Genomic DNA, 55,749 nt, shown 5'->3' on the forward strand with positions numbered 1-55,749 from the left:
GGATCAGCTTCAAGCTGCTCATCGAGTGCTTTCTGCCGTGCCCTTTCCTGTTCCACTCCCGCCTGGATTCCGTCGTTAAAAACGGCCTCGTAAACGGCGGAGTGTTCCTTCCTCAAAAGTTCCCTATCCATAGGAACCTCCGTATCTTCCGCCTTGTCGGCGGGGATTTGCGCCCGGCTCACGGCCGGTTTTTCTGCTTTGATTAAGGCGGCCGCCCGGTCGAGCTGCTGCCGTTCAGGTTCACTTTTAAAGATGTGTTTCATTGATTCGATTTCTGTTCTTGCCATTGCCACGGCGTCGTCTTTACTTTCTGCGCCATCGCCTGCTGGTTCGATTAAGTCGGCAAAACCGGCTTCTTTGATTTCTTCGCCGTAGAGCCATGTTTCAGCATCCATCATTGCCGAAAGCTCTTCCCGGTCTTTCCCGGTTTTCGTGGTGTAGGCTTTGAGGAGTAGCCCAGCGATGCCGTCGAGAATTTCCGCCTCTTTGCGCATATCGTTTTGATCCCCCATTGCAATTGACCATGGGTTATGAATCATCCAGACTGCGTTGTCCTCGATGGTCACGCTGTCAGCGGCAAGGGGAATATAGGTCGCCATGGATGCGGCAAGTCCGATTACACGGGCGGTTATTTTCCCGCCTGCGCGCCTGTAATCGCGGATCGCGTTATAAATTGCGAGCCCTTCATACACGGAGCCACCGGGGGAAGAAATTGTCAGGTCGATGTCGTCGCCGTTTGCCTCGTTGAGAGCGGCCCGAAAATCTGCGGCCATTACATCCCAGCCGATAACACCGTCAAGGTTTATCTGCTTCATTTTTTAAGTCCCTCCACTACGCCTACACCGAGAAGAGCTGTCCCTGCGTAAAGCAAAACTTTTCCAGCTTCGAGCGCCGTTGACGGGTCTCCGATTGCGCGGAAAATAGAAGCAATGCCGAGGCTCAAAAGAAAAAGACCGCCGGATGATACAAGGGCAGTTCCGATTATTCGCTTGCTGGACCTGTTCCCGTTGGCGTCCTGGAATATTCCATTTTTTGTTTCTGTCATTTTCCCTCCCCGTAAATAATTGCGTAGGGCTGAATGTTGAATGAGTATTCGTGCTTGCTGAGGTGCTGATTAAAACCGTTGTTATTGACGTAGAACTGCGGGTATGGATCGTTGATGATTAGCTGCTCTGTAAAATCGTCATAAGCAACAACAGCGATATAGTGGCCGGGTTTCTTTTTTGCTATCTGGACTGCTCTTCCGCTTGATACGATGTCCGCTATTTCCTGAAAATCGAAAATCCAGCGGAAAACGCACTCAACGCCGAAAACTTCCTTGACAGCTGTCGGGTAATACTGCGGGACTTCGTGCGGGGAATATTTCGTATCGTCCGGGCGTGTTTCTTTTCGCACCTCTGAGAGTACCGGCCAATTTCTTTGGTCATGGAACCAGAGGGTAAGAACATCCTCCGGTTGTGGTGACCATCCTGCTGGGGTCAGTGTGTCGATTTCTGCGCCGATGGACGCAAGGCAATTTATTGCGGTGGTAGGCCCACAGGTGACGGCTGACTCTTCGGCCTTGTAGCGTCTCAGCACTTCCTCAAGCGCGTTGTTGACTTGCGTGTAATAGCGGTACGGATCATTCCAATAGGGGGTGCCTTTAATCACTGCCGCCCCCTGGTGCCGGGTCGTCGGTCGGAGTATCGGGGGCAAGCTCCGGGTCTATCGGCTGGTTCGCCTCCCGCCTGAGTTCATTTTCTTTTTTCAGCCGTTCGATATTTTCGCGGAAAGACGATCCGTTATGTGCTTTTGCTTCCCGTTCGCCGGTCGTGTGGCCGAGGTCGATTCTTGTCTTTACCGCATTGACTTCTTTTACCGGGTCAACAACCGGGCGGCTGATTCCGTTCCATGTTCCGGCCAGCCATGCGCGACGGGCAATCGGGAGTGTCTTAAATCCAGGGGCCTTGATATTTCCGGCGTCAACCTCTTCGGAAAACCACGCCTCGAAAGCGGGGTCTAAAAATCCATAGGCAAAATCGGAACGGCGCCTGATTACGTTATTCCAGAAAAAGAGGATTTCCGCGCGGGCGGCTGAATAGCTTCCTTGGAATTTCTGCCGATAAACTGAGAGCGGCATACCAATAGCAGAGCAGATCATGTTTTCATGGATCTCAACAAAAGCGGCATAATTCGGGTTCGGGTGCTGAGGCTGGTACGCCTTCATGCTTTGACCCTTTCCTAGATTCTGCTGGATCAGAGCGCGTTTACCGATGCGGACTTCCCTGGGGCCGTCCTCCATGCCGTTGACGTTTGCCGAAAGGTCAGTACTCCCGGTAGGTTTTATCGGGATTTTCTTTTCCCCGCCTATTGCCGTTTCAATCGACATAAGCCAGAGGGCCGACGCTATGGAATTCTCAATTTCCGTGATTGACATTTCTGTCAGCCGGTCGAGTTCGTAGACCATGGCTGAAAGTTCTGGAAAGCCTCTGAACTGTTCCGGGGTCTCCTGGTTGGCGTCGTAAATTACAAAACGGCGGCCAGAACGAGGGCCGAACATGGGAACGCGCTTAGGTGCTTCTGACCAATTTGACAGGTCATCACGTACATAGATTGCAACCATGTGCCCGGTCGAGTCGTATTCTATGCCTTCTTTGACAGTTGACTTCCGGGCCTTGATCGCTTCGAGTGTCGGGTTATCATAGGGCTGTTGTATTTGATCGTTATTCAGGATTTGCAGAGACAGTGGGTTCATTCTGGACGGCGAGTTCATGTAACGGCATATTGCGAAAGTCTCGCCTTCTTTGACCCGGAGCGCGTAGGTCGATGTCTGCAATTGCTGGAAGGTCAGCATCCCTTTTATGTCAGACTCTTTTGATTCGCTGTATAACTGCCAGCGCTTCTCGACGTCCTCTGTCCACTGGTAGCGCTCTTCATCTGACCAGCCGGAAACACCTGGAATCAGGTTCCATATCGGCGTACACTCACGGGTCAGGCCGGTATTTATTACGTTGTCAACCAACCTGCGGACAATTCCACGGGCAATCAGGGAATCAGCATAGACGCCCCGGGCGTTTTCGCGTTGGCGGCTGTAATCGGTATATCCTGCCTCGTTGTAATGGATGTGTCCGTATTTTGCTTTGCCGGAATTGAACGTCCTGCCGTTGTTGTAGTCCGAATCGTGGACGCGCTGATAAACTACTTTAGGCCGTAGAAAATCAAAAAATCCCATCAGCGTGTCACCTCGATGGAGACGATCCCGGCGGTGTTTTCGTAATCAAGATCGTTGAGGCGTTCGGCGAGATGGTCGCGGTAGGTTTTCAGATTCGGGAGGCTTTCCCGCGTAACCTGGACGTCTCCCATGCCGTCATTCAGGCGGTAGGTTTTACCACCCGATATGACAGCATTAATGGCGCTGTCTACTGATTTGATCTGCTCTATTAGTTCGTCGCGAGTATATAACTCCACGTAATGATGTTATCATGTCATTACATTTAAGACGCCAAAAACGCTACATACGGCGTATTCGTTTTGTAAATAATCCTACATTTAGTGTTTGATTTTTTTCTAAGACACTATAGCCGAGTCTATGCGGTCAATTGCCCGGTCCATAATCTTGCGGATATCGGTAAACTCATCATGCAATTTCCGCAAAGTCCTTACCTGGGAAATCGTCAGTTCCGCCATTTCGTAAGTAGTCCAGCGGTATCCACACTCAACACATTGACGCCGCCGACGCGTTTCGCCAGGAGAGAGCCTTGTCTCAACAACGGTTGATTTCCCGCCGCATTTTATACAGTTCATAGAATTATCACCCCTCTAAATAATCCCAGAATTCATGCCATGAGAGGACCGTGTCCTCTTCAAGATTTCCGTTTTCTTTTAACACTGCCTCGACGTATTCCCGGTATGCGTAGACCATTGCCAGCGCGTATTTGCGGCAGTCAAGCTGCTCATTTTTCCCGGTCTGGACCCATTTCAATTTTGCAACACCGCTTTTATCGCGTTCCATGACCCGCTGTTCATTAGTCAACTGGATAAAATGCTGACGCGGATAATCTGACGGAAAATGGCAATATCCGCGCGGTGTGTTTCCGCTTTCAAACTCGCCTTTTGCGATAAATGAATAAATCTCCTGTTTTAGCAGGTTGTCATTGACGTCAATACGAAAATGTTTATGCCCTATGCACTCGGTAGGCTGGATATATTTCCGATCCTTGTTCAAATAGGTCTGCCCCATGACAGGATGGACGCCAGATTCAAACGTATCGCAGAACGAATACACGGTCTCGGTATTGTACCCTGAGTCAACTCCTGAAAGTGTCGGCTGCATTCCGGCGTATTTCGTGGTAATGATTGACCGCAATGCTGACCAGCACGGAGACTCAAGATCGCCGGTATCGCCGGGAATAACCTCATACCGGATTGACCAGCTTTCAAAATCGCGGCCCCATGCGACAACTTCACATTCTATGCGGGAATTCTCGCCACCCTGGACGTCTGCGCCAACGGTGATAATCAGCGGTTTCGCGTCTTCTGGAAGTGTGCCGGAAACGTATGTCTTATTGCGGGATAGTAGCGCCTCAATTTTCGGGCGTCCTCCGTAATCCTCGAAAGGTTCGCCAAGAAAAGTATTTACCCAGTTTTGCATTTTTAGTTTGGGCTTACCTTCGTGCTTTATTTGCAAGAATTCCACAACGGCATTTTCCCACGAGCGGAAACCGACCGGGGAAAGTAATCCAGGGATGTGGTAACTCCTCATACTTGGACGCCGTGGTTCCGCAGTTGGTCGCCATTCGCCGCGTGGAAGAAACCAGTCTTTATCCGCGTTCTCCCATTCCCCGCCGCATTTTTCGCATACGTAGCGGACAGATGATTCTATTATCTGACCGTCATCGTTGTAGGTAGCAATCAGGCGGTCATCTTCGTCATGTTCAAATTTTAATCCTCCAGGAGTGTCCTTTTCGCCCCATCGTAAAAACTGCATATGCCCGCAGTGCTTACACGGTACAAAGTATTTCCTCTGATCGCCTTCTTTGTAAAGTGAATAGATTTTTGAGTTGTGCTTAAATAGTGGAGTGCTTCCCCATAAGATTTTGTAACTCTCGGAAAAAGCATCAACGCGCCGACGTATTAAATAAATTGGATCGCCTTCTTTTCCAGTGGAATCAGGGAAAGCGTCAACCTCGTCAACGTTTATTTTTTTAAAACTCATTGATCGAAGTTTTGCGCCTGAGTTCGGACCAGCTGCAACCAGGAACCCGCCGGGAAATTCTTTCCGAGTTTTTATGTCTCCGGTTTTCCGCTGCCCTTCGCGTTTTGACTGTGCGCCGATCTTGTGACCAATACCGGAATTATTTATCATTGAGTCAATGCGGAGTTCCATTTGTGTATCGGCAAGTCCAGCGTCCCCGGTTACGTAAAGCATCGGGGCCGGGGCGATGTCGATTGTGTAGCCTATAAAGTTTTCAATCGCGCCAACGGTGAACATTATCTGTGTACCCTTTAAGACTGCCACCTCATGAATCGGAGAGCTTTCCGAAAGGCTGTCAACTATCTCGCGCATATACGGGTTTACGTCGAAACTGTAAGGACCTGGATACGGCGTCAAACCTTCTGACAGCGTTCTATTTTCTTCGGCCCATTCTGAAATTAAAACTCGTTCTATTTTGCGCGGAGTTCTTTCTAAAAGCTTAATAAGCCATTCAAGAGATTCGACGCGTTTTTGTTTTGTGAATAATTCGTCTTGAATTATTTCAGTCATCTAAATTAACCTTGATTATTTTTCGCGCTTCCTCTTGTGCATTTTTTACCGTTTTGTCAATTGCTTTTTCAACTTCCTTTTCGATGCGATCACGGAGAATTGTATCGCCTCGGCCTACACGATTTCCAATTTGAAGAAAATTATTTTTAATTCCTGAAATAAAAGAGCCGAAAGTTAAAGCCACATCATGACGGAGAATTAAATGCTTGTCTTCCCGCGCTGCTTCCCTATCTTGTTTTTTTATTTGATTTTCTCTGTATAAAATATCTACTTTTATTTTTTCCTTTTCGAGTTCTTCGCGGTCTGATTCATCCAGGTCAGACGAGGCTGATCTTTTGAGTTGCAGAATTGCCTTTTCAATTAACGGCTCTGTAACCCAATCCCAGACTTCCGGTTCAAGAAGGTCATATTTGCCGTCCTCGGTCTTACGCAAATTAGCCCTACTTACCGTAGACGGGGCACATCCTCTTAGCTCTGCAATCTGTGACCTGCTGAGTAGTATCATATGCGTGCGTGCGCCCCCTTGACGATTCGGCACTGTGGTAAAATCTTCCGGGGTGTGGGGAAAGACCCATCACCGGGTACCCCCCGTCTCACAGTACCTTTTAATTGTGTGCCTGCGTGTACGTACACGTTTGCCCGTGGTGCGATCTTTAACCCATAGGTGGTGTCAATCTTCATCCATGGCCCTTTCTGTGGCGTGTGGGGGTTTTTCACTATGATTGCGGATTGCTTCGGCTCTCTCTTTCCAATCCTGGAACCGTTTGTATATGTTTTCTGACCCATCCTCTGAATCAATCTCTACCCAGAACTCTACCCCATCAGATTCATAGATATCAAAGAACTCATCAATCAATTCAATGATCTCCTCCCGCTCTTCTTGTCTGGCGATAGCAACGGCACTATCAATTTTGAGTTGCATGATCCCGCTTTTCATAACGGCACCACCTGCGCCTGTTCCTCTTTGTCCATTAGTTCCTCCTGATAATTTTAGTGGCGACATAGTACGCTAAAAAATATTCAGCTACAAAAAAAGCATATCTTTGTATCGAAAGGCTCTGAGATTCCCACACCGCAATTGACAAAGTGTTCATAATGAGTAAAGCCATGCAAATACGTGCCATTATTTATTCCTCCTGATATTTTTCTTTTTTCCAAGGCCCTCAAATATCGCCTTGATTTTCTGCATATTTTCCTCGATTTCTTCCTCCGTAAATTCCCGCTCTTCAATCTGCAAAACCGGGCTTTCAAGTTCCCTCCATTTTTGCTCAGGAATCGCCTTGAACGCCTTTTCAAGTTCCGCTACTCCCGGAGGCATCCTCAAAGACGGACTATGAACCATCACAACCTCAGCGAAAATAAGCGGCAGGCATTTCTCGCTTTTTTTGTTCAACCACATTGAGACGTATTTTTTTTGCGTTGGGGTGTAGTTACCGAAATACCCTTGCGCCTCGTTAATAAATTGTTCGGTTGTCAAAATATTATCTCCTCTGGATCGTACTCCTCTGCCGCTTCTGCTGCCTGGTACTGGTCAGCTAATGCCGTTACAACCTCCGGCCAGAACTGCACAATGCGCGAAGGTATCACCGGCGTTCCCCGGATCCTCTTATCGTTCCCGGTCTGCCGCATTTCAAGGAATTGAGAAAATACAGCCTTGGCAAGATCGCCCTCGTTGGTGTACGGCGTCTCCTTGTACAAGGCCCGGGTTTTCTTTGCGAGCTGATTTACCTGAGACCGCTCCTTGCCGTAGTTGGACCATGAGGTATGAGGCTGCACCCTGGTGATCATTTCTTGCCACATTTGGGCTAAATCGTCTTTCATCGGGGCGATGTCTTTGGATTGTTTAGAATCGGATTGTACCGCAGGTAGAGACTCCGCAGGAGGCTCCGGCTGTGCCGTCTCCACTTCTCCTATACTCTCTATACTCTCCTCTACTCTACTCTGTTCGGGGGTTCGCGTCATATTTCCGACATATTGCCGACATATTGCAGCGGTTTCATATTCTTCCGGTATTTCTTGGTGATTCTGGCAATCCTGGGAAAATGCTGTCATATTACCGGAAATTGCCGTCAATATGCCGTCAGTTTCAGCAATTACATTCTCTCTGCTGGGTAATTTTACCTTTCTCCGGCGATACAGCTCGGATAATTCTTGGACAAAATCCTCAGAATAGATTACATTTCTTTCTTCCCAGAGATCCTTGTCCAGCTTCCCAGATCTGACCATGTCGCCGATCATTACGCGGATTTCATTCTCAGTGAGGCCACAATATTCGTTGAATCTGTCCTTGTCGAAGTCTTCAACATAGGGGTAATAGTGCCCCGGCGATTGTGCAAGCCAGCGTAAAATCTGAGTAAAAAAACCGATGCCAGCAAGCCCGTATTTCTTTTGGAGGATAAAAAGCGTTCTACCATCTCGGACAAAAAACGGGAAGTATTCAACGGTGTCCTTAATCTTGTTTGCCATTCTACCCTTCCAGTAATTTCGTTTCGCACATTTCAATAAACTTGTCGCTTACGTGTTCATACATATCAGTGCCGTCATGGTTTTTTATTTCCAGGTCTTCAACATAAGGGTCAATTTCCCTGGTGCCGTTCGGTACGTCTGGGTCGCCTTCCCAATCGCCTGAAATAATCACGCCGGAAATATCAAATCCGTAAAAATAGGCGCTTACTCTTTCGCGTGCTGGTCTCTTCATTTAATCTCCAACTTCTCGCCGCAGAATAGACAGTCCCCGGGGAAATCTTCGCTGAGGTGATCGTTCCACTCGTTGCAGTGTGGACAATAGAGCGGATGGAAGTCTTTAACGATCTTCATAAAATGCCGTCCAAATCCTTCGCAGTTTTTCCGGGATAACGCCTCTTTATTTTTCATGCGGATTTCCTGCCAGTGGTCCGTTATTTTTTCAAACGGCTTCGGGATCAACTCAGCTACGTCGCCTTCGTGTGTTGCCATCATTTCCCCCACAAATTGTACTTGTCTTTAATTCTCAACATTGCCATGCTTTCGGCAACGTCGCGCTTTTTATCTCCGTCATATTCCATGATCGCTGCGCGTTCTTCCGTCTCTTCTGCGTGTTGCGGATACGTGCCTAAGAATTTACGGAATGCTACATTTAGAACCTTTGACACCCGCCGCCTACCTTGTATTTCTGCTTTTCCTCGTCGCTGAGTTTTAGAAATCCGGCAATGTCATTGAGAAACTTTTCACCCCGGCGTTTGTATAATTCGCCGTCTTTTCTGATCGGCCATGGACCACCATAGCCGTATTCAAACGTCCAGCCGTTAAACTCGTAAATCGTTGCGAAACACATAAACCCGCTCATGTGATAACCTCATAAATAGACTTGTGCTTATTCACATTGCGGATTATTCGCCCGGTCTTTTTGCGGTAGTCTCTGACGTAGCGCAAATAGGTGTCGGGATAATGTGTTTCATTCAGCATCCATTTGACCTTGAGATACAGGTCAAACCCGGTAAACCGTTCCCCTGGTTTGTAGGCGTCAAGGATTTGAAACGTTGCGGCTTTTGCGTTCATGAATAATCCCCCTGATTTTCTGGCTGATTGCAAAGATCGTCATGAGCGTGAAAGTTGAAATTGCAAGGCCCATGAAGAAGATTACAAAAATGTCAACTAAAACGCGTGCCGTCTGGTCAAGTAGTTCAATCATTTTTCACGCTCCTTTAGCATGGCATCGGCCATTGCGTAGCAAATTGCTGGAGTGGCCTTTTCTAATTCCTCATGCGTACCTTTTGCGGTCGCGTAACTCGTCATAAGGCCAGACAAAGCATGGGCGGCAAAATAATCGCGCAGGGTCATGCCATCACTTCCCTTGTCTCCTGGTGTCGGGAACGCCGGTCCGCCTGTTTCTTTACTCATAAATTACCCCCGGATTTTTCAAAAACTCGTAGTGAAGATGACCAACCTTACCGGCCGTCATTCCAGTATTTCCCATAATTCCAATGGTCTCACCCGCTGACACTTTCCACCCCTCGTGGACGTAGGTAACGTCTAAATGCGCATACCTGCTTATTCCGTCGTCATGTAGGATCTCAATATAGCCGCCGTAAACTGGATGGCCTGCATAATACCCATCAGGCGGTGGATAATGCGTTACGACAACACCTGATTTGACGGCGACTATTTCGGCACCATTCGGCGCTGAGTAGTCAGTACCGTAGTGGATAGCCGGCTTACCCGTGAAAGGCGATTCGCGAATTCCGAATTCACTTGTCAGCCAGTGTTTGCCTTTTATCGGGAATGTTGGTTTTTGCGCATTCTCTGGATGTATCATTTTTGATACATTGCTGACCTGCGCCATCGTCCCGGCTTCCGCTCCGCCCTGGGCCTGTTCCTTCGGGGCAGTCCATATTGCAAGTGACAGCGCCGCATTCAGGGCAAGGCTGATTATGAGACTTGGTAAAATCAATTTTTTCATTCTGTAACTCCTCGATATTTTCAAGGCACCTGATAACCATGGCGCCAGTCTGGATGAGTTCGTATTTCACTTTTTCGATATTATCCCCGTGGTAAACCGTGTTAAGCGCTGCCCGTATTGATTCCCCGGATTCTTCATTCATTACGCTTACCATGTGGATTAAATCTTCCGGGAAATACGGATGCTTATTTTTTGCGTTGTATAATTCGTGTTCGATTAAGCGGTAGTATTGGTGGTGGCTCATTTGTAAATATTCTCCTGTATTTCCTTAACCTGGAACAATTCCGCCTGTGCTATGTGGCGCTTGTAGCGGTCCTCCTGTGCTTGCCAGTAGTCCTGGTCAAGTTCGCATCCCTCGAAATCGAAGCCGAGATCATGGCAGGCGATGCGGATTGAGCCGCTTCCTACGTGGGAATCGAATATTGTCTGTCCTGGTTTTGCGTAGTTTTTCAAGATCCACTTATAGAGGGCTACGGGCTTTTGGGTGGGGTGGATGCGTTTTTCTTTTTGTGGCCGCATTCTAAAAAAACGTGCGCTTTGATTAAATGATGTCCATGCATATTCCCCATCGGCAAAGCTTATACCTTGAGGTTGTTTTTTGTCCCAAATTAAAAAACATCTTGTTGGTTGTAAATTGTAATAATTACCGCCCCAAATTATTTGATTTTCACTTACCCTAAAAAGTTCATTGAAATATCTTTGGTCCGGTAAAAATAAATCCCATTTTTTACCAGCGCCACCATAATGCCCAAGCCTCCCTGAGCTGTTTATGTCTATCCCATACGGCGGATCAACAATCGCCAATTCATAGGCGTTATTGGGTAAGTCCTTCATGAACTCCATGCAGTCGCACAGGTGGACGATGTTTTTCATGCGTTCACCCGCCTTCTATTTTTCCGTTCACAAAAAAGCGACGGCTGTGAAAAGGTCAAAATCTGTTCATTACATGCTTTGCAGAATTCTTTTTTTATCTCGAAACCGTACGCTCTCCGGTTCAGATTTTTAGCGGCCAATAAAGTTGTCCCGCTGCCAGCCACCGGGTCAATGACAACTTCGTCCTCGTCGGTAAATAATTCAATCAGCCTTTCAAGAAGCTGTACGCTCTTCTGCGTCGGGTGTACTTTTGGCGTCTCGTTGTCCCTCGGGTACTCCATGCAGTTGAAAACCATGTTTCCATGATTGTTAAATTTCGGGAGTTTATCCCGGTAGAAAATCAACGCATATTCTGAATTACCCACAACGCGCATATTGGCTTTTAAAACCTGGGGGCTGTATTTCTTGTAAAAAACCATGTTGATGTATTTTGGAAAGCCGTGTTTTTTGGCAAGCTCGATCAGCCCGAATTGCTGCTCAAAGGAACAGAAAATAATCATGGCTCCTGCTTTGCCTTTTTCTTTTGGTTCTGGCTTGAGAAGTTTTCCGCAGAAATGGAAATACTCCGCTATCTTGAAATTCTTGTCAGTATCGAAAAACTGCTTCCCCGCAAGTTTTGATTCACCGTTTGCGTTATCCCCTCCCTCATACCACATTGGATTTGACGCATAGGCATTATTCCCGAGATTGTACGGGATATCCGCAATTATTAACTGAGCCTTTGGAATCCCGTATAATTTATAGTTAGAAAAATGGTCGTTAAATAATTGTATTCTTTCCATGTCCCCTCAATGCGCCCCGGAAAACCGGGGCTTTACCAACCTGGCCTATTAAATGCGCTGACGGATATCTTTCCGGCAGATAACCTTAACGCCTTCTCCGAGAGCTTCTTGCGCTCGGTCTTTCATCGAACGTACCGCCGCGCCGATTGCTTTTGTGTCGGGGATGAGATATGCGGGGTTAATTTTTGCCTTATCGACAATCTCAAATTCCCATACGTCAACCGTGTAAGTGCCTTTTGCAAGTTCAGGCTCCGGCGGCTTAACGTACGTGATAGGCTTATCAAGGATTTCCTCTTCTCCTGTTTCGACTGCCTCGGCAAGTCTCCGCTCTTCTTCTTCGCGCCTTCGCCTTGCCTCTTCTTCTCTTCGCTGTCTTTCCTGCTCGGTAAGGTATGCGGATATCTGGCTTTTTACCGTTCTTTCAGCTTTTCCGAGTGGTACAGTAAAATGCTCAATTTTCTGGACAACAGCTTTCCGCTCTGCTTCGGCGGCCTTCTTCTTTTCCTGCGCCTCTTTGAGTTCGTCGGAGAAATGATCCTCTACGAATTTTGAGGTCTGCTTACAGGTGGTCAAAAACAGATTTGCTTTTTCGAGCGATTCCTGGTCAATGATTTTTATCGTCTGCTGTTCAGCGAGAACAGTTTCAAGCGTTTTTTGTAGATCTTTTTCTGCCATTATCTTTCTTCTCCTTCAAGTTCGAAATCCCCGTCAATCGTGTCAATGTTCAGGTCTGGGTCTTCGGGGTTGATTGTGTGAGTGCGGTTGTCTGCGCTTGTAGCTTTCGCAATTTCAACTGATTTCGGGGCATACCGGAGCAGGTCGATCATGACAGTCTTACATGCCATCTGGTCAAAATTGGTTTGCCAGGGGCCGGAGGAAAAAGACTTGCTGTACTGTTTTGCGTGGGCTTCGACCTTTTCACGTGACCAGACACGGAAATCAAAACCGCCGTTTGTCAGGTGGTAGACCGCATAATAATGCGTAATCTTTCCGCTCGGCTTTTCGGCCGGCACGTGCACAAGGTCTGGATTAAGCCCGTAGGAATACCGGAATTCGTCTGCTTCATCGACCGGGTGAGCGGTGAGCTGCCGGTACTGCCCTGAGCGGTGTGCAAGGTCAACGATGCCCTTGTACCCCATCTGGAACTGTGCCTGCATCCCGTTTTTGCTGTTGTACGGGATTATGTAGCACTGTCCGAGCGGGGTATTCGGTTCAAGGCCGAGCTGTGAAGCCTGTATAATTGACCCCATGAGGGAAACCGCTTCCGCCTGTCCCAGCTTCGGATTATTCCGAATCGCGGTCAACGCCATACGTGCCATACGGTCGGGGGTTACGTGTTTAGGAAGTGCCCTTTCAATCTGGGGCTTGAGCTTTTCGATCATTGCGCCGATAGTGTCAGCGGGCTTATGTGCCTTCGCAGGTGCTTTGCCTTCGGTCGGGGCTGTTGCCGCAGCTCCGGCCTCTTTTGTTCCGTCTGTTCTCAAAACCTTCTCCTATTCCTTTACCTTCACGGACAGCCGTCCGCTTTCTGACGTGGTGACATACGGGTCAATCATGCCCGGATGATCCTTTTCAAACTGTTCCTTATTGAAAGATGAGCGGTTAAACCGCGACCATGTGATTTTATATTTCCCGGTTTCGCCGTATTTTGATCTCTTGAGTTCCATGATGATTTTCTGATTGATGCGCTTCCGCTCTTCGGTAAGGTCGTCTATCTGGATTTTAAGTTGTAAATAGCGGTCAATTTCTCCCTGCATATCGGACAGGTCAATTGTTTCATCACCCTGTGGATCGCCGTACTGCATGAGGGCGTCTGTCTCAGCGTCAAGACCCATCGGCAGTGGAAAATAGAGCGGGTCGTTCTTCTGTATCGCTTCCCAGATTTCCCGCTCACGCTCTGCGAGATCTGCGATGTACCCTTCGTTCCGCGGTACTATACGGAGGAGGCGAGTATTCCCGATAAGACCGAAAACCCACCATTCATTTAAACCGGTTCCAGCCATGTAATGCTGTACCTGATCATAGTAGGTATCCGGGAGACTATCGCCGTCTTTCCCGCCCCATTCTTTCAGGCGGTAGGAGGATCCCGTCTTGATCTCAAGGCCGACGGTGTCGCCCGGTATGTTCAAGAATCCGTCAGGGTTGATAATCATCCATAAGTACTTGATGCTCCGGTAGGTATGCGTCGGGTCAATGACGTCAACATTAACCAGGAGTTTTTCCCGGATGTAAGGCCCTACAATTTCACGGCGTATAATCGGTTCAAGGATATTTCCGACCGCGACCGGCTCTTCTTCGCTTATGTCTTCCGGGACGTATCGCCCCGTCTTCTCAAGGCAGACAGTAAGCGGGGAGCCGTATTTGCTATGCCCCATGATTGCCCCGGCGTCACTTCCGCCGATTCCAGTCTTACGGAGTGATAGCCATTCTTCCTCGGTTATATCGCTGTATGCTGCGATTGGTTCGCAGTCTGTGAGGTGTATCATCTGACCTTCACCGCCTTAACCGCTCCTTGGTCTATTATGACCGGGCGTTTTGCCGCCATGATGCTTTTGTACTGGTAACGTGTCGGCGCTCTGTTTCCAAACATCCTGTCGAGGTTAGCCCGAATGAAGAACGGGTCTCTCCATTTGTTCTGCTTCGGGGTCGCCTTCGTTTTATCCCGTGGCGATCCTGAACTTGTTTTGCTTACGTACTTGCTCATTTTTCCCCCTTTATAAAAACACCGGTCCTGCAATGCGGGCAGATTGCCATTCTGCCGCCGCCGTATTGGTCGTAAAACTGATGGAACTTTGCGCCAGATGCTTCCAGCCGGTCTTGCCGGTGGCGTCGAAAAATCAGGCAAATAATTTTTTTGATAATTTTCACCGTTCCCCCTTAAAGTGCCCCGGCAACCTCTTTAAAGCCGGGGCGTACGAATTAGCTTTTCTACAATATGGCTACTTCTTCACCTGCGCCCCTCTTTGTCGTAATCCTAAGACAACGAAAAAAAAGTTATTCACCCCGATCAACTCACGGGTGTTGACCATCGCGTACAGCTAAATGGTCTATACCGGCTCCGGGAATTGAACCCGGAAAGGGCCGCCCTGCGTTTGCAGTCTCATAGGTCCCGCCGGCGATGGGGACAGGTAGCCTTCGCATCTACCTTCTGGGGTGCGTTCACACAAAGGGAGGTAAGTTCCCGCTTCCCCGCTCCTGTGGCGAAGTTAAACCAACTCGCTGGAATCCCCACACGTTTTTTACATCGCTGTTTCATGTTTCGATAAACCTTACCTGATCGCCGTAAAGCTCTAAAAATCTATGCCGCTTGAGGGTGTATTCTTTTGTCCGCATACCCTTCACGTCTTCGACGGTTCTCACGCCGTTTTGCCAGTACTCAAAATCTGCAACGTAAAACCGGGCCCGTAGCGTTTTCCCGTTCCATTTGACGGTCTTGGAAATCTCGTATCTCGGCTGCAACTTAAGCCCCTGGATTTCCCCTGCTCTTTCCAGCATCTTGAGTTCCGCATACCGGGCGGCCTCTTTTTTGCTGTCGAAGGTGATCCCGTCGATTGTTGTTTTCCGGTTGCGGTATTTGTTCTTCAATTTCTCTCCTTGCCTACCGAGCCCTGCCATATCATCCCTCATCAGGTGCAGTCAGCGGGTCGTCCTCATCCCGGAAAGCCGGGTCACAGACATATTGATTGGAATCGCTTATGGAAAGCACTGCCTCATCTAAGAGCGTTCCATACGGTATTCCATGCAGTTTTGCTATCCTCCGTATCAGGTGAGCCTTTACCCATTCGCCGCCTACGGTTAGACGGAAGGTTTCTTTCAATGCGCCGGAAAGGTCGGGCTCTGCTTTTGCTTTCTTTGACACTTTTAGCCTCCTTGTGCCGTACAGCTCGCTACTTGATAGATCGCTCACGGATTGCCGCCTCAGTTTCTTTCAGGTCGTAAAGGATGCGGGAAAACGGATTGTCTGATGCCCGGTAGCCTTTGATGATCCCGGCTTTGCGCCAGCGGTTTACTGTTTTGACATTGACGCTAAAGTGCCGGGCTATCTCGGTGCCGGTTCTCCAGGTTGTTGTTTTCTGGTCGCGGATGATGTCTTGCATTAACCCGACAAGGCTACGAAGCTCCGAGACTTCCCGGGCGCCAGATTCAATCCGGCTGACGGTGTGCCCGATTGCCTCGGTGATCTCTTCCATCTTCTCAACGGCCTTCTGGTTGATTTCCGTCAACGCCTCAAGCTGGCCCATCATGCGGTCAGACATGCCAGCTCCTTTGCCGCTTTGCGCTGCCAATAGATGGCGCTTCTCATGTTGCCGGACTGGAAAAAGAACAATGACAATCTTATGGCCCTGCTGTAACGTTGCATGTTCATCTCAACACCTCCTCGAATACCGGCTGTCCGTTGATGGCCAGGAACCGCTCGAAGGTTCCCGCCGGTGAAAAGCCGGTAATTTGCCGGACCTGATCATCGGTTCGGTATTGACGCATTAAAGTTGTCCATTGAAAGATTCCGGCCAGCTCGTGAATCGGCCGGGGGTTCGGTAGGATTGTCATGCTATATACCTCTCTTTCCAAAGGCGACGGATAAAATCGAGACCCTTCTGATAAACGACTGTTTTTATATTGATTGACGTTGAACCGTCGTTCTTTGTGTACTTCTGTTCAATGGTGCGGAAGTAGCCACGATCAATGAAGCTTTGATAAGGCTGGTTGTTCTGCTGTAATACGTTGTTGTCTCTGAGGAAGTTGAACAGTGTATTCCTGCCGACACCGAGGTGCAAAACCTTTGCGGCTGTCGCCATGTCCACTGCATCGGTTGAATCGGTTACTTGATCAAAAAACTCTATTTTTGGTTTTGCTCTGTCAAGTTGGGCCTGCAGTTCTTCTATCTCTTCATTAAGTAGGTTTATGGCCTGACGGACAATAAGACGCTTTTCAAGGGCGGTCTTTGGTAAGACCTCCAGAGTACTCTTGAGGTTATGATGCCCCTCTATTCTTTTCTTGACCGCAGTTACTTGCGTTTCGTTCAGGTATGTGGTCTTTCCAACATTAAAAATATCAGGAAACATATACTTGGCATTTGCTCGTACTGTTTCCGGTGCAACGCCAAGCACCATCGCTACTTCCTTGACCGTCATGCTCCCTCTGGATGCTACATCCTTCATTCCAATACCTCCAATTTCTTAATATTAATCTAAGTATTTTATGATTTGATTGCTTCCCACTCTTCTACACGTTTCATTGCTTCCACTCGCAGGAATGGTCCAGCCTTTCTCCCGGTTGCCCTTATGAATGCGTTAAATCGTTCTTTTTCTTCAGTGGTGAAGGGAACAGACGCCTTGTATCTTCCGTCTGGTTTCCGTTTGGATTCTTTCATATCATCAGAATATATCCTCTTGGATACCTTGTCAAGAAAAAAAGTATCCATTTGGGGTATATTTTCCGATATAAAGGCTATGGACTTTCTTGATCGCGTAAAAATAGAAGTACGCAAACAAAAAATTACTCAAGAGTGGTTGGCAGAGAAGGCAGGTATAAGCTATTCAACCTTCAAGGGATGGAAGTCAAAAGGTAGAGTCCCCAACGTGTATCAAGCTGTTGATATCGCCAAGATTCTTGGTACCTCTGTTGAATATTTAGTGACTGGATCTTCTGGTGGTAAGTCTGATCAGAGAATAAAGATCGAACGATTTATTGATCTTCTCTCTGATAGTGAGATAGAGCGGGCTCAAATAATTCTTGAGGCTTCGTTCCCGAACAAAAAAGTAGGGTGGTCGGAAGGGTCGGCAATGTGATTAAGGTATTGTTTTAATAAATGGAGGTATGTATGAGGAAAATTATATTTGTTGTGTTTATATCTTTTACACTTTTGGGCTGCGTAAGAGATCCTATGGATACCGTTCTTAATAAAGATAATTACACGGAAGTAGTAGAGAATATAAGAAAAAATGCTGACAAGAAGACTTGGGATGCGGTAAATGGTCTAATACAGCTAAATGCTTTCTCAAACGCTTTCAGCGGGATTTCAACAGAATACGGATCGCTCCCAAAAGAATGGGAAGGTAAGTCTTTTAATGATATCCTAAAAATTATTAAAGAAAGATTGGATGAAAAAAAGAAGATCAATGAGATTGTTAACAACTCAATAAGAATAAATGGCGTAGAGGTTTGGGGGGATATAAAAAACCCGTACAACTGGTCTATTGATATATCATTTCACAATATATCAGATATAAGAATATCTAAATTTTATGGAACTTTAACACTAATAGACAACAACGGGAAAGAACATTCAAGCAAATCGATCGTATATGAGGCACATGGCGGGGCTCTTAATCCAGGAGAAACGCAAGAAGATACTTATGATTTCGTTGAAACAGGGGATACTGATATTGTCGAGATACTTATGACTGGTAAGATCAAACTTACAATAATGCTAACGTGCCATGAATTGATAGACGTTAACGGTAAGTCATACATATACAGCGATATAAATATCTAATGCAGAGATATCCAGGGCGCTGGGATAAAAAAAGCCCCCGGGTTTCGGGGGCCTTTTTGTCACTTCTGCTTCCGTGGCCTTCCGCCCTTCTTGCCGTTCTCGCGGGAGGATGCCGCTTTCTTTTCTGTTTTCGCCGATCCGCCCTTCCTACCTATCTCCTGCGCCTGTGTGCCGTATATCGGGCCGTAATAGTCACGGTCAATAACGGTGTACACGTTGCCGCCGTGGAGCGCTATCGAGTACTGGCGGCCGTCGTTGTCGATCTTGTCGATAACTTCCGCTTCCCGCTCTATCAGTTTTCCGCCCTTGGTCTTGATTCTTATTTCCATTTTTATCTCCTTAAAATGGTTTAATCTCTTCATACAGTTTCACGAGCTCTGCATGCTCGGCTTCATAGGATTCCCGCCTGGGGTCGCTATCATTCATCCCGTTAAGCAGGCGTACCAGCTTATCTCTTCTGCTGCTAACCTTGCTCCAAAGAGGCTCCCTTCCGGTCTCATCATAGTCATAAGGGTTAAACCCTTCGCCGTTTTCGCAGAAAAGTTCGTTCCATTTCTCTTTGTTCATCTCAATCCCCCTTACCTTATATGCATAGTATATACCTAACCGCTTAGGTTGTCAAGAGAAAAGATAAGTTTTTTCACTTTTTTTTGAAAGTTTTTCCCAGGCAAAGTATCAGATATGACGTCAAAATCCGCTCACAAACTTTTTCATACATTTTAACGAATTATTTTTACACCATATATAGTGGCATGTCCCCTTATGTCCCCTTATGTACCCATATTGGTAGCGTGAAGGTAGGTTCGACTCCCGCCACCTCCAGAAAACCCGCCTTCCGGCGGGTTTTTTTATTCCTGCAGCACCCGGATAATCATGGTACCGGGCACATTCCTGCGTGTAAGCCGCCAGGCAGTCAGAATTTCTCCTGTAAACAATAACCGTACGCCCCAGCCAAGCGATCTTGCTCCGAAAGCTCCATCACGGGGGAGATCGGTAATCGGATTTCTATTATCGGTTCCCGTGGATTATTTTGCGGTATATGCATATTCAATATATACTGTACAGGAATCGGTATCCGCAGGAATCAGCGAGGCGGAATCGAAGAGAAGGAAATACATATAATGCGGTTATATGGATAACGAAAAAAGTTCCAGATTTACCAGGCTGAAGGGTTTCCTCCTGGCAGAATTACTGCGATTACTGCGCAGAAGCTGGCGGATCTCAATAATCAATAAAGAAGTACTGGACAATCTATACAAGGAGAATACGCCTTTTCTTCTATTTTTCTGGCACGGTAATTATGCTCCCGTTTTCCCGATCCTTGAGGGGTATAAAGCCGCGGTTATCAGCAGCAGATCAGAACGCGGCAGTGTAATTGCAGAGGTGTGCCTGAACTTCGGATATCAAAGCGCGCTGCTCTCGGACAGGCCGAGCCGGGAAGCCTTTGATCAGATGCGGAGGATCTTATCCGACAGCAGGGCTGCGGGAACAGCCGCAGACGGTCCGTTGGGCCCCCGGCATCAGGTAAAAGCAGGGCTGATTTATCTGGCTGCCCACCTCAATCTCAGGCTGCTGCCCGTGGCCGTAGCCTGCAGCAGTAAAATTGTCCTTAAAAAGCGCTGGGATAAACTGGAAATCCCTCTCCCCTGTGCACGAATCGCCCTGGTTTTCGGCGAAGCCTTCGAAATACCCTCAGGCGGCGGAAAGGAACGGATTCGTCAAACCGCCGCCCATACAGGAGAAACACTCCAGCTGCTGGAAGCACAGGCGGAAGAAATCGTCTCTTCCGGATACCGGAGGAATCGCAAACCGGCTGGATAGCTTGTAAGGCAAAAGGCAGCAGAGTATGATTGATGTAAAGGATCATTATGATCAAAGGTGAATCAGGAAAAACTCCTGCAGGCGTATCAAAGAGAATCAGCGGCTATCTGGGATTGACGGCGCTTTTTTTTGCCATATCCCTTGTAACCCTCTATTTTGTACACCGTTTTTTTTCCGGAGGAACAATCAGGATTCCGGAAGAGTTCTTTTCCCTTCCTGTTTTCGCCGGTCTTTTTGTGCTTCTTGTCCTCTACTTTCTTATGGACGGACTCCGGCTGTACAGCGTAATTCGTGCCGTCGGATTCCGTATCTCCTTTGCCTATATTCTGCGCCTGGTATTCGTAAATATTTTCATCTCCAACGTTACCCCCCTCGCCATCGGGGGTGGATTTATGCAGGTCTTTTTCATGTGCCGGAAAGGAATGCCTGCAGGAGAAGCGACTGCCGCCACCTCCATAAGAACCCTGCTTGCGGCCCTCGTGCTGTTTATCCTGACACCGATAATAATCTGGTTTGAACCGCAGGAATTCTCCATGTTCTTCCATCCCAACATCCTCTATGCCATTACCGTAATATCCTGCCTCTACCTTGCGTTCTTCTGGGTCGTTCTGTTCAGAATCCGCTTGATTAAATTCCTGATATTCCATGTCCTTTACGGCCTTCATACAGTGAAAATTCTTTCGCGGAAACGTTTCAGATCAGCATTTGTCAAAATCTCCCGGGAACTCCGTTCCTTCTCCGGAGGATTCATACGTTTCTTTCAAGGGAGCCCGGGATGGGCAGCCCTGTCCGTACTTTTTACGGCACTGTTTCTGCTGCTGCTGTTCTCCTTTTCCATTGTTCTAATCCGGATTCTCGGCTATTCGATTCCGGCCTTGACCATCCTGGCATTCCAGGTGGTGGTGACTTTTTTCATGTATTTTGCTCCGACCCCCGGTGCTGCCGGTATAGCGGAAGGCGGCTACGGGCTCCTGTTTGCACAGCTGGTGCGACAAAACGATATAACAATGCTCACCCTTTTATGGCGCTTTCTTACCATCTACATCGGCGTTTTTATCGGGATACTCATAATTTACCTGGAACTCTACCGTGGAGAAAAAGAAAAGAAGCATGAGACGTAAAGTTCGTTTAAAGCTTTGTCTGTTTTTTCTCCTTTCCTTACTTTTTATTTTCATCGCTTACAGAATTTATCTTTTTATTTATGAAAAGGATTACGAATCCCTCAATGCATACAACATAGAAAAAATTGGAAACGAGATGAGGGGTAAAACATCCCTTTCCTTTGCCGTTGTCGGAAATATTCGTAATTCCATGAGGATTTTCGAGCAGCGTATCGTTCCCCTCATGAAAGAAACTGAAGTCGATTTCATGATCTCCTCGGGAAACGCTGTATATGACGGTGCAGAGGGAAAATATCGGCTGCTGTATCGAGGGCTGCGTAAACTCGGGATTCCATACATTCTTGCACCTGGTAAAAACGAGGTTGAAGATTTTGGTTCGAAAAATTTTTATCGGCATTTTGGACCCTTCTTTTTCTCTTTTCATATCGATACTGCGTATTTCATCTTTCTCGACGCCAGCGGCATGACTTCCTGGAAATGGCAGTATAAATGGCTTCAGGATGAACTGGAAAAAGCAGAATCGTTTCAATACAGATTCGTGTTCCTCAGCCGTTCACTGCTGCCTTTCCCGGGGGCTGAACAGAAGGGCCAACGTTTCATGCTCGATGAGAATACAAGCTCGATGCTGCAGGGGATATTCTCGAAGCATGACATTACCGCCGTCATTTCAAACGGATATCCCTCGTTCAACGAGACAGTAAAAAACGGTGTACGCTATATTGTCTCCGGTGGAGGCGGAGGACTGCTGCTGGAAAAGGAAGAACAGTACCAGTTTGTAAAAATTGAAATTTCTGAAGATGGAGTCGTAGCCAGAAACATCAGAGCCAGCGGACGAATGCCTTTTTACCTGGAAAACCTGGAAACAGTAAAACTCTATCTTCACTCTTTTTTATATATGAGTCTTTTCAACATGATTCTGATTATAAGCATTGTCGGGCTGTTCATCCTTGAAATCTACTCCCTGATACTTCGGCAGGAACATCTGTACAGGGATTTCAGTATTGGAGAAGCCGAACTCGACATCGCGTCTCTCAAGGTGGCGATGTTCACCAACAACTACCTGCCCTTCGTCGGCGGTGTTCCTCTTTCAATTAATCGTCTGTTCCGCGGTCTGCGACGCCTTGGCGTTACGGTGAAAATTTTCGCCCCGGCTTTCAAGCAGCCATGGCATGATCCGGACAGCGACAGTATCATTCGTTGTCCCGCCATATTTACCCCCCGAAGCTTCAATGTGCCGATAGTCAATATTTTTTCACGGAAGATCGAAAAGGAGTTCAGGGTCTTCGACTGTGATCTGGTACACATTCACCATCCATACTGGCTTGGAAAAAAGGGATTACGTCTTGCCAGAAAACAGGGGATCCCGGTTGTCTTCACCTACCATACACGACTTGAACGATACACCCATTATATTCCTCTTCCCGGTACGCCGATTAAAAACCTGGCAGCGCATTTTCTTATCAAGCATTTTGCCAATAAATGCGATGCCATCATAACTCCCACATCATCCACTGAAGAGTATCTCAGGAATCTCGGAGTCAGTGCTCTGATCGAAACCATACCAACGGGCATCATTCTTGAAGACTACAAACGCTGGCTCCCCGGACAGATCCTGAACTTGAGAAAACAGTATGCGGAAAAAAACGAACTCCTTTTAATCAGTGTCTCCAGGCTGGCAAAGGAAAAGAATCTGGATTTTCTGATCGATGCCGTATCAAAGGTAAGGAAACTGACCGGCACTCCCTTCAAATGCCTGCTGGTCGGGGACGGACCAGAGAAAACCCGTCTGACCGAAAAGGTTCGGTCCACAGGAATGCAGAAGATTATCAGGTTCATCGGCAGTCTCACCCCGGAGGATGTCATTCGACACTATCTTGCGTCTGATCTTTTTGTTTTCGCCTCAACATCGGAAACCCAGGGAATGGTTCTTGTTGAAGCTATGGCGGGAGGGTGTCCAGTTGTGGCTGTACGGGCAAGTGGAGTCCATGACGTGGTAGAAGATGGGTACAACGGTTTTAAAACGGCGGAGAGTACCGACAGCTGGGCCAAAACGGTGTCGAATCTGCTGAATGACCGGGAACTGCTTAAAACCCTTTCCGATAACAGTCGGCGCTATGCAGCAGCCTATGAAGTCGAAAAGATCACGGAGAAAATTACCAGGCTTTACCGGCATGTGCTTATTCTCAACAAGTCGCAGAATCTATGAATGCCTGTCAGTGAGCCGACAAAAAACGGCAGGAACCGGCATACAGAGCATCCGTCCTTTGAGACTGTATGGGATGAGGTCTGTCTAAGAGCATTGTAAATACAGGCCTGTTTTCTGAAGAGAACTCTTATCCCTCTTTCAAGACCCTGCTGTTTAACGACGGATCGAAACCATATTTCCATGTTTTCATACACCATAAAAACAATCTGGCTTTTTTCTTTACATAATGATATCCTGATGTTGTCTGACCTCTGACAAAAGTCACCAGAGAGGCAGCAGGACTATCCTGCCTGCAGGGGGAGAGAATACGATGAAAGCAGCGGTTAAAAAGAATGAAGAAAAGAAATTCTATATCCACGACTTTCCCGATCCCGAACCAGGACCCGATGAGGTTCTGGTCAAGGTAAAAAGCATGGGAATCTGCGGTACCGATGTGGCAATCCGAAACAACAGCTTTATCGGGCGGCACGGGAAAGTGCAGATCCCCATAATCCCTGGGCATGAGTTCTGCGGTGAAGTCGTGGAGACCGGTGCCAGGGTACGGAAGCTGTCCCGGGGAGACAGGGTCGTTACCAGCGCAATCAAGGGATGCGGAAAATGCCGGGCCTGTCTCAAAGGCATGTACAACCGCTGCCAGCACTGGGACCATGTGGGAATCGACTCCCCCGGGAGTTTCGCTGAATATGTCTGCGTAGCTGAAGATATTCTGTTTCCGGTTCCGGAGTATATTCCCGATATAGAGGCAGCCGTTCTGGAACCTCTGACCACCGCTGTCCGGGCTTTTCGGGTGAATCCTCTGGAGCCTGGAAGTTTCGTTGCGGTAATCGGCCCCGGCCCCTTCGGGCTCTTTATTCTTCAGGCTGCCCGGGCAGCAGGAGCTGAGCGCCTGGCGGTTATCGGACTCAGCCAGGACGAGTCGCGCCTGGAACTGGCCAAAGAGCTCGGCGCCACGGATATAATCTATGCTGACCGGAGCGACGCCGTAGAAACGGTTAAAGCCATGACAGCGGGCATGGGAGCAGACCGGACCATAGAAGCAACAGGAAACGTGGAGGCTGTCACATCCGCAATCAGGATGACCGCTCCGGGGAGCCTTTTTCTGATGGGCGGCAGCGGTTTCAGTGGAAAATCGGTCTGTTTTGAGCCCTGGAACGTTGTACGGGACGAAAAGCAGATCAAGGGGCTTCAGGGTTTCGCCATGGAAGACTATCTTGCGGTGCTTGACCTGTACAGGAGCGGAAAAATCGCAATCCGCCCCCTCATAAGCGATGTAATGACCCTGGAAAACATTAACCAGGCCTGTGATCTGATGGAGCAGAAGAAGGTACTCAAGATCGTCCTGACTCACGGCGGCTGAAACAGGATTATCTGTTCCTGGCAACAACCCTGTTTTTTCCTCCAAGCTTGCCGGTATACATGGCCTCGTCCGCCCTTTTAATACAGTTCTGGAGAGTCTCGGTATTGTTTAATACCGAGACTCCTATTGTAATCGACAAATACAGGGATTTACCTTCTATTTCATAGGGTGATTCCGTAATACCTTTTAAAACCTTGTCAGCAGCACGTTCCGCGCCGTTGATATCCGTACCCGGAAGCATGATCAGGAATTTTCCTCCCCACCCCATCTCCCGATTTGATCGGTCAATCGCAGCGCCGTACTCATACGAAGAACTGTCTCCTTCAACACCTGATCACCAAAGGAGTGGCCATAGCTGTCGTTCACTTTTTTAAAGTCGTCAATGTCGCACATCAATAACCCGAGACTCGCGTTGGATATGGAATTATGAACTCTTTCATTGGCAAGGACTTCTTCCATTCCCCTTCGATTCAGACAGCCGGTAAGAGGGTCCACCTGGCTGAGATGACTGATGTAGGTTTCCGCAGCCCAGGAAGCCCTGGAAAAATAATAGGAGAGCAGGGAGAGCGAGAAAACCACAACGATAATATTGATGGTGAAAAAGAGATTCTCCAGGTCAATTGAAAGTACGTATGGGGCGCTGTAGTCAGCGAAAAAAAACCTAAGGGCAGTAAAAGCAATTATTGTACCAAGCATGAGCAGCCATTTTCCCAGGTCGCTGGTAAAGGGAAGAAGGAACATACATGGTCCCAGGGTCAGGATAAAGAGATGAAAACCCGGTCCAAGCCCCAGGAACAGCGCACTGAGGAATGAATGGACAATGATCTCGGTGGTGCCGAGAAAAAAAGCGCTATAATGATAACCCCGTTTGGTAAGAAAAAGACAGAAAGAAAAAACTGCCAGACTCAGACCATTAAACATGGCCATTGGATACACTCCGAGACCAAGAAAGAGCATCAATAACAGGAGATGAGCAAGCAGACAGAAGATAAACAGGTATTCCGTAACCAGATAAAAGCGGAACAGAGACCGGGAAGGAAATACTTCCGGGGATAAATGTTTAATCATCATTCTCTGGTTCAATCTCAAGTCGCTCCTCTACGGGTCAATATTGTCCGTTAAGAACCATCCGGTAGTGTTCACGACTCCTTTTCAGCATCGATCCCATGCTGAGGGCTTTCCACACCCTGGGACCGCAGATACAGTGTCTGGGTGGGATAGGCAAATTCAATGCCTTTTTCTTCGAAAATTTTAAAGAGCTCCATATTTATTCTCTGCTGAACATCCATATAGACCAGGTAATCGGGACTCAATACGTAATAGACGGTTTCAAAGGTAAGAGCGAAATCACCGAATCCCTGAAAATGGGACCTGTCGAACTGGGCGCCTTCGATACCCTCGATTATCCCTTTGATAATCTCAGTGATCTGTGCAAGCTGAGCCGCAGTCGTCTGATATACAACCCCGATCCTGAAAACAATTCTTCTGCGTTCCATCCTCTTATAGTTATGAAGCCTTGAATTAACCAGGTTCGAATTGGATACGATTAACTGTTCCCCCGAAAGGGTGCGAACCCGGGTTGTTTTTATCCCGATCTTTTCAATTACCCCCATTTTGTCGTCAAAGATGACAAAATCCCCCAGCTCAAAGGGACGGTCAAAGAAAATGACAAAATAATTGAACAGATCCCCGAGAATTCCCTGGGCCGCTATGGCAACGGCAATACCGGAAACCCCCAGCCCTGCAACCAGGGTGGATATATTGAAACCCAGATTATCAAGAAGAAATATGAAGGCGCTGATCCAGAGGATAAAGGAAACAAAAGACAAGAGGGGTTTGATTCTCTTCTCATCCTCCTCGTGTCCGGTTTTCTGTGCATATTTTCGTAAGGACGTCTCGAGTAAAAAGACTGTGGCCCGGACTGCGAGAACGGCAATAACAGCCGAGATGAACCCCTGAAAAAATCTGTTCACTGTTTCATTTACGGCAAATCCTGCAACAGAGAGACGTATTACGACAATGTACAGGAGGGGCACAAGGATCTTTTTAAATCCTGTGCGCACAATCCACCAGCGGTTTCCCTCTGCCCCGGCTTCACAGCGTCGCTTAAGCCGACGTCCGATAAATATGTGCACTATGGAGACAATGAATAAACCGCAGACAAGAATTATGAGGGCCTGAACATAGACCATAAGTGGATTACCAAGAAAAGAAAATTCTTTTAACTGATCAAACATACTTACAGTATACAGAATGGAAGGGCTGATCGCAACTGAATAAAGGTATACTTCGCGGACTCCATTCGTCCGAAGCATCTTCCGTATTTGTCTTTCTTCAGCATCCGCAGGCTTATACAACTCCATTATGAAAATACATGGGGAAATGGCCCGGTCCGTGTGTATTCAGAAGAGGATGGAACAACTTAGCCCCTGGTATGATACAATGAGACATCTTCTTTTTCCGGGAGAAACCACATGACAACAGCGATCAGTGCAATCCTTGCCGGTGCTGTACTTCTCTTCTGGAGTGCCGACCGTTTCGTGGAAGGGGCCGCAGGCACCGCACGGCATTTCGGCATGTCCTCACTCATGATCGGCATGATTATTGTCGGTTTCGGCACATCAGCACCGGAGATGCTGGTTTCCGCCATGGCATCCTTGCAGAATAACGCCGGTATAGCCCTGGGAAACGCCTTTGGTTCAAACATTGCTAATATCGCGCTGATCCTGGGACTCAGCTCCGTAATCAGTCCCATCAGCGTCCACTCCAGGGTCCTCCGCCGGGAACTTCCGCTGCTGACTCTGGTAACCGGTCTTGTGATCTTCCTGATTTCCGATCTGACCATCAGCCGGAGCAACGCTCTGGTACTTCTCGCTGTATTCTTGCTGGTTATTGTCTGGACCCTGCGTCAGGGTACAGCAGCTGACGCCGATCCTCTGGGAACGGAGATTTCCCGGGAAATGGATGTACATTCCATGCCGGTCAGGCGTGCCCTTTTCTGGCTTTTCGCCGGTCTGATTCTTCTGATCTTCAGTTCAAGAATACTGGTATGGGGCGCCGTGCGCATAGCTGAGGCCCTGGGTATTTCCGACCTTGTTATCGGCCTCACGATCGTTGCGGTGGGTACCTCGCTGCCCGAACTCGCCTCATCTCTTGTGGCGGCTATAAAAAAGGAGCACGATATTGCTCTGGGCAATATTATCGGATCCAATATATTCAACACTCTGGCCGTGGTGGGAATCGCAGGCAGTATCCGGCCTTTACACGGCAATCCGGAGCTGCTGTTCAGGGATATGCTCCTGATGGGGATACTGACTGTCTCCATTTTTCTGCTCGGCTACGGATACCGGCGCCACGGACGTATTAACCGCGTGGAAGGTGGAATACTCCTTTGCGTATATTGTGTATATGTATATATACTTATCAGAGGAGTAAGCTGAAAAGGATTACTCAAGACTTATAATCAGGAGCAGCAGATGGAGTACAGAGTTTTTGGACGCACCGGAGTGATGGTATCATCCCTCTGTTTCGGCACAATGTCTTTCGGCGGAATAGCGGACCGGGAAGAGTCCGCCGGAATGTACGCGGCCTGCCGTGATGCGGGGGTCAATTTCTTTGATTGCGCGAATTCCTACAACAAAGGCGCATCAGAAGAAATCCTGGGGGATTTGATACACCCTGAACGGGAAAACATCATTATAACCAGCAAATATACCGTGCGAACCGGCCCCGATATAAACGCCATTGGATCATCCAGACGTAATGCGGTTCTGGAAGTTGAAAAGAGTCTGAAACGCCTGAAAACCGATTACATTGATCTCTATTTCGTACATAATTTCGATCCCTACACTCACATTGAAGAAGTACTGAGGGCCATGGACGACCTCGTGCGGCAGGGTAAAGTATTATACCTGGGAGTCAGCAACTGGGCGGCATGGCAGATATCAAAGGCGTTGGGACTTTCGTTCCACTACGGCTGGAACCGCTTCGAATGCATCCAGCCCATGTACAACCTGCTGAAACGCCAGGCTGAAACCGAAATCCTGCCCCTGGCAGCCGCCGAAAATATGGCGGTAATCTCCTACAGTCCCCTGGCGGGCGGACTCTTGTCGGGAAAGTACAAACCAGGAGAAAAACCGAAGAGCGGGCGTTTTGCGGAACAGGAAATGTATGTGCAGCGCTACGGACGTGAGGAGTTTCATCTTGCTGCAGCGGAGTTTGCCGCCTACGCCAGGAACCACGGCGTTGATCCGGTCACCCTGATGATCGCCTGGGTCAAGTCACACCCCGCCCTGACTGCTCCGATTATCGGCGCCCGGAATACCGATCAGCTTCAATATTCCCTGGCAGCCGCCGACTACAGCCTTACCCCGGAAATGAGGGATGAGATAAGCTCAATCTTTCCCGGACCGCCCCCGGCTCATGACCGGCTTGAGGAGACAGTGGACGATAAATATTTGTTCAGAAACAAATAGCTCATCGCATTCGATATATCAGAGCCAGTATGGCTCTCCAGTCAAAGGAGTCACCGGTAAAAAGCGGTGACTCCGCGGCTGGTCCGACGTAGTCCTCCACCTGGCAGCTCAAACTCACCAGCCAGTTTTCTCCGATACTGCGGGAGATATTGCCGCCATAACTGAACTTTTCCACCAGAAGACCGGTTTTCTGCATATCAGGCAAATAATAGAGGTCTTCGATATAGCCGGGATCCGTAAGCTGGATTCCAGTATACAAACGTGACTCCACCCCCAGAACAGGAATTTCTCTCAGGGCCGAAAGCTCAGCATAGAAACGAAATCCGGAATAGATCCGTGTCGACGGATCTGCTGCAATCTCGGCTGCAGCCCAGACCGGGCCGAAAAGTCGGGAACGACCGCGTAATCCTGTCTCGAAAGCCAAGGGAAGGTAAAAGACATCTGATTTTTCCTCCTCCTCAGGTTCTCCAGGTTTCTCTCTTTCAAACAGTGCCGCTATCTTGAACGAGAAAGAAGAAAATGAGGGGCTTCCCCTTCTGAGGGCAACATATTCAAATTCCGGAAAGCGAACATAAAAACGCCGGAGAATTTCCACCTCAAAATGGGGTACAATGGTATTTTCATACTCCTCAAATCCGCTGATCCTGGGCAGAAAATTTCCGATTCCACCCACCTCGACCCGGGACAATACCGGTGCGGGAATAACATCCTCGGCGACCGGAGAAAAGGTTCCCGGAGCCTCGGCGGACCCGGATATCCTGCCCCCGGGGCGTTTTTGCACCGGGTTACCCGATTCAACCCGCCGCATGACAAGAAAACCGCCGTTTTCCACTATACCCTGACCGTTGATTCTGGAGTCAAAAGCTCGAACCATGCCGCTAAAGGAGACCGCAAGAGGTACATTCACAGTTGAACGCTGAATAAAACACGAGCTGCCCAGACTGACCGATATAAGGCCATCATCACCGCTGGTTTCGCTGTTTATGATGGTCATGGTGGCATTCCGCCCGGTAATATCTGCCGTCGAAAAGAGAGAGTTTCTCAGTACCAGAGACGAACCGTTCTCGGCCACAAAATTCCAGTGCCCGAATTTTACCCCTCCTCCGAAACTTATGTCATAACCCTCTTCCCCCAGCAAACCTGAAGGCGGGGCCTTCGAATTTCGAACACCGTTAAAATCTCCCTCTTCTCCGTCCCGCAGCACGAGTTCGAGCCCCTGAAGACGTCCCCTGGAAAGCCGACCGCCGACCCCTTTATAGAGTCTCAACCCCCAGCGCACTGAGCTGCAGTTTTTTATTTCCACTGGAAAAAGTCCGTCTCCGTTCCAGCTTCTCACTCTGGAGAAAAAAGGAAGAGACCAGGTCTCACGAAGATCGGAGGTTCCGTTCAGCCATATAAGTACGTTTTCGGAATCATGCAGTTCTACGGCGGCATCCTGGTTGTAACGGATCTCACCGATATTTCTGCAATCCTCGATCAGTATGGAACTTGAATCCTCAGCGTTGTATCGAAAAGTGCCGTGTGCTCTGGTTTCCTTCATATGCAACCCTGACTCCCCGGAGAGACCTACATCCAGAGGGAAAACCGAAACCAGCTGCGAGGAATGTACGGAGATCTGACTTTTTCCATTGATGACAATCCCGTGCTCCCCGGGTCGGGTCTGCAAAAAATCCAGGCGGGAATTATCAATCAGGATCTCACCGTCAAAGGAGATAATTCTGCCCGTTATCCGGAGGTCCGTGTTCAGTATACGCAATGAGGCGCCCGGTTCCACGATAATATCGCCGTCAATCATCCAGGGATTTTTCAGTTCCAGATCATTCCGTACCCGCAGGATTCCCCTGTGAACCGGGAATTCCGGAAGCTGAATACTCAGTTCATGAATCACCAGGCGATTGCGGCGGGGAATAAAGGCGTGGGAGGTTCCGGCATCATAAACGCTTATGCTCGTTCCGGCATCCTCGGGGTGCAAAGGCTTGAGCCTGTAGGACTGTGCGGGATCGGAGAGAAAATCGGAGGGCTTCAGACTGAGAATATTGACGACCTGACCGCTGATTCTCCGGACGGCCCGGTACGTCCGCTCTTCACTGTCGTTTATGGAGATTTCCAGCAGCGTGTCGGTTTCGGAAAAAATTTCCAGCCGAAGCATCTCAAATCCCTTCAAAGCCAGGCGCCCATGCACATAATAGGGAACGGATGAACTGGAATATGGCAGAAACAGAAACCTGGGAGACAGCCTGGCACCGGTGGCATCCAGCATAGACCATCCGCCGACCCAGTCCTGAACCGGATCGGCAGCGTTCAGCAAAATACAGCCCAGGGTCAGGAGGATTATCAGTACGAGACAGAGAGGGCGAAAGAAAAAGCATGGAGGTCCGTAAATCACCCCTCCATTATAAACGCACTTTGCTGTCTTTACTAAGCAGCTTTTATTCCGCTTTGTGCACTCTGTCGCAGGTTATACTTCTATTCCCATTCGATTGTTGCCGGAGGTTTCGACGAAATATCATACACCACCCTGCCGATCTCGCGGACAGAATTGGTTATAAGGCTTGATATCTCCAGCAGGTCCTTCGATTCAAAGGGATAGACATCGGCGGTCATTCCATCCCGACTGATAATCGCCCTCAGGGCAAGCACATACCCGTACTCCCGAGCGTCGCCGGTTACCCCCACGGACCGAACGGGGAGCAGAACACTGAAAGCCTGCCAGATCTCGTCGTAGAGACCGCGCTTTTTCAACTCATCCATGAAGATGGAATCGGCTTCCCGCAGGATTGCACATTTCTCCGGTGTTATTTCGCCGAGGATCCGGACAGCAAGACCCGGACCGGGAAAGGGATGGCGCCTGATAATCTGGTCGCCTATGCCCAGGGTAGTGCCCAGGCGCCGGACCTCATCCTTGTACAGCCTGTCCAGGGGTTCAATAATGCGTCCTGCTTCGCGCTTGGCCTCGACCAGAGGCGAGCGCACATTGTGGTGAGACTTGATTACCTTGGCCTTCTTACCGACGCCTTTGCCGGATTCGATCATATCGGTATAGAGGGTCCCCTGGGCCAGGAAGGCATCCCCGATGGAGAGCTTTTCCACCTCCCGGGCCTGCACGGTAATAAACAGGTCTCCGATAATGCGCCGCTTTTCCTCAGGATCGTCAATTCCCGCCAGGGCGGAGAGAAACTCATCCTCCGCATGGATGATGGAGAGATTCTTTGCACCCAGGGAACGCAAGGTCCGTTCGACCTCCACCGATTCGTCCTTTCGCATGAGACCGGTATCGATGTACATAAGGTAGACCTGTTCATGAGGCAGAGCCTGAAGCAGCAGGCCGCCCACTACGGTGGAATCAACCCCACCGGAGATCAGCAAAAGGACACGCTCCTTTCCTACCCGCTTTCTGATCTCAGCGGAGACCTGTTCAAGGTAGGCTTCCATGGACCAGGCTGCATCGGCGCCGCAGATCTCCAGAACATAGTTGCGCAGGATTTCAACTCCATACTCGCAGTGGCTCACCTCCGGGTGAAACTGGATGCCGTAAAGCTGCTTATCCCTGTTCCAGGCCGCTGCAATATGGTGCTCCGACTGGGCGATCAGCTCGAAGTCTTCCCCGGGCTTCTCTATGCTGTCGCCGTGGCTCATCCAGGAGGTAAACCCATCGGGAATGTTTTTGAACAGGGGGGCTGAACGACGGTACTCGATCCGTGACCGGCCGAACTCCCGCTTTTCCAGGGGAGAGACCTTTCCGCCGTGGTCCTCGGTCATCCGCTGAAAACCGTAGCATATTCCAAGAACAGGAAGCCCGAGGGAGTAGATCTTTACGTCAACCCCCGGAGCATCCTTTTCGTAGACGGAGAAGGGGCTGCCGGAAAAAATCAGGCCCTTAACACCATCCAGGGGCAGCTCCGACGCCGGGGTATCTCCGGGGACTATATCCGTATAGACACCGATCTCCCGTATTCGCCGGGCGATCAGCTGGGTCGTCTGGCTACCGAAATCAAGAATCAGGATCGAATCCATGGGTCCTCACGCAGGATGGTCTGGGTCCTTTCATAACCCACGGAGACGATGGTTACCGGGGTTTCGGTATACTCTTCAATGAAGCGGATATACTCCCGGGCCTCCCAGGGAAGGTCCTGGTACTCCTTGATATCTCCCAGATTCTGCTGCCAGCCTGGAAAGTCTTTGGTAACAGGTACCGCCTTCTCCAGGTCCTCGATTCGGCTTGGAAAATCAGTTACCTTTTTCCCGTCGATTTCGTAGGCGGTGCAGAGGGTAACCGTCTTCAGGGTGTCATAAACATCCAGATGGGTCAGAACCAGGGCATCGATGGAGTTTGTACGGCATGCGTATTTCAGAGCAACCAGATCAAGGTAACCGCAGCGCCGGGGACGGCCGGTGGTGACGCCGTATTCCCGCCCGGTTTCACGGACAAGATCGATAAGGCCGCCATGCTCTTCCGGGGCAAACTCGCTGGGAAAGGGACCATTCCCCACCCGGGTGGAATAGGCCTTGAAAACTCCGAGGATTTTATCCAGATTTCGGGGTCCGATCCCCCCCCCAAGGGCGGCACCGGCGGCATTGGAGTACCCTGAAGAGACAAAAGGATAAGTCCCGGTATCCAGATCCAGGAGGATGCCCTGAGCCCCTTCAAAGAGGATATTGGATTTTTTGTGTTTTGCCATGAAGGCGGCCAGGTTGATAACCATTCCCTCGAGGCGTTTTCTGAAGGGCTCCAGAAATTCCCGGTCGCCGGGAAGCAGGCTGTTCCATACCCGGGAATCCCACAAATCCCCCGCCCGGACCCCTTCCCTCTGGGCCTTCTCGGCGTAGGCCACGCCGATACCCCGTCCGGTTGTTCCGATGGGCAGGCGCCGGTCCTTTTCCATCTCCAGATCCATTGTCTTGTATCGTGGAAGAACAAGATGGGCCCGATCGGAGATAAGGACCCTGCCTTCCCAGTCGACTCCCTGGGATTCGATCATCTCCAGTTCACTGAAAAGAGCCTCGGGATCTATTACCATGCCCGATCCCAGGACGGCAATCTTGTCTTTGCTGATAACACCGGAAGGAATCAGATGCAGTTTGTACGTGGTATCCCCGATTACTATGGTGTGTCCCGCGTTGGCGCCGCCGGAAAAGCGGACCACTACCTGGGCATTCCCTGCCATGTAATCGACGAGTTTTCCCTTTCCTTCGTCACCCCATTGAGCACCAATTACAACCAGATTCATTATTTCCCCTAATTACGTGAATAGTTGGGGGCTTCCTGCGTAATGGAAACATCATGAGCATGACTCTCCTGAAGCCCGGCGCTGGAGATCTTAACAAAATTCCTGTATAAACGCAATTGATCGATGGTCCTGCAGCCGCAGTAGCCCATTCCCTTTTTAAGGCCGGTCACCAGCTGGTGAAAAAAGTTTTTCAGTTCTCCCTTGTAGGGGACCTTTCCCTCGATTCCTTCGGGAACCGGAGCCTCTCCTTCCTTCATCTGATATCTGTCTCCGGAACCCTGCTGAATCGAAGAGAGACTCCCCATTCCGCGGTACTCCTTGAACATACGCCCGTCGTAGATAATCTCCCGACCCGGGGCCTCCTTCAATCCGGCGAATAGGTTCCCGATCATCACGGTACCGGCTCCTGCACAGATCGCTTTGGTTATATCACCGGAAAACTTGATACCCCCGTCGGCCACCACGGGTATACCGGATTTCTCCGCTTCCCGGGCGCATTCGAGAACAGCGGTAAACTGGGGAACTCCTATGCCGGCGACAATCCGGGTAGTACAGATTGAACCCGGACCGACACCGACTTTGACCGCGTCGGCCCCTGCATCTATAAGACGCCGGGTTCCTTCCGGGGTAGCCACGTTTCCGCCGATAACTGCCGGACTGAAGTTCGCTTTGATGTCCCGTACCGCGTCGATAACACTCTTGCTGTCTCCATGGGCGGTATCAAGGACGACAAAATCCACATTGGCAGCCTGCAGCAGAGGCATCCGTACCCGCCAGTCGTTGGGAGATACGGCGGCCCCGACAATCAGTCTGCCCCGGGAGTCTACCGCGGCATTGGGGTAATCCTGATGCTTTTCTATGTCCTTTACCGTTACAAGTCCAGTAAGTTTTCCTTTTTTATCCACCACCGGGAGTTTTTCGATCTTGTGGGTATCGAACTTCTCCTGGGCGCTTTCGTGGGTGGGATCCCCGATTTCAACCACGGGATCAACGGTCATGATCTCCTTTACCCTGCGGCTGTCGTCCCGGCAGAAACGCAGATCCCGGCTGGTGATAATCCCCTTCAGATATCCCTCCTTGTCGACAACAGGAAGTCCGGATACCCGATTGCTGATGGTTTTTCGCTTAACCTCGGCAATTGAATCATCGGGATCAACGGTAATGGGATTGTCGATAACCCAGTTCAGGTAACGCTTGACGCTTCCCACGTGGGCAGCCTGATCCTCAGGGCTCAGATTACGGTGGATAACACCGGCCCCCCCGTTCAGGGCCATGGCTATGGCCATCTCCATTTCCGTTACCGTGTCCATTGCGGCGGAGATTATGGGGGCTTTTAAATAAATGTCCCGGCACAGACGGGTTCTAACCGATGCTTCACCGGGCAGAAAATCCGCGTAGGCAGGGATAAGAAGAACATCGTCATAACTCAGGGATTCACGAAACTCCATCTATTTATCCTCCTTCAAAAAATCCTGTATACCTTCGTAGCGGTCGGCTATCTCCCTGGCCTTCTTGACCGCTGCACCACGGTACTGCTCCTGGCGGGCAAAAAACAGCTCCGCCTCGGGCAGTCCGACTGCCTTAAGGGACCGGGAGACCAGTTCGCTGACTGCGCTGTTATCCTTAATGGCGGTGGCCAGGCTGATTCCTTCCTTCTCGCAGCGCAGGGTAAGCTGTTTTATGATCTCGTGGGCCTCAGACTCCCCCGCCGCGGCGAGCAGAATATAGGCGGCTTCCGCGAGGACCAGATCTCCGGAGGAGTGGATATTCTTCATCATCTGGGCTGCATTGACGTGGAGGCTTTTGAGAACCTTGAGGCTCCGGGCAGCGGCAGCGGCGAATCCGGCGAGGTAATCCGCGATAAAACGCATGGAGGCGGAATTGCTCAGATCCCGCTGATGTTCAGATATCTGATCCATAAAAAAGGTCATGACCCGGGGAGCAAAGGCCTTCCACAGACTCTTTACGTGTTCAGAGTTCCAGGGATTCCTTTTCTGGGGCATGGTGGAAGATCCGACCTGCTCGCTCTTGAACAGCTCCCGGACCTCGTTGATTTCGGAGCGCTGGAGGTGCCGGAGATCGTCGGCAAGATTCGCGAGAATTCCGAAGGCCACATTAATCTCCAGGAGAAGTCTGAGCAGATACTCGGGCTCCACCATCTGGGTCGCGGTTTCCGAGGGTTTTAAACCCAGGGATTCGAGGATTTCCGCCTCAAAGCCCTCGGGATCGGAGGTCAGCAGGGCTGTTGAATTATAGGACCCCACCGCCCCGGCGATTTTGCCCCGGAGATCTCCTGCAAGCCGGTTGATCTGGATAATCGATTTTCCAAGCCGGGAAGCATACTCAGCCATGGCAAAACCGAAGGTAATGGGTACGGCATGCTGCCCGTGGGTCCGGCCCACCTGAGGTACTTCGGCATTGTCCCGGCAGAGACGGACCAGTTCCTCCTCAACCTTGAGCAAGGTTGGAATTATCACATTCCTGACAGCGTCCCTCATGCGCATTGACTGGGCAGTATCCAGGATATCCACCGAAGTGGCGCCAAGGTGTACATAGGGAGCGGTTTCCTCAGGGACCTTGCGCTTGAGTACATTTACCAGGGCTCGGATATTATGCTGGGTTTTCTCCTCTTCCTCGTAGACCTCTGAGGGACTCACAGACGCCTCCACAGAATCGAGGGCGGACAGCAGATCCGGGCGTCCTTTCATGCTCAGGTTTACATGGCTCTTAAGGAGGGCGATTTCTACCTTGATACAGTACTGAATTGAAGCCTCTTCGCTCAGATAGCCGGTTAGCTGATCGAACAGGTTCCGATTTGCCAGATAATAACGATGGTCCAGGGGGGACAGACAGTGAAAAATGCTTCTCTCTTCCATACGCTACTATGCCGTAAAAAGAGGCCATTTGTCAAAGCCCGGGTAGTGCATCAGCGCGGTTTCTGAGTACAATGGAGGCATGCAAAAATATGAGGAGCTGCTTCGAAAAGCTGTTGAGGCTGGGAAACGGCGGGATTACAGTGAATCCATCCGCCTCCTTACAAGAATAGTGACCGAATTCGAGGGCCTTCCCGATGCCTATCTGTACCTCGGCAGGAGCTATCATGCCCTGAAGGATTACAACAAGGCGGTCATATTTCTCTCCTATTACCGCCGTAAGAAACCCCGATCCTCCGCCGGAGACTTCTTTCTTGGCCGGGCATATCTTGCAGCGGGGGCCAGCTCCCGGGCAATTCCCCTTCTCAAGCGGGCAAGCCGCCATTCCTCCAACATCAAACCCCTCATTCTTCTTGGTATGGCCTATCTCAGGGCCAGGAGGTTTGAAGAAGCGGTACACTACCTGGGCCAGGCTGTTGAAAAAGCCCCTGACAACCGTAGACTCTACGTGGGATACCTGAACGCGCTTCTGATTTACGGCTTGCGCCGATTCAATGCCGAAGACCTGGAGACCGCCGGGCAGGTCCTTGAGTTCCTGGAAGGTCTGGACCTGAATTCGGTAACCGTTTACCTCTATCTTGCCAAAATTCTTCGTGAACAGGGAGAGCATGCCAGAGCTGTGGAATACTACCGAAAAGCGGCCGAACTTGAGCAGAACGACGAACTTATCAGGCTGCAGCTGGCAGACTCTCTTTTCTCCTGCGGCAGGGTCGACGAGGCACGGGATATCCTGCGGGAAATCCGGCACATTCTCCCCGAGGGAGAAGGCTTCAGCCTGGGACAGGAGAACGTGGAGCCCCTGCTGGCGGTAAAGAACTTTCAGAACCAGGATTTCCGCAAAGCCGTTTTTCACGGCTGCCGATCTCTGAAGATTCGCCGGGATGCTGACATGCATCTCCTTGTCGGGGAGGCCTACCGTAACACAGGAAATCTTGATCTGGCGGAAAACCATTTCAATCAGGTCCTCAAGGGCAACCCCGGCTCAGGCGAAGCCCGCATGGGCCTTGCCATGATAGCCTGGCAGCGAGGTAACTGGACCCAGGTAATCAGCCGTCTTGAGGGACTTGTCGGAAACAGCCAGTACGGCGATCTCGCCGGATACTACATTACCTTGAGCCGCTGCCGTCTTGACTATCCAGCCGGGGAACTTCTGGATGAGGTCAGAGAAGAGGTGCGGAGGAGCGGCCCTGATCCGTACATTCTCTGCGCGCTGGCTGACCAGTATATACGGGCAGGACATACAGACCTGGCGGTAAAATGGTACCGGAAGGCTTTGATCCTCAACGAAAACCACACCCCCGCCATGGAGGGTCTGATTACATGTTTCCAGAATTCCGGCGACACCGGGGAACTGATTGCCCTGTACAGGGAAATCCTCGACCGGGAACCCGACAATCGTGAGCTGCGGGTACAGCTCATTGACCTGCTATACACTGATCAGCACTATGCACAGGCTGCCCAGGAGGCGGAATTCCTTCTTGGAACCGGCAATCTTGATGTCCGTCTGCAGCGGCTTCTTGCCATCTGCTATAGAAAGACCAGACGTTATCGGGACGCGGCAATCATTTATCGGGAGCTTCTGAGGGAAGAGCCGGAAAATGAGGTATTCCTCCGGTCCCTGCTCTTTTCCCTTGACAAGTGCAGACGACGCAAGCAGGCGATCCAGCTGCTTGAAGGCGCCCTGTCATACCTGAAAAAGCCCAGTTCCTCCCTGAAACTGATTCATGGTGTGCTTCTTCACAAGGAAGGTGATACGGAAGCCGCCATGACGGCCTTCAGATCAGCAATGGAACTCGATCCCCGGGATTGGCGGCCTTACCATAATATCGGTAAAATATATAAAGACCGGGGATTGAGCTCTTTTGCGGATAAATTCATCAAAAAAGCGCAGGAGCTGAAAGAATTATAAAAATCAGCTTGATATTTTCCCGGCCATATTTATACTGACACAAGGAGGAAAAGATGGCGACGAAAGCTTTAGATCTCTTCCAGGCATACGCTGAAGACAAACTCCCCAGAGACGGGGGTTATATTGTATCTTCATTCTTCGACCAGAATTCGGCATATTCAAAGTATGAGGTTGTCGCCTACAACGGGGTGAAGAATATCTACCTCTCCGAAGAAGGACTCACCTTCCAGACCGACGGCAACAAGCTGTTTGTCCTGGTTGAACCTACAAACTACCCTGAAAAGCATGTGGAACCTTATGTCCGCAAAATGGCCTACCAGATTCCCCACCGCTTTAATGAACTTGAGATTTTTACCGCAAAGAACCAGACCAAGGTAATGGTCAGCAAGATCCCCACAATGACCTATTCGTCCTTTACCATACTCAGGCCCACGGGAATAAACTTTTCCCTGCTGATTTTCAATACCCCTGACGTTCTCAATACCATGGAGTACTTTTTTACCGAGACCATAAACAAAGAGGCGGGGGTACCGAAGTCCGATGCGAAAAAGGCCGCCGCTTACATTGTGGAGGGCATCAAAAGGTTCTCCATTTTTTAGTCAGGCTCTTCATTAATAGACCAATAAAAAAGCTGCCGTTTCACGGCAGCTTTTTTGCTTCCTAGTGAATTTTCAGCCCGCAGCGGCTTCCTGGCGTTCCAGTTCCAGCTGAGCTACTGCAAGCATGGCAATGGGTACGGAATAAACGGAACACGATACATAATCCAGTCCGGCCTCCATGCAGAAACTGATATTCTCAGGTACCGCACCGTGTTCGCCGCAGATACCCTTGCTCAGTCCGGGCCGGGTCATGAGACCCCGTCGGACTGCAGTCTGAATCAGTTCCTTTACGTTTTTGTCCAGCTGCTGAAAAGGATTCCCGTTCAGTATGTCGAACTGTGTATAGTCGGGCATAAAGGAGTTGAAATCATCCCTGGAGAGACCAAGGGAAGTCTGGGTGAGATCGTTTGTACCAAAGGAGAAAAACTCGGCATAACGGGCAATCTCTCCGGCGCTCAGAGCCGCTGCAGGCAGCTCAATCATGGTACCGATCTTGTACGGCAGCTCTTTACCGCCCTTCTCTTTCCGTATGGCCTCTGCCACGGATGTCAGACCTTCATAGGTATCTCCCTCGATCTTTTTGCCGTACACAATGAGTTTCAGTTCATCGGCATTCATTATGAGGGGGATCATGATCTCCGGCAGCACCTTGATCTTTTCGTCCCGCAGGGCATAGGCGGCCTCAAAGATAGCTTCGATCTGCATACGGTAAATCTCAGGATATGATACGGCGATACGACAGCCCCGATGCCCCAGCATGGGATTAAATTCCCGCAGGGAATCGCAGCGGTATCTGATCTCCTTCTGACTCAGGTCCTGATATTTCTTCTGTCCCTTTATGTATTCCAGAAAGTATCCCATCTCGGCATCATTGTGGGGCAGAAACTCGTGGAGAGGAGCATCCAGAAGACGGATCGTAACCTCCTTACCGTCCATGGCACGGAAGATGCCGGAAAAATCCTGAACCTGCATCTTTTTAAGCTTCTTAAGGGCCCCTTCCCTGTCGGATGTATTATCCGAAATGATCAGCTCACGGAAAACGTTAATGCGCTTCTCATCAAAGAACATGTGTTCCGTCCGGCAGAGTCCGATTCCCTGGGCGCCGAAGCGGACAGCCAGTTCGGCGTCATGGGGATTATCGGCATTGACCCGGACGTGAAAGTCCTTCGTGAAGTTCTTGACTATATCGATATACTCCAGCAGACCCGAACCCTCGGGAGAGGGTTCGATGAGGGATGCCTTTCCAATAAAGATCTGGGGGTCCCCGTAATGGGGAACATTCATGGTTATATAGTCCCCCTCTTTTACCGTTACCTTATCGATCACGGCCTTTTTTCCGGTAATACGCATTTCCGGCTTTACCAGGGAGACCTTTCCGTACTGCCGGGCAACAACCGAAGCGTGGGCCGAATACCCTCCCTCACTGGAAAGTACACCCGTAGCGACTTCGATGGCCTTGACATCCTCGGCGAAGGTCGCCGGCATGCACAGAATAAACTTTGTATCCATGCCTTCCAGCTGAGCGGTCTTATAGGCTTCCAGTAGTCCCTCGGTTGTAAAATAGACCCTGCCCACAGCCGCACCGGGGGCACCGGAGATTCCTCCGCTGATCTCTTCAAAATCCTTGATGGATTTGATATCCACCACAGGGTGAAGGATCTCATTCAACTGAGCGGGTTTTATACCCTTTATCAGATATTCCTGATCCACAATCCTGCGATTGTGCAGGTCGAGCAGGGTTTTCAGATCCGCCTGAGTCGATTTTGTCATCACAGGGCGCTGCTCGATAAGCCAAACCTGCTTGTTTTCTATTGTAAAGCGAATGAAGCGGATCTCTTTAAAATGATCCTCAACAGTTTTGGCGATCTTTTTCAGATCTTTGAGAAAGCCGCTGCCTATCTCGTTAATGTCCTTTCCTTCAATATCGATGGTGTCGAACTCGTTCTGATTGTACCAGCCCTGCAGCAGATCTTCACCGCTGACGATATCCCGGGTATAGAAACTGCCCGAGGAGCTGTCCTTACCATAATTACCGTAGACCATGGGCTGCACCATAATTGCTGCATCCTCATCATCGAGATCGTCCAGTTTCAGCATCAGACTGATTCGCTGAAGTGCCGTCTGCATCTGGGAAAAGGCTGAAGTAAAAAACTCCCTGGGCAGCAGTCCCCGGAATTTGGCAAATGCTGCTTTTAGCTCTTTTGCTCCGGCATCTCCTTCCAGAATCTTTTTCAACTCCCCGATTGCCCTGTTGAGTTCCTGGCGCTGCTTTTCCTTTTTTTCCAGTTCGGCGATTTTCAGTTCGATCTCCAGAAAACCATGCAGCATAAAAAGAACTTCATGGTATCCGAAGGTCTCCCCCACGAATCCGCAGAATCCCGGAATGGTATCATCGGTTAAACCAAAATTATGCAGCGTCGGATAATGAACAATCGCCAGGTTCGGACTTATTACAATCTTCAGAAGAAGAGGATTATCTGGATCATCAAAACGCTTTTTTACCACATCCTCAAATTTCTTGAGATGGATACCCGCCTCTTTTTTAAAATCGAAATCTTCCAGATGGGCGGCAATTTCGGCATCAATAATAAAACCAGGCAGAATGGGAAGGTCCAGGGATGCAAACTCAAGGGCCTGCTTTCCCCGCAGTCCGGATTTTTCCATTACCTGCTCATTCTTCGGTCGTATATTTCGACTAAAATAGTGGATATTTTTGTTGGCAGCCATAGGTTCTCCCCTTTCAGCTCATTATTAGAACAGATTCAGCACGGTATTTACCGGGAACCGCAGAAAATCTTCGAACCGGGGACTTGCTCCCTGGCGAAGGTAACGCTGCAGTTTCGCCACATCCTTGATATCTTCTCCAGCAACAGCGAAAACGATGGTGCTACCGTGTTTGACCTTTCCCCATTTGAAAAGGGCGGCTATATCGTGAATTCTCTCGCCTTCATAGAATATATATACCTCGAGACCAGGATGTTTCGCCTGATAACTCTGAATAATCCGTTTCCAGGCCTCAACATTACCATTGTGAAAGAGCTCATTACTGACGGGGACAGAGTAGAAAGGCGTCATGCGCTTTTTACCGCCTCCGCTTTCTCTGGCGGGGGTTGGTGCCGTCGCGGCAGTGTCTTTCTGACCTGTCGGTTTTCTGGCTGTACTGGTTTTCTTTTTTCGTACAGCGGGCTTTTTCGGTTCCTTGATTTCTTTAGGCGGAGAATACTTGAAGGATCCCTTTGTCAGCAGTGCCGGGGGCTTACCCGGAGAACCATTCAGGTATTTAATGAATGTCTCGACGGCTTTGTCCGCCGTCTGCTGATCGACTCCCCTGTCCATCCCGCCGGCATATATTGTTACAATCTCGTTCTTTCTTAGGGTTCCAACGGAGTCCCAGTGGGAACGGTTTTTCGGGTTTACAATCAGATAGCCAAGCTCGGGATGGATATAGGTCATAACCAGATCCACGGCGTTCCATCCGGCGACAGCTTCATGGATCTCGTCAAAAGCTTCCACAGTATCCTTCAGATTGCATGAATCACAGGCATAGGCGTATTTGTCCACCAGCAGAGCATAAACAATCGGGCCCAGCTGATTCTGATTCAGAGTATTTTCACCGAGCATCTGATTCAACTGATCGGCAAGATTGTTCTTCTGTTGAATTTCCGGAATTATATTGGCGACGGCCTGAAAATGTCCCAGGGAAGAATTGAACCCCTCCCGGGTAAAGAAATGTTCGTAAGCGTAGGGTAATGTTCCCATCTTTTGTCCTCTCGCGCAGTTGAAAAAAGAGACCCCCTCACGAGGAGGGGGTACAACAAACCGCTTAGATAGTGGTTAGTCCGGAATCTTTGGATTTACTTTTTCGAGGGCGTCCTCGCCTGCTCTTTTTCTTCGCGGGAGCGTCCACAACACCTTTGGACTTGGCCTTGCTCTTGGGCTTGGCGGAAGACTCCGGAGTCGAGGCTGGCTCAGTATCCGTATTCAGCATATCGAGATACGCCATACCGCCCCCGGCTTCTGCAGCTTCTTCTTCAGCTGAAGAGGAGAAATGCATGTCAATATCTTCCCGTACCGTGGATCTTCTGCGGGAGAACGCGGCAAACGCGGCATCCTGGAATCCCTTGGACACACCATGGAGGAATTCATTCAGAACGTTGGCCATGCCATCCAGGGTAGCCTTCTTCCGCTTGATGGAGGTGATGTCAACATCAAGCAGCAGACCGGGCTGAATATGGTAAGGGTTGATCATGTAGTCAAACTTGTTGAATTCCCGTTCCAGGAACTGCAGACGGTCTTCCATGACCCGACGCTGCACGGGATACCGGAATCCGTACATATCCTGAAGCTTCTGCTTCATCAGGATCAGCCGGTTCTTGATCTTGTCCTTCTCGAAGATATAGGTCCGGTTCATCTTCTCAACCTGGGTCTCCGCAGGCTGTACGAAGGAGATCTCGTCCCAGCTCTTTTCGATATCTTCGTAGACGGGATCGCCGGTCTTCGCCTTGATTTTCTTGCGGATCTTGTTCTTGTAAATCGCAGCAAGATCATTGAAATCGGAGATACGTTTCCAGAATTTGGTGTCTTCATAGACCATATCCAGAACGTCCCAGATGTGCTGAACCTCGACCTCCAGGGATTTGATCATAACATCGTAGGCTTTACGCTCTTCGATGAGCTGAGCATTGTCGTAATACTTCATCTTGATCTGATACCGTTCGTCGGGCAGGTTGTTGGCGTCGGTATCTTCGTACTCCCGGATGATCAGCTCCCGGGTATTCTTGAGGTTCTCGATATACTGATACCCCATCTTGGAGGTATCGAGGATAGAGGTAATCGAGTTGATGGCAGTATTGTAACCGCGGTTCCGTATGTTCTCGATGTCGATGATCTCTTTCAGGTTTTCCCGGATATTCAGCTGGTCAAAGGATTCGGGATCGATCTCTGCGCGAAGACCTTCGATCCTTTCCATCAGACTCTTCGCGAAATAGCGGTACCGGTTCGACTTGGGGTTTTCCTTGTCGTCGGATGTGTGATTCTCCACCCGCTTCATTTTTTCGAAGATGATCTCGGAATCATTCAGTTCATCCAGACCTTCATCGATACGCTGATCCTTGATCTGCTCGATTTCCTTGTCGATATTGTCCATAATATGCTTGGAAATCAGATCCTTGATCAGGTATTCAACAGTTACCTGGTAGTGAAAAATCGGGCTGATGAGTTCAGAATCGAGGATATTGACGGACAGTTTGACGTCCGAAACGGTCTTCGGTTTGTAAATGTTGTCCTTGAAGGCACATTTGACAACGGAATAAGCGTTTTCACCCCGAATGAACGCACCCACATCGGTCTTCTGACGCAGCAGTGAGTTGGTCAGGTTTTCCAGGTCGTTGACACCCCGCTGGACGTGGCCCTGCAGGTGTCCGTACATATTGACGATGGATTTCTCGATTTCTCCGGTATTGAACCTGTCGGTACCTCCCACTTCGTCAAGGAGGGCTGCAATCTCCTTCGGCGTGTAGCGGGTAAGAACCTTCATCTCCTCCCGGTCGATGAAATTCCTGACCTTTTTAACCATTTCGTCTTCGGTGGTGACGATATAACGGTTAAACATATTCTGGTAGTTCTGGTTGAAGTAGTTGTAAACCTTTTCCTTCAGCCCGCCCATTACATCGAGCCGTTCCAGAACCTCTTTCGGCAGTTTCGAGGTTACGTGGTTGATAACCTTATCGACTTCTTCCTCGAGAAGTCGGTCTACTTCGGCCTGTTGATCCCGGCTTTCCTGGGCGAGAGAGTTTCGTGAACCCACCGCGCTTCTCTTTTCCGGGTGAAACACCATCGGACTTTTAGGTAGATCTATGCTTCCCATGGGACTCTCCTTACATCATTGTTCTCTATAAGATTATCAACATGCTATCGGAAATATCAAGCACGTTTTTTTTTTTTTTGTTTTTTTTCGCTATGTTTAAGATTCAGCGCGTGATAGTATTGAAAAAAAGAGAGTAAGGTGTGGTGTATCATGAAAATCACAGAAATATATGATCCTCTTATTTCTAATATCTCCAAAAAAACCATCCTTATTATAACGCTTGCAGTTCTTTTGCTTAATGCGGCCACGGCGGATCAACGGGACGAGAATATTGACGTCTTTCTTGTGCTTGATAAATCCCTGTCCATGGTGGAGGAGATAGATTCGGTTAAAGAATATGTTGTTGACGAACTCATCGAGAAAACCCTGATTCCCGGGGATTTTTTCCTCGTTATCCAGTTCTACGGAACAGCGGAACTCCTGCTGGCAGAAGAGGTAGGCCGGGATAATCGGGAATCCCTTACAGAGGAAATGCGGAGCATACTGGCGGACGGTCGGTTTACCGATATCGGCAACGCCCTGGATACCCTTCAGAACACGCTTAAGCGATACGATGAACGGGACCGGCGGCGATATATGCTGCTGATCACCGACGGTATACAGGAAGCTCCACCGGAGAGTCAGTATTACTCTCCGGACGGAAGCTTCAATCACCAGTTTCTGGAAAACAGCAAGATAATACAGAAACAGGGATGGAAGATACATATTCTGGGAATCGGTTCGGGAAGCGCAGCCAGGGAACTTGCCGAAACCCTGAGTGGAACCTACACGGAGGTCGAAACCGGTACCGCCGAAGGGGAAGCGCCATCGGAAACCGAGGTTAAACACCTGACAGAGCAGCTGACGGAAAGTACCGAAGATCTGCTGTCGATAGTAAGCATAAGCGGCAGGCCGCGAATCGGAGCCTTCAGCGAAGAGGGAAAAAGCAGCCTCGTACTATCCCTGAAAAGCAGCGGCTACAAAAATGAGCAGACAATCCGAATCAGTACCCTGTACCTGGGCATAGACGGAAGAGAATATTCCGGGGCCAGGAATGTCCGCCTGACGGTGCAGCCGGAGAGTGAAGAGGAGTATGAAATCCCCCTTTCCGTGGATGCCGCTGCAGGACTTTCATCCACGGAAGTGGAAATACGAGCCGATTTCGCCGGCGGAACTGTCTTTACCCCGGCAATTTTCACGGCTGATGTTGCGGCACCGGGATTCATGACCCGTTACTGGCCCTACCTTACTGCCGCCCTTCTTGTCCTGATTCTTATTGCCCTGCTGGTCCTGTTGATCAGCAAGGGAGTTTTTTCAGGCGGCCGCAAACTGGAACTCGAAATAGACTGGGATGATTCGGATAAGAAGAAATTCATCAGCCTGCCGGCAAAGGAACAGCTCTTTATCTCCGAGGGAATCAGCGGCATCGATGTGGGACTCCACAAAACGGGAGAAGTACTGGCAACCCTTCACAGCGAGGGGGATGAGCTGATCATAAGCACCGATAAGGATGACCTTTTTCTCGGCGGGGCTCTGAGGGGCAATGTCCTGGGAAAGCCGATGAAGATAAAGGACCGCTACGGTAAATACAAGGGTCTGACCTTTGTAAGAAGAAAGTAGGTACAAACGGGCACTATGGCTTTTTCGCAGTTCAAGCGGCTCATCGATACCTACACGAATTTTTTCCTTACCTGCCACGAGACTCCCGATGGAGATGCAATCGGCGCTGAAGTTGCCCTGTATCATGCCCTCCTTTCCCTGGGAAAGAAGGTCAGGATCATCAATGCAGATCCGGCACCGGATAAATACCGCTACCTCTGTAAACCGGATACGGTGGAACTCATCCATTCAATGAAAGCCGCGCCGGATCCGGGGGGTGTCCTCATCATTCTGGATACCAACGATATTCATAATATCGGAGATGTTGCAGAAAAACTGCTTCCCCATGTCGTCGAGTACTTCATTATAGATCACCATGAAAGCGGAGAAGACATCAGCAGCGGTCGCGTAATTGAAGCCTCTGCCTCGTCCACCTGCGAAATACTCTTCAAGATTTTTTCGGAACTCGGGATCATCGTATCCAGAGAGATGGCAATAGCCCTGTACACGGGTATAATCTATGACACGGGTTGTTTTGTGTACCCCAAGACCACAGCCTTTACCTTCAGTGCAGCGGAAAAGCTGGTACAAGCCGGGGCCGGCCCTTACAATCTGTACACCGCCATATACGAGAGTAATTCCGTATCCTCCCTTAAACTGCATGCCAGAGTCCTCTCCAGTCTGGAGCTTTATTACAATGAGCAGGTAGCTGTTCTGACCATGCGGAAGGAGTGCATAGACGAAGCCGGAGCCCTCTACGAAGAAGCCGACACCCTGATCAATATCCCCCTGCACTCTGAAAGAATCCGGGTAAGCCTCTTTTTCAAAGAGAACACGGAGGGGCTGCTCCGCTGCTCTCTGCGGTCGAAAGGGAATATCAATGTCTCGGATATCGCCCAGAAATACGGCGGAGGAGGCCATCGTACCGCCGCCGGCTTCAAATCTCCATTTCCCCTGGATCAGATTCAGAAAATGGTGCTCCAGGATCTTGCCGGGTATTTTCCGGGGACAATTGTCTGAGCCCCGGTTTTACGGTACAATCCTGCCTGTATGAAGAAACGACTCGCCCTCTTCGGCCTCTGTATTTTTATATGTATTGCTGCAATTTCCTGCCGCCGGGATCCCGTGCCCGCGGAGGTATCCGCCGAGCCTGTAATTGTGACCCCCTCGGGGGGAGGTTCTGCCGGAGAAAATCTGTCCATGGAGTTCGAAGGGTCTCTCCAGGAAGACGAAGTTCAGCCGAAGATCGACCTGCCTTCGAACAGCGAGATCATCCAGATTGTCAATGAAAACCTCGATATAGACCAGATAGAGGAGCAGATAATTGCTTACCGGGAAAAGGATCTGTCCGGTGCCCCGATCCGGCTGCTTGTAGCTGACTACGATGCGATTCAGGACAGCTATTTTCCCGCCTGGGAATCCGGAGTCGATATTTCAAATGCCATGAGTTTTTCCATGAGCTTCATCGATCTTGTGGGGGACCATGTTCCCGAGATAGTCTGCACCGGTACGAATCCGGAAAACGGGAACCAGCTGCTCAGGGTTTTCAGAAAGGAGATAAGTCCCAGCGGTTTCGGGCTTCATTTCTCCTCCATATCCTCCCTTTCGGTTCGCGGTTCCATCGAGATAGTCCAGATCGAACGTGAACAGGCCTATTACAACGGGCAGAAAAACGGAAAGAGTTTTCCCATAGTAAGCTATGAGCAGGATCAAAACTCGGACAATCTGAGCGATTTGATTAAGACGAGCTACTACTGGCGCTACCAGGAGAACTCCTACGCCCAGGTAATGAGGGAACAGGTTCAGGGTGAAAGGATCGAGGACGAACGGCTGAACCGCCTGTTCCGTTCCAACGAAAACGATTTCGAGGCATTTCTTCAGGGCCCCTGGCTGAAAACAAGCCAGGACGCTTCCGGCAGAGTCAGTCATTCGGTTCTGTACTTTCAGCCGGAGAGCAGGTTTTTTGCAAACTATTCAGGGGATGTTCAGGAAGAGTATATCTGGCAGGCCTCCAACCGGACCAACTACAATCAGCTCTATATAATCGGGGCCAATGACCTGATCCGCTATATCCGCAAACAACTGTCGATCACCGTAAGGGACATCCATAACATTCATATCTGGACCAGCGATATCAATGACACCTGGAGCGGAGAGTATCAGAGGATCAGCGGCGATGTGCAGTCCATATTCTTCCCCGAGAGCAGGACAAGTCAGGAACTTCCCTTTCACCTTTCCGGGGTATTTACCAACGAGTCAGGGGTCTCCGTAGTATTCGATGAACCCCGTTTTCAGTACCGGGATGACGGGGGTGAACGAAACGGAGGCTATGCGCTGTATTACTCCGGGGCGGGCTATAACCGCAACCTGATTCTGGAACTGGTTTTTCTGAGCGATGCCGGTCTTATTGAGGAGAGACGGGTATATAAGCTTGATTACCTGGAAGAACAGCGGGAACAGGAGATAATCCGAACCCTGTATCTTATTCCAGGCAGGGTCGGGGTTCGGGGTTTTGTCCCCGATGACGAGGGCTTTATCCAGTATGAACAGATCGAGACCATCGATACCGCCCAGGATGAGGCGGAGGGAGAGTCTGACACCAACGCCGTCAATGAAGAATAAATCCCTCAATCCCCTTTTCTTTCAGTCTGATCAATTCGCGCTGGGCTGACGACTGGGGGATTCCGGAAATAACCGTCTTGTACACGGTTGCTCCATCCTGTCGTTTCCTCTCAAGTATTTCTGCCCTGATTCCTTTTCCCGCAAGGTATTCGATGTGGGCTGCGGCATTCTCTTCCCGGGAAAAAGCCCCTACCTGAATACTGATATTTTCAGAATCCTGTGTCTCCCCTGAAGGTACGCCTTCGTTCTGTTCGACAGATGCCGGTGCCTCATACGCTCCATCCCTGGGAGAGAGGAGAAAGGCTGCAGAAAATATCATTCCCCTCCGGGCGGCATAATATTCAGGACTGCCGGGATTATTTCCTGCCAGTTCTTCCAGGCTGTCTATATTCAGACCGGGAATCAGCGATCCCTTACTGTCTGTGGAGAGCGGAATTTTACCGTGATTGATGGCAAGCCGTATTCCGAGTTCAGATTGCAGGTTACCGGATTCCGCCAGCAGAGTTTCGGCCTCGTCGGTTCTTCCGCTTAAAAGCAGAAGTTCAAGCCGAACGGTATCGGCGGTCTTTTTAAGAGGCTCATACTGCACAGCTTCTTCTAGAAAAATCAGTCTGCCGTCCAGGCTCGATATTTCTGCAAGACGTTTCCTGAGTGCTGCTTCCTGCTCCTCTTCATCGCTGATTTCTGCAATGGCATCAAGAGCAGAAAGGTCCTCCTCCGCCTGCAGAACAGCGCCGGAAAGAATAATGCATGTGCATACCAGGCAGAAATATCGCATGGACCTGCGCCTGAAGGCCTATCCTTTTGTCGTCTCTGACCCGGCAGCGGATTCCTCTGTCGCCGGTAAAGCTGCGGCGGGGTCCCTGTTTTTCTTTCCATCCGCTTTGGCAAGCTTCTCTTTTTTGGCTTTCTTTTCCTGATTCAGCTTGTTTTTAATTTTTCGTTTATGGCGAAAACCGAAGGTGAAAGGCAGCATTACAAGAACTCCGGCAAGGAAGGCTACAAACAGGCTTATGAAAATCGGTACCTGGGGAAAAGTATGAAAACCAAAGGATACATCCGCCCGGTTTTCTATATTGAATCCTACAAAAAAGAGAACAATCCCCATTAAAATAACAACAAATATTAATCTCCAGGGCATCTGTAACCTCCTTAAGGTTCTTTTGCTGTCAGAACTGCCGGGTGGCGCGGAAGGTAACCCCTGCCAGGGCATCCAGCCGTACTTCTATGAAATCTCCGATATTTATGCCGGCGGCGGGAAAAACCACCATCTCGTTCCGTTCGGTCCGCCCCAGCAGCTCATGGGGGTTCTTCTTCGAGACCCCTTCGACAAGAACTTTCACGGTCTTGCCGATACGCTTCTTTTTATTATCCTCGGTGATTTTACGCTGGAAGTCAATCAGCATGCTCAGGCGTTCATTCTTTTTCTGCTCCGGGACCTGATCTTCATATGACGCTGCTGCAGTACCCTCCCGGGAGTTATACTTGTAGGTAAAGGCATCGTCAAAACGCACCCGGTCAAGGAGTTCCAGTGTGGCGGTAAAATCCTCATCCCCTTCCCCGGGAAAGCCGACCAGCAGGTCTGTGGAGAGGGAACAGCCCGGGACGGCTTTCCGCAGTTTTTCCACCAGGGACAGGTAGTATTCCCGGGTATATCCGCGGTTCATTCTGGAGAGAACAGGATTCGACCCGTGCTGAACAGGCAGATGAATATGGCTGCACATCCTGTCGGATTGGGCAATCACATTTATGAGACGGTCACTCAGGTCCTTGGGATGACTGCTCATGAAGCGTATCCAGTGTATGGACTCCATTCCGTCTTCCAGCTTTTGCAGAAGCGCCGGAAAATCGGCCCCCTTGTCACCGCGATAGGAGTTGACGTTCTGCCCGATAAGGGTAATTTCCCTGACTCCCCGGGCATCGAGTCGACGAACCTCCTCGAGTATCTCGTCTTCCTTTCTGGAGATCTCACGACCCCGGACATACGGTACTATGCAGTACGTGCAGAAGTTGTTACAGCCATGCATGATGGGCACATAAGCGCTGAAACCACCGGGGGAAACCTCAGCGGAGAGGAACTCGTATACCTCTTCGCCAAAAAAATCCTTTAAGCCTTTCCGGAGGTCCTCCGTGCGGCTGACGAAGTTCAGGAAGTCCCTCTTGCCGAAGGTTCCGACCAGCATATCCACGGCGGGAAAGCTTTTGCGCAGTGAGCTGTTCATTCTTTCAGTCATGCAGCCCATCACAACAAGAGAAAGGGGTTTTGACTGCTTCAGGTGCTGATAATAACCGATCCGTCCATGAATCCGCTGTTCCGCCGAATTCCTGACCGCGCAGGTATTCAGAATTACCAGGTCGGCCTCGGTTTCACTCTCCGCCTGCTGCCATCCCAGATTTGTCAGTTCCCGTTCCACGGAGAAGGATTCCGCCACGTTCATCTGACAGCCGTATGTTTCCAGAAAAAATTTACCCATATGGTCTGATTATGCCTTTAATGCCTGAAAGAACGCTGTCCCGTGTAGACCATGCTGGCACCATACTCATTGACAGCCTCAATTGTTTCAAAGTCCCGCAGGGATCCTCCGGGCTGGATAATAGCTGAAACGCCTTCCTTAAGTCCCACCTCGGCTCCGTCCCGGAAGGGGAAGAAGGCGTCGGAGACCATGACTGATCCTTTCAAGCCTCCCTTAAGCGCCCGCACCTCTTCGCGTATAGCCTCTCTGGCGGAAGTATCCTCCAGAAGAGCGAAAGGGGTTCTGTGGCGTTCCCAGCAGATACGGTCTTCCAGTTTTCGGTAAGCCTTGTCGCGGGCGATCTCCGCCACCCCTACCCGGTCCTGTTCTCCCGTGCCGATTCCAACGGAGACACCGTCTTTTACATAGATGACGGAATTGCTGGTAATGCCCGATTCCAGATACCAGCCGAAGAGCATGTCCGCCTTTTCCGCCTCCGTTGGGCTCCGTTTAACCGCAAAGTGCTGCCCCTTGTATTCGCTTTCCGCGGGAAGAAGTTCATCCGGGCGAAGCTGCTTCGGCACAAAGGACCACTGCAGCACCACTCCACCATCCATCAGGGACTTGAAATCCAGTACCCGGGCACCGATGTACTGCTGCAGCCTGAAGATGTTCCCGATCCGCATTACCCGTAAATTCTTTTTCTTTTCGAAGAGTTCCATGACACCCTCTTCGTAATCCGGCGCCGCCACCACTTCACCGTAGCTTTCACAGATTGCAGCGGCTGTCGCCAGGTCCATCGACCGGTTTACCACCACAGCGCCGCCGAACGCGGCAATCCGGTCAGCCATAAGGGCCTTACGATAGGCTGACTCCAGGGTTCCGTCCACAGCGGCACCACAGGGATTATTGTGTTTTACGATTACCGCCGCGGGCGTATCCGTAAAGTAGCGCAGAATATTCAGGGCGTTATCCACATCGGTAATATTCGTCTTGCCCGGATGCTTTCCGCTCTGAAGCAGTTCAATCTCCGAGGCCAGGTAGCGTCCGGGTTGAATGGTGCTGAGCTCCCCGATGGTCAGGTTGCCGTTTACCAGCCGATACAAGGCCGCAGGCTGGTCCGGGTTTTCTCCATAGCGAAGGCCGCGGGTCTCATCCCCGATGGTCCACTGCACCTTTTCGTAGACCAGCTGCTGCTGTCCCCGGTCATCGTGCAGGGTGATGGTCAGCCCACCGGGAAAATCCTCATCGAGGATCCTGCTGTACTGCTTTCTGTTTGCCTGATTTGCCATGTAGCTGTCCTTCCTAGGGGCTTTCGCTGATTGAATAGAGATCGAGTCCCTGCTTCGGATTAATCTTTTCAAGATACGAAGCAATTGTCATATCGTAGTCGGCTGTATGCTGAAAGGCCTTCCGGGCCAGCCGGAAGCGCTGTTCCAGGTTGGTACAGCCCTGATTGGTCCGGACTTCGCTGAGAATCCCGCTGTAATCCAGGGGATCACAGACCACCGCCACCCGGAGAAAGTTTTTTGCCGATGCCCGGAGCATGCAGGGGCCGCCGATATCAATATTGGCCCGGGCGTTTTCGAGGGTCGCATCATCCCTGCCGATGGTCTCCCTGAAAGGGTAGAAGTTGACTATGGTCATATCGAACCTGATTCCCCCGGTGCGCTCCAGGTCCCGTGCGTGGTCCTCATTGAAGGACTCGCTCAAGAGTCCCAGATAGATCTTGAAATCCAGGGTCTTGACCAGTCCGCCCTGCATCTCCGGCTGACCGGTGTAGTCGGAAACCCGGTGCAGCCTGGATGCAGCCTGTTCTCCAAGGATCTGAGTGAGCAGGCTGAAGGTTCCCCCGGTGCTGAAAAAATTCACATTCGGGTTGATCTCCAGCAAGGACGGAATAAACTCATCCAGTCCGGATTTATCCGCGGTACTGACAAGTACATTCCGTACCGCCACCAGGTTTTCGGACCTGCTTACATAGTTCAGATTCATACGGACTTCTCCGCTGCCGCCACGGTGTTAAAGAGCAGCATGGTAATCGTCATGGGCCCGACACCGCCGGGAACCGGAGTAATAAGGGAAGCCTTTTCCGAGACCGAGGAAAAATCAACATCTCCCTCCAGACGGTAACCCCGCTTTTTGCTGTCGTCGGGAATTCTGTTTACTCCCACATCAATGACCACAGCCCCCTCTTTTACCATATCCCCGGTGACGGTTCGAGCCCGGCCTGCAGCTACAATCAGGATATCCGCCCTCAGGGTGTGGGCCTTCAGGTCTCTGGTGGCGGTGTGGCAGATGGTAACTGTGGAATTGCCGGGATTCGCCTTGCGAAACAGCAGGTTCGCCACCGGCTTGCCTACAATATTGCTTCGTCCCAGGACCACGACCTCGGCCCCTCCGGTCTCGACCCCGGACTCCTCCAGAAGTTTGAGAATCCCGTTGGGCGTACAGGGCAGATAGCAATCCTGTCCCAGAAGCATTTTTCCCGCATTAACGGGATGAAAACCGTCCACGTCCTTCTTCGGATCAATGGCCATGATGATCTTCTGCTCATCGATATGCCGCGGCAGGGGCAACTGTACCAGAATACCGTGCAGTTGCGGATCCTCATTCATGGATGCGATAAGGGCGAGGAGTTCCTCCTGTGTTATTTCTGCAGGCAGGCGTGTCTCCCTGGAGAACATTCCGAGTTCCGCGCATGCCCGCTCCTTGCCGGTCACATAGGATATACTGGCGGGATCATCCCCCACGAGCACCACTCCCAGTCCCGGGGTTATACCCTTTTTTTTGAGTTTATCGATACGGGACTTCAGCTCTTCCCGGACCTTCGCAGCTATCTTTTTACCGTCGATCAAATTAGCCATGTCAGGACTCCTTAGACAGATACCCTGTTTACCATAAAAGCTGCATATAATCAATCAAAGGGCAACGAACTGCTTCCCGTACGATACGGGAATCGTTTATGCTGCTGTTTGGCCCCATCTGTTGATAAAAGCCCATCGGGGTGATACTATTTGTGAACTTTACGTGGTATCTTTCAAGTTTTTTGTACAGCGAGGTGACCCTTGGACCGCCGTCGACTATTTTTTGTACTTCTGATTCTGTTACTTCTCATACCGGTTTATTCCCAGAACTCCGAAATGCCCGGCGATGGCTCTGTAGAAGGTGAAGAGAACGGCAATGCCGAGTATTACCGCAGCGTATACGAGCTGGGTGACCAGGTGTTCAACATAACCGCCGGCCTGT

63 protein-coding genes (2 of these 63 running past the window's edge) are annotated in these 55,749 nt (G+C 50.0%); 14 read left to right on the forward strand and 49 right to left on the reverse strand.

The window, feature by feature from the left end:
• The 30 genes from B4O97_RS03510 to B4O97_RS03630 all read right to left on the reverse strand — a co-directional run.
• Window positions 1–815, reverse strand: partial view of a head maturation protease, ClpP-related gene (locus tag B4O97_RS03510; RefSeq protein ID WP_083048377.1) — the 5' portion only. 235 nt of this gene lie to the left of the window's left edge; the window shows 815 of its 1,050 coding nt (coding positions 1–815); it begins with the start codon at window positions 813–815; the stop codon falls past the left edge of the window.
• Entirely contained in the window at window positions 812–1,045 is a 234-nt protein-coding gene (locus B4O97_RS03515; RefSeq protein ID WP_083048379.1) for a hypothetical protein, read from the reverse strand. Before B4O97_RS03515 ends, B4O97_RS03510 begins: the two co-directional genes overlap by 4 nt.
• Window positions 1,042–1,650: a C39 family peptidase gene (locus B4O97_RS03520; protein ID WP_158084135.1), complete on the reverse strand. Its 609-nt coding sequence runs from the start codon at window positions 1,648–1,650 to the stop codon at window positions 1,042–1,044. Before B4O97_RS03520 ends, B4O97_RS03515 begins: the two co-directional genes overlap by 4 nt.
• Window positions 1,643–3,211 carry a phage portal protein gene (locus B4O97_RS03525; protein ID WP_083048382.1) on the reverse strand — a complete coding sequence of 523 codons (1,569 nt, stop codon included), beginning with the start codon at window positions 3,209–3,211 and terminating at the stop codon, window positions 1,643–1,645. Before B4O97_RS03525 ends, B4O97_RS03520 begins: the two co-directional genes overlap by 8 nt.
• A complete protein-coding gene (locus B4O97_RS19290; RefSeq protein WP_143305510.1) occupies window positions 3,211–3,447 on the reverse strand; it encodes a hypothetical protein in 237 nt (78 codons plus the stop codon). The genes B4O97_RS03525 and B4O97_RS19290 overlap by 1 nt, the downstream gene beginning before the upstream one ends.
• Before the next feature lie 99 nt (window positions 3,448–3,546).
• Entirely contained in the window at window positions 3,547–3,783 is a 237-nt protein-coding gene (locus B4O97_RS19795; protein ID WP_408606620.1) for an NrdR family transcriptional regulator, read from the reverse strand.
• A gap of 7 nt (window positions 3,784–3,790) precedes the next feature.
• A complete protein-coding gene (locus tag B4O97_RS03530) occupies window positions 3,791–5,743 on the reverse strand; it encodes a terminase gpA endonuclease subunit (RefSeq protein ID WP_083048383.1) in 1,953 nt (650 codons plus the stop codon).
• The gene (locus tag B4O97_RS03535) at window positions 5,736–6,176 is read right to left on the reverse strand and encodes a hypothetical protein (protein WP_143305512.1); all 441 of its coding nucleotides are present in this window, start codon (window positions 6,174–6,176) and stop codon (window positions 5,736–5,738) included. The genes B4O97_RS03530 and B4O97_RS03535 overlap by 8 nt, the downstream gene beginning before the upstream one ends.
• 237 nt (window positions 6,177–6,413) lie before the next feature.
• Window positions 6,414–6,680, reverse strand: coding sequence for a hypothetical protein (locus B4O97_RS03540; RefSeq protein ID WP_083048387.1), 267 nt, complete (start codon window positions 6,678–6,680; stop codon window positions 6,414–6,416).
• A gap of 186 nt (window positions 6,681–6,866) precedes the next feature.
• Window positions 6,867–7,220 (reverse strand): hypothetical protein, encoded by a 354-nt coding sequence (locus B4O97_RS03545; protein WP_083048389.1) that lies wholly within the window; start codon window positions 7,218–7,220, stop codon window positions 6,867–6,869.
• Window positions 7,217–8,209: a DUF4373 domain-containing protein gene (locus B4O97_RS03550; protein WP_083048391.1), complete on the reverse strand. Its 993-nt coding sequence runs from the start codon at window positions 8,207–8,209 to the stop codon at window positions 7,217–7,219. Before B4O97_RS03550 ends, B4O97_RS03545 begins: the two co-directional genes overlap by 4 nt.
• Window position 8,210: 1 nt before the next feature.
• The gene (locus B4O97_RS03555) at window positions 8,211–8,441 is read right to left on the reverse strand and encodes a hypothetical protein (protein WP_083048393.1); all 231 of its coding nucleotides are present in this window, start codon (window positions 8,439–8,441) and stop codon (window positions 8,211–8,213) included.
• A complete protein-coding gene (locus B4O97_RS03560) occupies window positions 8,438–8,698 on the reverse strand; it encodes a hypothetical protein (protein ID WP_083048395.1) in 261 nt (86 codons plus the stop codon). The genes B4O97_RS03555 and B4O97_RS03560 overlap by 4 nt, the downstream gene beginning before the upstream one ends.
• Before the next feature lie 160 nt (window positions 8,699–8,858).
• Complete coding sequence (locus tag B4O97_RS03565) at window positions 8,859–9,068, reverse strand: hypothetical protein (RefSeq protein WP_143305514.1); 210 nt, start codon at window positions 9,066–9,068, stop codon at window positions 8,859–8,861.
• On the reverse strand, window positions 9,065–9,280 hold the full coding sequence (locus B4O97_RS19295) for a hypothetical protein (RefSeq protein ID WP_143305516.1): 216 nt from the start codon (window positions 9,278–9,280) through the stop codon (window positions 9,065–9,067). Before B4O97_RS19295 ends, B4O97_RS03565 begins: the two co-directional genes overlap by 4 nt.
• Entirely contained in the window at window positions 9,246–9,413 is a 168-nt protein-coding gene (locus tag B4O97_RS19440) for a hypothetical protein (protein ID WP_158084136.1), read from the reverse strand. The genes B4O97_RS19295 and B4O97_RS19440 overlap by 35 nt, the downstream gene beginning before the upstream one ends.
• Window positions 9,410–9,622, reverse strand: a complete 213-nt coding sequence (locus tag B4O97_RS03570) for a hypothetical protein (protein WP_083048398.1) — start codon at window positions 9,620–9,622, stop codon at window positions 9,410–9,412. The genes B4O97_RS19440 and B4O97_RS03570 overlap by 4 nt, the downstream gene beginning before the upstream one ends.
• Window positions 9,615–10,181 (reverse strand): M23 family metallopeptidase, encoded by a 567-nt coding sequence (locus tag B4O97_RS03575; protein WP_083048402.1) that lies wholly within the window; start codon window positions 10,179–10,181, stop codon window positions 9,615–9,617. The genes B4O97_RS03570 and B4O97_RS03575 overlap by 8 nt, the downstream gene beginning before the upstream one ends.
• A gap of 240 nt (window positions 10,182–10,421) precedes the next feature.
• Window positions 10,422–11,054: a DNA methyltransferase gene (locus B4O97_RS03580; protein ID WP_083048405.1), complete on the reverse strand. Its 633-nt coding sequence runs from the start codon at window positions 11,052–11,054 to the stop codon at window positions 10,422–10,424.
• Window positions 11,051–11,836: a DNA-methyltransferase gene (locus tag B4O97_RS03585; RefSeq protein ID WP_096348835.1), complete on the reverse strand. Its 786-nt coding sequence runs from the start codon at window positions 11,834–11,836 to the stop codon at window positions 11,051–11,053. Before B4O97_RS03585 ends, B4O97_RS03580 begins: the two co-directional genes overlap by 4 nt.
• A 48-nt stretch (window positions 11,837–11,884) precedes the next feature.
• The gene (locus tag B4O97_RS03590; protein ID WP_083048407.1) at window positions 11,885–12,511 is read right to left on the reverse strand and encodes a hypothetical protein; all 627 of its coding nucleotides are present in this window, start codon (window positions 12,509–12,511) and stop codon (window positions 11,885–11,887) included.
• A complete protein-coding gene (locus tag B4O97_RS03595; protein ID WP_083048409.1) occupies window positions 12,511–13,320 on the reverse strand; it encodes a recombinase RecT in 810 nt (269 codons plus the stop codon). The genes B4O97_RS03590 and B4O97_RS03595 overlap by 1 nt, the downstream gene beginning before the upstream one ends.
• A 9-nt stretch (window positions 13,321–13,329) precedes the next feature.
• Window positions 13,330–14,322 carry a YqaJ viral recombinase family nuclease gene (locus B4O97_RS03600; protein ID WP_083048411.1) on the reverse strand — a complete coding sequence of 331 codons (993 nt, stop codon included), beginning with the start codon at window positions 14,320–14,322 and terminating at the stop codon, window positions 13,330–13,332.
• The gene (locus B4O97_RS03605) at window positions 14,319–14,540 is read right to left on the reverse strand and encodes a hypothetical protein (protein WP_083048413.1); all 222 of its coding nucleotides are present in this window, start codon (window positions 14,538–14,540) and stop codon (window positions 14,319–14,321) included. Before B4O97_RS03605 ends, B4O97_RS03600 begins: the two co-directional genes overlap by 4 nt.
• Window positions 14,541–15,088: 548 nt before the next feature.
• Window positions 15,089–15,451: a DUF1064 domain-containing protein gene (locus B4O97_RS03610; RefSeq protein ID WP_083048414.1), complete on the reverse strand. Its 363-nt coding sequence runs from the start codon at window positions 15,449–15,451 to the stop codon at window positions 15,089–15,091.
• Between the two features lies 1 nt (window position 15,452).
• The gene (locus tag B4O97_RS03615; RefSeq protein WP_143305518.1) at window positions 15,453–15,743 is read right to left on the reverse strand and encodes a hypothetical protein; all 291 of its coding nucleotides are present in this window, start codon (window positions 15,741–15,743) and stop codon (window positions 15,453–15,455) included.
• The gene (locus B4O97_RS03620) at window positions 15,724–16,092 is read right to left on the reverse strand and encodes a hypothetical protein (RefSeq protein ID WP_143305520.1); all 369 of its coding nucleotides are present in this window, start codon (window positions 16,090–16,092) and stop codon (window positions 15,724–15,726) included. The genes B4O97_RS03615 and B4O97_RS03620 overlap by 20 nt, the downstream gene beginning before the upstream one ends.
• Window positions 16,077–16,202, reverse strand: a complete 126-nt coding sequence (locus B4O97_RS19740) for a hypothetical protein (RefSeq protein WP_269844541.1) — start codon at window positions 16,200–16,202, stop codon at window positions 16,077–16,079. The genes B4O97_RS03620 and B4O97_RS19740 overlap by 16 nt, the downstream gene beginning before the upstream one ends.
• Window positions 16,199–16,384, reverse strand: a complete 186-nt coding sequence (locus B4O97_RS03625; RefSeq protein WP_083048420.1) for a hypothetical protein — start codon at window positions 16,382–16,384, stop codon at window positions 16,199–16,201. The genes B4O97_RS19740 and B4O97_RS03625 overlap by 4 nt, the downstream gene beginning before the upstream one ends.
• Window positions 16,381–16,995: a phage antirepressor KilAC domain-containing protein gene (locus tag B4O97_RS03630; protein ID WP_083048422.1), complete on the reverse strand. Its 615-nt coding sequence runs from the start codon at window positions 16,993–16,995 to the stop codon at window positions 16,381–16,383. The genes B4O97_RS03625 and B4O97_RS03630 overlap by 4 nt, the downstream gene beginning before the upstream one ends.
• 123 nt (window positions 16,996–17,118) lie before the next feature.
• On the opposite strand from B4O97_RS03630, the gene B4O97_RS03635 reads away from it, so the two are divergent.
• Both B4O97_RS03635 and B4O97_RS03640 read left to right on the forward strand, forming a co-directional pair.
• A complete protein-coding gene (locus B4O97_RS03635; protein ID WP_233142891.1) occupies window positions 17,119–17,625 on the forward strand; it encodes a helix-turn-helix domain-containing protein in 507 nt (168 codons plus the stop codon).
• Between the two features lie 32 nt (window positions 17,626–17,657).
• Entirely contained in the window at window positions 17,658–18,332 is a 675-nt protein-coding gene (locus tag B4O97_RS03640) for a hypothetical protein (protein ID WP_083048424.1), read from the forward strand.
• Window positions 18,333–18,391: 59 nt separating this feature from the next.
• On the opposite strand, the gene B4O97_RS03645 is transcribed toward B4O97_RS03640, so the two are convergent.
• Entirely contained in the window at window positions 18,392–18,661 is a 270-nt protein-coding gene (locus tag B4O97_RS03645; protein WP_083048426.1) for a hypothetical protein, read from the reverse strand.
• A gap of 10 nt (window positions 18,662–18,671) precedes the next feature.
• A complete protein-coding gene (locus B4O97_RS03650; protein ID WP_083048428.1) occupies window positions 18,672–18,899 on the reverse strand; it encodes a hypothetical protein in 228 nt (75 codons plus the stop codon).
• A gap of 564 nt (window positions 18,900–19,463) precedes the next feature.
• Between B4O97_RS03650 and B4O97_RS03655 the strand changes: the two genes are divergently transcribed.
• From B4O97_RS03655 to B4O97_RS03670, 4 genes are all read left to right on the forward strand, one after another.
• Window positions 19,464–20,153, forward strand: a complete 690-nt coding sequence (locus B4O97_RS03655) for a lysophospholipid acyltransferase family protein (RefSeq protein WP_083048430.1) — start codon at window positions 19,464–19,466, stop codon at window positions 20,151–20,153.
• 47 nt (window positions 20,154–20,200) lie between these two features.
• Window positions 20,201–21,274: a lysylphosphatidylglycerol synthase transmembrane domain-containing protein gene (locus B4O97_RS03660; RefSeq protein ID WP_083048432.1), complete on the forward strand. Its 1,074-nt coding sequence runs from the start codon at window positions 20,201–20,203 to the stop codon at window positions 21,272–21,274.
• 136 nt (window positions 21,275–21,410) lie between these two features.
• On the forward strand, window positions 21,411–23,480 hold the full coding sequence (locus B4O97_RS03665) for a glycosyltransferase (RefSeq protein ID WP_158084137.1): 2,070 nt from the start codon (window positions 21,411–21,413) through the stop codon (window positions 23,478–23,480).
• A gap of 310 nt (window positions 23,481–23,790) precedes the next feature.
• Complete coding sequence (locus tag B4O97_RS03670) at window positions 23,791–24,837, forward strand: zinc-dependent alcohol dehydrogenase (RefSeq protein WP_083048436.1); 1,047 nt, start codon at window positions 23,791–23,793, stop codon at window positions 24,835–24,837.
• Between the two features lie 7 nt (window positions 24,838–24,844).
• Here B4O97_RS03670 and B4O97_RS03675 read toward each other — a convergent pair whose 3' ends face one another.
• From B4O97_RS03675 to B4O97_RS03685, 3 genes are all read right to left on the reverse strand, one after another.
• Complete coding sequence (locus B4O97_RS03675; protein WP_158084138.1) at window positions 24,845–25,078, reverse strand: GGDEF domain-containing protein; 234 nt, start codon at window positions 25,076–25,078, stop codon at window positions 24,845–24,847.
• Window positions 25,079–25,080: 2 nt separating this feature from the next.
• Window positions 25,081–25,908, reverse strand: coding sequence for a GGDEF domain-containing protein (locus B4O97_RS03680; RefSeq protein WP_083048440.1), 828 nt, complete (start codon window positions 25,906–25,908; stop codon window positions 25,081–25,083).
• 68 nt (window positions 25,909–25,976) lie between these two features.
• A complete protein-coding gene (locus tag B4O97_RS03685; protein ID WP_096348838.1) occupies window positions 25,977–27,029 on the reverse strand; it encodes a mechanosensitive ion channel family protein in 1,053 nt (350 codons plus the stop codon).
• Window positions 27,030–27,311: 282 nt separating this feature from the next.
• Between B4O97_RS03685 and B4O97_RS03690 the strand changes: the two genes are divergently transcribed.
• Entirely contained in the window at window positions 27,312–28,277 is a 966-nt protein-coding gene (locus B4O97_RS03690) for a calcium/sodium antiporter (protein WP_083048444.1), read from the forward strand.
• Between the two features lie 36 nt (window positions 28,278–28,313).
• Window positions 28,314–29,312, forward strand: a complete 999-nt coding sequence (locus B4O97_RS03695; RefSeq protein WP_083048446.1) for an aldo/keto reductase — start codon at window positions 28,314–28,316, stop codon at window positions 29,310–29,312.
• Between the two features lies 1 nt (window position 29,313).
• On the opposite strand, the gene B4O97_RS03700 is transcribed toward B4O97_RS03695, so the two are convergent.
• From B4O97_RS03700 to B4O97_RS03720, 5 genes are all read right to left on the reverse strand, one after another.
• Window positions 29,314–31,698 (reverse strand): hypothetical protein, encoded by a 2,385-nt coding sequence (locus tag B4O97_RS03700; protein ID WP_083048448.1) that lies wholly within the window; start codon window positions 31,696–31,698, stop codon window positions 29,314–29,316.
• Between the two features lie 80 nt (window positions 31,699–31,778).
• Window positions 31,779–33,326, reverse strand: coding sequence for a glutamine-hydrolyzing GMP synthase (gene guaA / locus B4O97_RS03705; protein ID WP_083048450.1), 1,548 nt, complete (start codon window positions 33,324–33,326; stop codon window positions 31,779–31,781).
• A complete protein-coding gene (gene purA, locus B4O97_RS03710; protein ID WP_083048452.1) occupies window positions 33,311–34,540 on the reverse strand; it encodes an adenylosuccinate synthase in 1,230 nt (409 codons plus the stop codon). The genes guaA and purA overlap by 16 nt, the downstream gene beginning before the upstream one ends.
• 8 nt (window positions 34,541–34,548) lie before the next feature.
• The gene (gene guaB / locus B4O97_RS03715) at window positions 34,549–35,988 is read right to left on the reverse strand and encodes an IMP dehydrogenase (protein WP_083048455.1); all 1,440 of its coding nucleotides are present in this window, start codon (window positions 35,986–35,988) and stop codon (window positions 34,549–34,551) included.
• Window positions 35,989–37,416: a lyase family protein gene (locus B4O97_RS03720; protein WP_083048457.1), complete on the reverse strand. Its 1,428-nt coding sequence runs from the start codon at window positions 37,414–37,416 to the stop codon at window positions 35,989–35,991. It lies immediately after the preceding gene.
• A 79-nt stretch (window positions 37,417–37,495) separates the two neighbouring features.
• On the opposite strand from B4O97_RS03720, the gene B4O97_RS03725 reads away from it, so the two are divergent.
• Both B4O97_RS03725 and B4O97_RS03730 read left to right on the forward strand, forming a co-directional pair.
• Window positions 37,496–39,382, forward strand: a complete 1,887-nt coding sequence (locus B4O97_RS03725) for a tetratricopeptide repeat protein (protein ID WP_083048459.1) — start codon at window positions 37,496–37,498, stop codon at window positions 39,380–39,382.
• 53 nt (window positions 39,383–39,435) lie between these two features.
• Window positions 39,436–39,981 (forward strand): hypothetical protein, encoded by a 546-nt coding sequence (locus B4O97_RS03730; RefSeq protein ID WP_083048461.1) that lies wholly within the window; start codon window positions 39,436–39,438, stop codon window positions 39,979–39,981.
• A gap of 72 nt (window positions 39,982–40,053) precedes the next feature.
• Here the strand turns inward: B4O97_RS03730 and B4O97_RS03735 are convergent, their stop codons facing one another.
• From B4O97_RS03735 to cfpA, 3 genes are all read right to left on the reverse strand, one after another.
• Window positions 40,054–42,708, reverse strand: coding sequence for a putative PEP-binding protein (locus B4O97_RS03735; protein WP_083048463.1), 2,655 nt, complete (start codon window positions 42,706–42,708; stop codon window positions 40,054–40,056).
• Window positions 42,709–42,732: 24 nt separating this feature from the next.
• Window positions 42,733–43,740 (reverse strand): hypothetical protein, encoded by a 1,008-nt coding sequence (locus B4O97_RS03740; RefSeq protein ID WP_083048465.1) that lies wholly within the window; start codon window positions 43,738–43,740, stop codon window positions 42,733–42,735.
• A 64-nt stretch (window positions 43,741–43,804) separates the two neighbouring features.
• Window positions 43,805–45,847 (reverse strand): cytoplasmic filament protein CfpA, encoded by a 2,043-nt coding sequence (cfpA, locus tag B4O97_RS03745; RefSeq protein ID WP_083048467.1) that lies wholly within the window; start codon window positions 45,845–45,847, stop codon window positions 43,805–43,807.
• Window positions 45,848–45,997: 150 nt separating this feature from the next.
• Between cfpA and B4O97_RS03750 the strand changes: the two genes are divergently transcribed.
• From B4O97_RS03750 to B4O97_RS03760, 3 genes are read left to right on the forward strand one after another with little or no spacing between them, the layout of a single operon-like run.
• Entirely contained in the window at window positions 45,998–47,446 is a 1,449-nt protein-coding gene (locus B4O97_RS03750; RefSeq protein WP_083048469.1) for a vWA domain-containing protein, read from the forward strand.
• Between the two features lie 15 nt (window positions 47,447–47,461).
• Complete coding sequence (locus B4O97_RS03755) at window positions 47,462–48,445, forward strand: DHH family phosphoesterase (RefSeq protein WP_083048471.1); 984 nt, start codon at window positions 47,462–47,464, stop codon at window positions 48,443–48,445.
• 30 nt (window positions 48,446–48,475) lie between these two features.
• On the forward strand, window positions 48,476–50,047 hold the full coding sequence (locus B4O97_RS03760) for a pallilysin-related adhesin (RefSeq protein ID WP_083048473.1): 1,572 nt from the start codon (window positions 48,476–48,478) through the stop codon (window positions 50,045–50,047).
• On the opposite strand, the gene B4O97_RS03765 is transcribed toward B4O97_RS03760, so the two are convergent.
• The 6 genes from B4O97_RS03765 to folD are packed head-to-tail and all read right to left on the reverse strand — an operon-like array spanning window position 50,034 to window position 55,367.
• The gene (locus tag B4O97_RS03765) at window positions 50,034–50,825 is read right to left on the reverse strand and encodes an SPOR domain-containing protein (protein ID WP_083048475.1); all 792 of its coding nucleotides are present in this window, start codon (window positions 50,823–50,825) and stop codon (window positions 50,034–50,036) included. The two genes, B4O97_RS03760 and B4O97_RS03765, sit on opposite strands and share 14 nt — an antisense overlap.
• An 18-nt stretch (window positions 50,826–50,843) precedes the next feature.
• Complete coding sequence (locus B4O97_RS03770) at window positions 50,844–51,188, reverse strand: lipopolysaccharide assembly protein LapA domain-containing protein (RefSeq protein WP_158084139.1); 345 nt, start codon at window positions 51,186–51,188, stop codon at window positions 50,844–50,846.
• Between the two features lie 28 nt (window positions 51,189–51,216).
• Window positions 51,217–52,521 (reverse strand): tRNA (N6-isopentenyl adenosine(37)-C2)-methylthiotransferase MiaB, encoded by a 1,305-nt coding sequence (gene miaB, locus B4O97_RS03775; RefSeq protein ID WP_083048480.1) that lies wholly within the window; start codon window positions 52,519–52,521, stop codon window positions 51,217–51,219.
• A gap of 17 nt (window positions 52,522–52,538) precedes the next feature.
• Window positions 52,539–53,792, reverse strand: a complete 1,254-nt coding sequence (locus B4O97_RS03780) for an IMP cyclohydrolase (RefSeq protein ID WP_083048483.1) — start codon at window positions 53,790–53,792, stop codon at window positions 52,539–52,541.
• A 13-nt stretch (window positions 53,793–53,805) separates the two neighbouring features.
• Window positions 53,806–54,495, reverse strand: a complete 690-nt coding sequence (locus B4O97_RS03785; RefSeq protein ID WP_083048484.1) for a hypothetical protein — start codon at window positions 54,493–54,495, stop codon at window positions 53,806–53,808.
• Window positions 54,492–55,367, reverse strand: coding sequence for a bifunctional methylenetetrahydrofolate dehydrogenase/methenyltetrahydrofolate cyclohydrolase FolD (folD, locus tag B4O97_RS03790; RefSeq protein ID WP_083048487.1), 876 nt, complete (start codon window positions 55,365–55,367; stop codon window positions 54,492–54,494). The genes B4O97_RS03785 and folD overlap by 4 nt, the downstream gene beginning before the upstream one ends.
• A 201-nt stretch (window positions 55,368–55,568) precedes the next feature.
• Between folD and B4O97_RS03795 the strand changes: the two genes are divergently transcribed.
• Window positions 55,569–55,749, forward strand: the 5' end (the start) of a protein-coding gene (locus tag B4O97_RS03795; protein WP_083048489.1) for a TP0733 family outer membrane beta-barrel protein. It continues 467 nt past the right edge of the window; 181 of the gene's 648 nt are visible here — the first part of the coding sequence; it begins with the start codon at window positions 55,569–55,571; its stop codon lies off the right edge, out of view.

The organism is Marispirochaeta aestuarii, assembly GCF_002087085.1.
GTDB classification, from domain to species: domain Bacteria; phylum Spirochaetota; class Spirochaetia; order JC444; family Marispirochaetaceae; genus Marispirochaeta; species Marispirochaeta aestuarii.

Bases quoted from the DNA above. Each gene is read 5' to 3' on its own strand.
- B4O97_RS03515 (WP_083048379.1), bottom strand. From the start codon at position 1,045: ATGACAGAAACAAAAAATGGAATATTCCAGGACGCCAACGGGAACAGG.
- B4O97_RS03525 (WP_083048382.1), bottom strand. From the start codon at position 3,211: ATGGGATTTTTTGATTTTCTACGGCCTAAAGTAGTTTATCAGCGCGTC.
- B4O97_RS19795 (WP_408606620.1), bottom strand. From the start codon at position 3,783: ATGAACTGTATAAAATGCGGCGGGAAATCAACCGTTGTTGAGACAAGG.
- B4O97_RS03530 (WP_083048383.1), bottom strand. From the start codon at position 5,743: ATGACTGAAATAATTCAAGACGAATTATTCACAAAACAAAAACGCGTC.
- B4O97_RS03540 (WP_083048387.1), bottom strand. From the start codon at position 6,680: ATGAAAAGCGGGATCATGCAACTCAAAATTGATAGTGCCGTTGCTATC.
- B4O97_RS03550 (WP_083048391.1), bottom strand. From the start codon at position 8,209: ATGGCAAACAAGATTAAGGACACCGTTGAATACTTCCCGTTTTTTGTC.
- B4O97_RS03555 (WP_083048393.1), bottom strand. From the start codon at position 8,441: ATGAAGAGACCAGCACGCGAAAGAGTAAGCGCCTATTTTTACGGATTT.
- B4O97_RS03560 (WP_083048395.1), bottom strand. From the start codon at position 8,698: ATGGCAACACACGAAGGCGACGTAGCTGAGTTGATCCCGAAGCCGTTT.
- B4O97_RS03565 (WP_143305514.1), bottom strand. From the start codon at position 9,068: ATGAGCGGGTTTATGTGTTTCGCAACGATTTACGAGTTTAACGGCTGG.
- B4O97_RS19295 (WP_143305516.1), bottom strand. From the start codon at position 9,280: ATGAACGCAAAAGCCGCAACGTTTCAAATCCTTGACGCCTACAAACCA.
- B4O97_RS19440 (WP_158084136.1), bottom strand. From the start codon at position 9,413: ATGATTGAACTACTTGACCAGACGGCACGCGTTTTAGTTGACATTTTT.
- B4O97_RS03570 (WP_083048398.1), bottom strand. From the start codon at position 9,622: ATGAGTAAAGAAACAGGCGGACCGGCGTTCCCGACACCAGGAGACAAG.
- B4O97_RS03575 (WP_083048402.1), bottom strand. From the start codon at position 10,181: ATGAAAAAATTGATTTTACCAAGTCTCATAATCAGCCTTGCCCTGAAT.
- B4O97_RS03580 (WP_083048405.1), bottom strand. From the start codon at position 11,054: ATGAAAAACATCGTCCACCTGTGCGACTGCATGGAGTTCATGAAGGAC.
- B4O97_RS03585 (WP_096348835.1), bottom strand. From the start codon at position 11,836: ATGGAAAGAATACAATTATTTAACGACCATTTTTCTAACTATAAATTA.
- B4O97_RS03590 (WP_083048407.1), bottom strand. From the start codon at position 12,511: ATGGCAGAAAAAGATCTACAAAAAACGCTTGAAACTGTTCTCGCTGAA.
- B4O97_RS03600 (WP_083048411.1), bottom strand. From the start codon at position 14,322: ATGATACACCTCACAGACTGCGAACCAATCGCAGCATACAGCGATATA.
- B4O97_RS03605 (WP_083048413.1), bottom strand. From the start codon at position 14,540: ATGAGCAAGTACGTAAGCAAAACAAGTTCAGGATCGCCACGGGATAAA.
- B4O97_RS03610 (WP_083048414.1), bottom strand. From the start codon at position 15,451: ATGGCAGGGCTCGGTAGGCAAGGAGAGAAATTGAAGAACAAATACCGC.
- B4O97_RS03620 (WP_143305520.1), bottom strand. From the start codon at position 16,092: ATGTCTGACCGCATGATGGGCCAGCTTGAGGCGTTGACGGAAATCAAC.
- B4O97_RS19740 (WP_269844541.1), bottom strand. From the start codon at position 16,202: ATGAACATGCAACGTTACAGCAGGGCCATAAGATTGTCATTGTTCTTT.
- B4O97_RS03625 (WP_083048420.1), bottom strand. From the start codon at position 16,384: ATGACAATCCTACCGAACCCCCGGCCGATTCACGAGCTGGCCGGAATC.
- B4O97_RS03630 (WP_083048422.1), bottom strand. From the start codon at position 16,995: ATGAAGGATGTAGCATCCAGAGGGAGCATGACGGTCAAGGAAGTAGCG.
- B4O97_RS03635 (WP_233142891.1), top strand. From the start codon at position 17,119: ATGAATGCGTTAAATCGTTCTTTTTCTTCAGTGGTGAAGGGAACAGAC.
- B4O97_RS03640 (WP_083048424.1), top strand. From the start codon at position 17,658: ATGAGGAAAATTATATTTGTTGTGTTTATATCTTTTACACTTTTGGGC.
- B4O97_RS03645 (WP_083048426.1), bottom strand. From the start codon at position 18,661: ATGGAAATAAGAATCAAGACCAAGGGCGGAAAACTGATAGAGCGGGAA.
- B4O97_RS03650 (WP_083048428.1), bottom strand. From the start codon at position 18,899: ATGAACAAAGAGAAATGGAACGAACTTTTCTGCGAAAACGGCGAAGGG.
- B4O97_RS03655 (WP_083048430.1), top strand. From the start codon at position 19,464: ATGGATAACGAAAAAAGTTCCAGATTTACCAGGCTGAAGGGTTTCCTC.
- B4O97_RS03660 (WP_083048432.1), top strand. From the start codon at position 20,201: ATGATCAAAGGTGAATCAGGAAAAACTCCTGCAGGCGTATCAAAGAGA.
- B4O97_RS03665 (WP_158084137.1), top strand. From the start codon at position 21,411: ATGAGGGGTAAAACATCCCTTTCCTTTGCCGTTGTCGGAAATATTCGT.
- B4O97_RS03670 (WP_083048436.1), top strand. From the start codon at position 23,791: ATGAAAGCAGCGGTTAAAAAGAATGAAGAAAAGAAATTCTATATCCAC.
- B4O97_RS03675 (WP_158084138.1), bottom strand. From the start codon at position 25,078: ATGCTTCCGGGTACGGATATCAACGGCGCGGAACGTGCTGCTGACAAG.
- B4O97_RS03680 (WP_083048440.1), bottom strand. From the start codon at position 25,908: ATGATGATTAAACATTTATCCCCGGAAGTATTTCCTTCCCGGTCTCTG.
- B4O97_RS03685 (WP_096348838.1), bottom strand. From the start codon at position 27,029: ATGGTCTATGTTCAGGCCCTCATAATTCTTGTCTGCGGTTTATTCATT.
- B4O97_RS03690 (WP_083048444.1), top strand. From the start codon at position 27,312: ATGACAACAGCGATCAGTGCAATCCTTGCCGGTGCTGTACTTCTCTTC.
- B4O97_RS03695 (WP_083048446.1), top strand. From the start codon at position 28,314: ATGGAGTACAGAGTTTTTGGACGCACCGGAGTGATGGTATCATCCCTC.
- guaA (WP_083048450.1), bottom strand. From the start codon at position 33,326: ATGGATTCGATCCTGATTCTTGATTTCGGTAGCCAGACGACCCAGCTG.
- purA (WP_083048452.1), bottom strand. From the start codon at position 34,540: ATGAATCTGGTTGTAATTGGTGCTCAATGGGGTGACGAAGGAAAGGGA.
- guaB (WP_083048455.1), bottom strand. From the start codon at position 35,988: ATGGAGTTTCGTGAATCCCTGAGTTATGACGATGTTCTTCTTATCCCT.
- B4O97_RS03720 (WP_083048457.1), bottom strand. From the start codon at position 37,416: ATGGAAGAGAGAAGCATTTTTCACTGTCTGTCCCCCCTGGACCATCGT.
- B4O97_RS03725 (WP_083048459.1), top strand. From the start codon at position 37,496: ATGCAAAAATATGAGGAGCTGCTTCGAAAAGCTGTTGAGGCTGGGAAA.
- B4O97_RS03730 (WP_083048461.1), top strand. From the start codon at position 39,436: ATGGCGACGAAAGCTTTAGATCTCTTCCAGGCATACGCTGAAGACAAA.
- B4O97_RS03735 (WP_083048463.1), bottom strand. From the start codon at position 42,708: ATGGCTGCCAACAAAAATATCCACTATTTTAGTCGAAATATACGACCG.
- B4O97_RS03740 (WP_083048465.1), bottom strand. From the start codon at position 43,740: ATGGGAACATTACCCTACGCTTACGAACATTTCTTTACCCGGGAGGGG.
- cfpA (WP_083048467.1), bottom strand. From the start codon at position 45,847: ATGGGAAGCATAGATCTACCTAAAAGTCCGATGGTGTTTCACCCGGAA.
- B4O97_RS03750 (WP_083048469.1), top strand. From the start codon at position 45,998: ATGAAAATCACAGAAATATATGATCCTCTTATTTCTAATATCTCCAAA.
- B4O97_RS03755 (WP_083048471.1), top strand. From the start codon at position 47,462: ATGGCTTTTTCGCAGTTCAAGCGGCTCATCGATACCTACACGAATTTT.
- B4O97_RS03760 (WP_083048473.1), top strand. From the start codon at position 48,476: ATGAAGAAACGACTCGCCCTCTTCGGCCTCTGTATTTTTATATGTATT.
- B4O97_RS03765 (WP_083048475.1), bottom strand. From the start codon at position 50,825: ATGCGATATTTCTGCCTGGTATGCACATGCATTATTCTTTCCGGCGCT.
- B4O97_RS03770 (WP_158084139.1), bottom strand. From the start codon at position 51,188: ATGCCCTGGAGATTAATATTTGTTGTTATTTTAATGGGGATTGTTCTC.
- miaB (WP_083048480.1), bottom strand. From the start codon at position 52,521: ATGGGTAAATTTTTTCTGGAAACATACGGCTGTCAGATGAACGTGGCG.
- B4O97_RS03780 (WP_083048483.1), bottom strand. From the start codon at position 53,792: ATGGCAAATCAGGCAAACAGAAAGCAGTACAGCAGGATCCTCGATGAG.
- B4O97_RS03785 (WP_083048484.1), bottom strand. From the start codon at position 54,495: ATGAATCTGAACTATGTAAGCAGGTCCGAAAACCTGGTGGCGGTACGG.
- folD (WP_083048487.1), bottom strand. From the start codon at position 55,367: ATGGCTAATTTGATCGACGGTAAAAAGATAGCTGCGAAGGTCCGGGAA.